Source organism: Phyllobacterium sp. SB3 (assembly GCF_040009165.1).
In the GTDB taxonomy this organism is placed as follows: domain Bacteria; phylum Pseudomonadota; class Alphaproteobacteria; order Rhizobiales; family Rhizobiaceae; genus Phyllobacterium.
In genome coordinates this window covers 171,745-229,415 of record NZ_JBDYKI010000007.1, presented here as the reverse complement: position 1 = coordinate 229,415, position 57,671 = coordinate 171,745, and the positions used below count along the sequence as shown (strand labels likewise).

Sequence of the window (57,671 nt, the reverse complement as noted above, 5' to 3'; positions counted from 1 at the left end):
AAATGATCTTGATACTGTTGAGGCTCGTTACCATCCTCACCGTATTGACATTCTCAACCGTGTTTTCGATCGCGGCAATGATCTGCTTCTCGTCCTGGACTGCGGCCACTTCGTCCTCACCCACATCCGTTCCGATAATCTTCTCAATTACATTAGGTGCATCAAGACCTTGAGCAATCACATCGGCGCAAGGTATGGCGAGGGCAATGAAAAGTGTGACAAGGGCGAGATTGAGCGATCTAAAGTCGTGGCAAGATGCATAAGTCATGAAGTCTCCGCTAATGATGGGCGCGCCTTTTTGCAAAGCGATTAGGATGAGGTAACTACCAATCGCAATTTGCGATCGACATTAGTGCGGCATCGACGCCGCGCAGGAAAAAACGATAGCTCGTTTAATTGCGCCGAGCCGATCGCGCGACAATCGTCATTTGTTTGCTGGCGCGCTTCGCCGAAACGAGAGCCGGTCCGTTCTCAAGGTCATCGACCCAAGCTGCGTTTCCGTGGGTAACGATGGAAAACTTCTTCGGTTTGTCATCCTGCACGGTGACAGCGATTCTTGAATTCTCTCGAAAGGGGCACGACGCCATGAACTGTGGTTCGAAGCCACGTTTTTGACCGGCGCGCCGGGTCACCGGGAAGTAGATATCGCCAGGATCGAGAGAGGGTGGTTCCTTTACGACTGGTGCCGACTTCATGGCTGTATGATCCCAACGCCTGAATCTCGCAATTTGGGTTGCAGCCTGCGCATGAGAATCCCCACCATACCAGTGGGCCCAAAGAACAAAATGCTCACCATCAACAGGCGCATTATTACTATCCATCTGTATTTAGATTTGCCGGACGCCCGGTCAGAGTGCATTTCATTTCTCCTATCCCTCACATTATTTCTTATGGTATTTTCAACGCAGTTCATTTCTGATAAAATCCGCCATCTCTTTCATGAACTCTGTCAGGATTGCCTCGTTCGTAGAGTTTATTGACCTGGTGTAGGTTGATGCAGCTAAAAAGGCTGGGCGCGTCACCACCCCCCATTGCTTTCCAGAGTAGCGGCACAGCATACCAGCACCAAAACGGAAAGAAGCTTGGCTGTGCCTGCGACAGAGCACGCCAGGCAACCGCGATCACGATAGCCAATATAGCAACAATTCGAAATCGCGGAAATCAAATGAAACTGATCAAGGTTCCGTTGCCGCCAATGGCGGGCCTTTCAAAAGCCTGATACCGCTCCGCTGACGGACGAAGTGGCTGATCAGATTCCGGGCGGTCATGTCGGTTCAGTACTTTTAGCGCGGGATTGGAGCAGTGCGGCATCATAGCAGCTTTGTTGGGATGACGTAAGATATACCTCTTCGCCCGCCGACCCAGTCGCACGCTGTTCAATAGAGACGCTGATGGCCAATGCTGCTGCCAGGAAGGCAGCCATAATCAGGAAATAGACCCAGGCCGGCAATAAATCGGATATCTTGTTCATTGGTGTCTTCACAATAGTTGCCCAAGTACCGTTGACTATGTCGGAGACCATCTGTGGCCCTAGGGTCCCAAGTTGGGATCAATGTCGGCCGTAATAAGCATGGCCAAATAACCAGTCGCCAAGGCGAAACGATAGATATCCTTGGCAGTCATAAAGCGGCGTATGGTCCGAGCTATCGGGAGGAATGGCTGCAATATCCGAACAATTTTGCCCAGTTCTTCTACTGCAGCAGATGGTGCCATCGCCTTCCATGCAACATAGGCCGCTTTTACAGCATCGGTTCCGTCCACCGTCGCAATCTGCATTGACAAGAGCCACATATCACGCGCTTGCGCCACCGCAAGCGGCATAACGGATACCGGATCCTCCTCGAAATCAAGGAAGCCGATGCGCTCTCCGGCAATGAACATGTCACGTGGATGCGGTCGGCCGTGACAGAGTCCTTTGGCGTGGACCTGGCCCAGTTCGCCTGCGCATTGCGATAACAGTGCATTGCGAGCGCCAGCGTCTTTGCCGATCGCCTTGAGACGATTGGCAACCGTCTCCCCGGCATCGCCAAGTACGAGGACATTGTCGAACGCCGCAACGATATTCGGCGCCAGAAACCCCCGAACGCGAAATTTCTCGATCAGGTTAATCTCTCGCAGAACCATCTCGGGTGGAGAAAGCTGTGGTGACGGGCGCAAAAAGGGTAAAGGCAGCACTTTCGACAGTGCAAGGTGCAGGTATTGCCCTAACCGCGTGCGTTCCGTGCCATAGCGTTTGATCCAGACTACGCCATCCCGCAAGATGACACGCTGGACACGCGAACGATCACCGGGCAAGGGTGCGTTGCCAATTATGTCAGCGGTGTTTTGCATCCATCACGTTTTCCGTTCATTGCTACTAGTCACTAGCAAGTCTCGATGAGGTCTTGATGAGATGAAAATGAACCGGAACTGAGCGTTGACCGTTGGAAGAATTGGGGTCGCGGTTGTCGAGCAAAACAGCCGGCGATGAAATGCAACAGGTTTCACGTTGAAAACAGAGTGATCACGGTTTGTAACAATATGGCATCACCGAGGCTTGCTGCTTTGAATAAATCATCCTGACCTCAGAGTCGTAATGGATCTGGAGTGGCAATGGCCGAGTTCTATACATCTGTGAGCGTGACCGGGGTCCAACGGGATGTAACCCGTCTGTAGGGTGCTCTGTCCGCTAGCGGCGATCATTGTGTTATGATTGTTGTGTTATGATTATTTGGATATTTTTATTGTACGCGACCGCATGAGATGACCAATTCAAATTAGCCTCTTGAGGCGGAAGCCATAAGAACTTGCATGAAATTGGAAACATGGTTGCTCACCTCTATGATCGTCGTTTCGGCTATCATGGGCTGGTTCCTTCTATTTCACGGATATAGCTAACCTCCCCGACCGACAAAACCGCATCGGCGACCCATGAGGTTTGTTCCATTTCGATAAAACTGAATTCCGGCAAGAGGTTTTGGCAAGAGGGAACCGCGATTGCCATGACGAGACCAGCTTGATCCTTCACCGGATTATCAAGGCGCTGGATTCACAGTGCCTCATGGGTTTTAATGCAGGCAGCCATGGCGGATGTGTTATCCGCAGAATGAAGTACACCCGGCTCTGCCGATTGGGGGACGAATGGTTTGGCTGGAAATAGGGTTAGGCATTACCGGGTTGCTGGTTACTGCTGGCGGCGTCTATCCAATTTGGAAGAAAGCCATCAATGAAGACAGATCTGACTATCCCACCGTAAAGTCAACCTACACCTATCGTGGTCTGACAAAGGACTGGCTGATTGTCAGATTTATAACCCAGAATAACTCCCACGTGCCATGGGAAGTTGCGGAGGCGCTTTTGACGCACCCCGACGATGGTAAAATCATTGATGAGAAAGCGATTCCGAGAAATGGGCCCGAGTGGGAGCTTGCAGATCCTGACATTACCAAACTCGATATGCCATCTCTGACAAACTCTTTGAAGTTCGCTCGGATTCTTGCACCAAAGGGCACCGGATCAGTCAGTTTGATAAATGGAGAAAGCGAGCGGGTAGAAGATGCGATCTGGGTTTACATGCCGTTTCATCTCCGAACAGACCGCGTTTCGATAACGTTAAATATTCGATCCAAAGAGGCAAGATCGCGACTTGGCAGTGCGGAAATAAATCAAGTGATTACTCCGATTGCCCATGTGCACAGCATATAAAACAGGTTGCAATCATCCCAGGTCTTCCTTCTCTGCTGATGTCGGCGCGAGACAGTTGTTTGTTGCGCATAATGCGCGCAAATCTTCAACCGACAGCGCGAGAGGCGTCATCATGGAGGCAGTGTGATCGTGGCAGCGAAATCAAACCGAAATTCGCGGATTTGTAATTGAGCGGAGTTTCCGATCCGTGTAGCTCTCGGCAATAAAAGGACGGCAACGTGACGAACGTGAATACCATAATTGCAGCTCTCGACCTGGAAGCCGGCAGCACCGCCGTCCTTGCGCGAGCGATCCAGTTGTCGACGGCACATGCGGCCCGGCTGTTGCTGCTGCATGTCATTGAGGCAGAACCGCTCACACAGATTGCTGCCTTGTCGGATCGTCGTGAGAGCGATCTGCGGATAGAACTCAACCGTCAGGCAGTTAGAGACATCGAATCACTCGTGTCGGAGAGCGGCGGCAAAAGGCTTATGGATGTGCAGATCGAGTTTGGAGCACCGCACGAAGTCATTAACCGCATTGCCGGCGAGCGTATTGCCGACCTGATCGTGATCGGGCCGGGCAAAAGGGACTCTCTTAAGGAAAAAATCCTGGGCTCCACCGCAGACAGGGTGATCAGGGGGGCTAACGCTGCGGTTCTTCTGGCCAGAAGGGCCCCGGCGCAACCCTATCGGCAGGTGATGGTCGCCGTGGATTTTTCAGCTCAGTCAGCAGCAGCCATCAAAGACGCCCGTAGGTTGGCGCCCGGGGCAAGCCTGAAGTTAGTTCACGCCGTCGATGTGCCGCTCGGTTTCACGCAAGCCATGCTGCGCATTGGAACCTCTCGAAACGAGATCGAGCGATACCGTTCGGCAAGGGCCGACAAGGCGCGTCGGGAGCTTTTGGCATTCGCACGTGATGTGGTTGGTGTCGATAAGCCCGACATTCGCGTGTTGGACGGGGAGCCCGGTCCAGTCCTGGTTCAGCTTTCAAAAGTCAGCCGGGTCGATCTGGTGGCCATTGGGCCCCATGGCCGCGGTGCAGTGCGCCAAGCCCTTCTAGGCAGCGTTACGCAACGGGTGCTCCAACAAGCTTTTTGCGACGTTCTCATCTCAGGTGGCTGAGGGGCATTGCGCGATGTGCTCCGTCCAGGCATGTCGGCTCTGGCTTCGGGAAATCCTATCTCTTTGGTGGAGAATGCTGAACCATCGGGGATGAGCCTATGGGTTCTCGATTTTCAGGATTGACTCAGCGCGACTGACGGAGCATTGCCACTGCCGGACGGCCCTCGGTCGTTGCCGATCAGAGGAAAGATCATGAACCCCGACAGTCGGAGTCGAACTTCGAACCCGCCGGCTGCATAGTGCTTCTCACAGAAGGGCTGCACGGCTGGCCCTGGCCATACCAAAGGAGCCCCCTATGCTGCACATGTATGTAGGCCGAAACGGCCGTCTTTCACCTGTTGACAGCCTGCAGGAGCCTGAGACGCCCGCTCCTCTCTGGCTTGATCTGTTCAATCCAAATGCAGATGAGGTGAAGCTGGTCGGAGCCCATCTGGGCATTGCCATTCCGACCCGCGACGAGATGGCGGAGATCGAGCTATCGGACCGTCTTTATGATGAGGACGGTGCGGCATTCATGACTATGACCGCGCTCGCCAATCTCTCAGGCGACGACCCGGACAAAACTCCCGTCACCTTCATCATCAAGGGTTCAACGCTCGCGACCGTCCGCCACGCTGATCCCAAGCCGTTCCTTGCCTATGCCGTGAAGGCCCAGCGCCCCGGCACAACGCCGATCGCTTCGGGAGAGTCAGTCATGCTCGGGCTCATCGAAGCGTTCATCGACCGCACCGCCGACGCGCTCGAACGCATCGGCGATGAGGTGGACATGATTTCACGCGATGTATTCCGCAACAAGTCAAAGAGCGCGTCCAAAAAGACCCGCAACTTGCAGTCTCTCATCGAACAGATCGGGCGCAAGGGCGATATGTTGACGAAAGTTCGGGAAAGCTTGGTCAGCATCGCGCGGCTTGTTGCCTATCACAATGCGCGCGCGCCGACGAAAACGCCCAAGGCTTTGCGGCAGCGCACCAAGCTTATCCTGCGCGATGCGACCTCGCTCGGCGATCATGCGATCTTTCTTTCGAACAAGATCACTTTCCTGCTGGACGCAACTTTGGGTCTGATCAATCTGGAGCAGAACCAGATCATCAAGATCTTCTCCGTTGCTGCCGTGGCCCTGCTACCGCCGACGCTGGTTGCTTCTGTCTACGGTATGAACTTCGACGTTATGCCGGAGCTACACTGGCCCCTCGGCTATCCATTTGCGCTGGCATTGATGATTCTGTCGGCGGTCATACCCTATTTTTATTTCAAACGACGCGGCTGGCTTTGAGACGGTGGCAACGAGGAGCTGTTTCGACCACCCTATGCGAACCACGTTCCTGTTGCCGGTTGCTTTGACGACGTTCATACATTGGCTCTTGGCCAACAGTGAGATCAGGATACCTTCACAGGGGTGAAAGTCATCGTGGGCCTTGCGTTCAATCACCTGAACGGCCGATGATGGCCGTTTTCAAACATGTCGTGCAAATCCTCCAAGGCTCTGGTCAAAGGCGGCCATTCGTGACGCTGACCGATCGCTTACCTGAAGCGTACCCCACTATCGCCAGCTGCATCAAACGAAACAACCGCCGATAAAACAGAATTGATTGATGGCGCTCTTTCGAGCGGACCCGCCACAACCCTGCAGCCATTGCTATTTGGCAGTGAGGCGGTTGACTGGCATACTGAAACACCTGCAATTCCAGCGCGGACGGTCTATAAGTTTGGTTTCATTTTTTTAAAGGCCTCGTACATGAACAAACGCAAGGAACCAAAATGTTATTTTGTGCCTCTGTGGGTCTATTTGTTTGTATTCGGCATCGCCCTCGTCGCGGCTATTTTGGTATTCCTGTTCATGTCGCATCCCGATGTTGCACGCTTTACAAGCTCTGGAAGCGTGTTGTTCGAGGCTCCCCATCCGTCGCCATTTGCGAGTCTGACCTAGTCATGAAACGGTTCAATGCATATTATTTTCTAAATAAACTATCAGTGGTCTGCTGTGTGAGCGCACCCTGATCTTTAGGCGATAAAGCGGGCGCAGGATTTCGCGCGCCAGCTTGTCGTGTGGCGCTTTTTTCTGCTTGATTGTGCTACCGCCAGGCAGGTTGAAACTTCCTCAACGCTGGCGGGCAAAACCGATAATGGAGTTATCCCGCCACCCGGTTCAGCTGTGCCATCGTGTCAACGGGTCGATCGAACATCGCGGGCCGACAAAAGGCATTTTGCAGCATCGCGGCTAACCCGCTGTACAACCATGCCAAGCCCGGCAGGCCTGCGCGTCGAAGCCGTTCAGCACGGCCTGGCCCAAGGGCAAGTGGATGAACTCCCCCGACCCGAAAAGGTTGCACGCAGCATAAACCGGGAAATTTTCCGTTCAAGGCCAATCATTTCAAGGGCTCGAAGCACAAGTCAAGAGGCACTTTTCCCAAGGGCGATTCCGCGCTTCAGACCAGTCGGCCGGCCTCGGGTACGGGGACAGATCGTTCGAACAAGGTCTGAACTACTGAACAGGGTGGCAGGACAGGAATCTTTGAGGTCTGGCAGCGGAATTCTCCCGAAGATTCGTCCCAACCGCGGTTTCATTTATCATGCACGAGGCAGATCCTAAAAGCTGCCTCGTGGGAAGGTTGTAATCAGTTTAAGGCGATACGCACTGCTGGCGAGGTCCATTGGAAGGCTGATAAGTATTATCAGATGCTCTGTATGACCGCCACCTGTTGGCGCACCAATTTACATGATTGCTGCTCCTTGACGGTTGTCTGGCGATTGTACCGCCAACGATGGCGCCGGCACCAAAAGCCGCAAGAGGATACCACCAGCCATCACTGTGTCTGCGATAACCGGGCCTTGCGTGCCTGTAACCGCTATGGCCATTCCACCTGCCTGTTCTATGGATGACGCGTGGCGAGCGCTTTTCCTGCCGGTGCTGGATTTGCTCCGCATTGGATGGCGACTCGATCTGACGTGACATTGGCGGCGCTGCGAAAGCCGGTATGATCGGCATAAAGCTTACCGCCAGACATAGTCCGGCAATACACATCCTTGGGAGTATCTTTGTCATTAACGTTCCTTTCAGCAAAAAATGCAATAATCGCTTTAATTGGTACTCGATGCTGCCTAAACGTCATCGACACAGAATTTGTTCCGGATCGCACTTCCCGGCACCCTTGTGACCACCTCGAGCTGCGCGCCATGACAGGCCAGGATTATGGCTGCGTCTTTGACCACGAACTGGTCGAGGCCGTGCAATACATCGCCGGCAACGGCACGGGCGGCACCGTCCGAAGGTGCCTTCAGCGCCTTCGGACGGGTGGTGGCAGAGCTCCTGCCGGTCATTTGCCAGACGTCGCCAATCGCACGGTCGCGCGATCCAGCCAATGCCATCCCAAGCCTAACGCGATGCGCGCGCCCAACTCAATTTAGCGGAGCACCTCGCAGATCTGCTGCCATGCCCTCTCGCCATTTTTCAGAAGAGACATGGGGTCGCATACAGTTTTTCAGGATTCCGAAAACGCGGCGATGAACATCAGATTTCAATTGCTGTAGCTTCGCATTTGAGGTGCGACTATTCCCAAAAAGTTATGACATCGTCCTGAGCACGCGATGAATCACGGAAAGTTGAAGTCGTCCGCGTAGTTACCCTTCAGCTTCGGCGATCGCGCGGTCTTGGTCCGGGATGTTCTGGATGGTATCGCTTTGATCAGAACACGTCCCGCAATACTTCCGCTGCGCGGTCCACAGAACCACTGGCGTGACTATGATCATTCCATGCGTGATCGAAAGAGTACCGAAGCGGTACCCAGCGTTGCAACGGCGATCAGAGCCAGAGGCCAGCAATTGGCCAGCACCTCCTGCGCGGGCATCGCCTTGAGGAAGACCCCTTCACAGACCCTGAGGAAATATGAGACCGGATTAAGCCATGCAATGATCTGAAGCCAGCCGGGCATGTTATCGATCGGGCTCGCATAGCCCGACAGAAGAATAGCCGGGATCGTCACGAGGAACATGCCGAGGAACGCCTGCTGCTGTGTTCCGGAGAGAACCGAGACCAGCATACCAATACCGGTGAGCGCCAACAGATAGAAGATCAACGCAAGATAGAGCAGCCCCACCGTCCCTGACAGCGGCACACCGAAGATGAGCGGAATGAGAATGATGTAGATCGTCGCCACGAGGGCGCCGATGAGAACCGGCGGCACCATCTTGCCGATGAGAATCTCATGAACGCGCAAAGGCGAGACCATCAATTGGTCGAAGGTTCCGAGTTCCCGTTCCCGCGCCACCGACTGTGTCACGACGGAGAGCGTGGTTACGGCCCCGACGATGGCGATCAGCGCCGGCATCGTGAACCAGAGATAGTCGAGGTTCTGATTGAACCAGTTCATGACGACCGAACTGCCCGAAGGCGCAGATATATACCGACCTATGACACCGGCACTAATCTCGGCGGCAATCCTGTCGATATAGCCGGAGACAATCTGGGCGGCATTTGACCGGCGTCCGTCAAAGACCGTACCGATTTCACCACCCTTTCCGCTGGTCACATCGGCGGAAAAACTGGAATCGAACCGGAGCACGGCGATGACGTGCTGGCGGTCGATGGCGGTCCTGGCTTCCGCCTCCGAGCGGAGAACGACGATCCCGGTGACGTTCGGACTGCCCTGGACGCGCTGGATGACCTCCTGGCTCCAATAGCCGCTGTCGCGGTTGAGCACGCCCAGCGTAATATTCTTGACTTCCAGAGTGCTGGCAAAGCCGAAGATCAATAGCTGTATGATGGGGGGTACCAGGAGCGCGATGCGGCTGCGCGGGTCGCGCAGGATAGCCCATAATTCCTTGACGATGATCGCGCGAAGCCGGACGCCGTTCATGCGATCCTCCGACGGGTAACGATCATGGCGGTGGTGAAGAACAACGCACCGAAGCCGAGGAGGATCGCGATATTCGGCAGATACAGCCCCCAGTCGTCGCCGGCGAGGAAGACCGTCTGCAACGGCGCGATCAGATAGCGCGCCGGCACGATATAGGTCGCGATCTGGACCGGGCGGGGCATCGAACTGATCTCGAACAGAAAGCCTGACAGCAGCAAGGTGGGCAGGAATGCGGTCAGAAGCGCGATCTGGCTGGCGACGAACTGGTTCTTCGTTGCGGCCGAAATCAGCAACCCCTGACCAAGGGCCGGTACGAGGAAGGCCGAAGAGATCGCCAGCAAGGCCAGGGGCGAGCCGCGAAAGGGAACTCCGAAAACGAAAACGGCAATGAGCGCGCACAGCGTCATTGAACACAGTCCCAGCGCGAAATAGGGAACCACCTTGGTCGCGATGAACTCGCCCATGCCGACAGGGGTCGCCATCAGACCCTCCAGCGTTCCCCGCTCCCATTCGCGCGCCACCACCAGAGCGGTCAGCAACGTGCCGATCATGGTCATCACAACGGCGATCGAACCGGGCACAAGGAAGAACCGGCTGGAAAGCTCCGGGTTGAACCAGAAGCGATGCACGACACTGAGGGCTGGCACCGTTTCGCTGCCCGGCGACAATCGGCCCTGAAGGATGGCGCGGCGCGTAGCCCAGGCCGCGCGCGTCCCTTCCGCATAGGCCGCGAAGAAGCTGGCGGTGTTGGGCAGCGAGCCATCCGTGATGATCTGTATTCGCCCGCCGCCGACCGCGACCTCGCGACCGAATCCGTCGGGAATGACGACAATTCCCCGAATATCGCCGGCGACGAGGCTGTCACCGAGGCCGCTGACCGAGCCCGTCTCGCGAACGTCGAACCAGAGAGAGGACGAGAAATCATAGGCGAGGCTCGCGGCGGCCTCGCTACTGTCCTCAACGGCAAGCCCGATACGTGTCCGCGCGGTATCGAGATTGACGCCATAACCAAACAGGAACAGCAATACAAGCGGCAGCACGAAGGCGATCAGCGCGGTTGAGGGGTCGCGCAGGATCTGGCGCGTCTCCTTGAGGAGCAGTGCGAAGAAGCGGCGAACATCCAGGCCGTGTCGGATCTGAACGCTCATGCAGCCGTCCTCTCACGCGCGGCGTCGCTCTCGCGGATCAGCGCGATGAAGGCGTCCTCCATCGTCGCACCGTCAAGGCCTGCACGAGCTTTCAACTCGTCAGGCGTACCCATCGCGATCTGCCGCGAACGATAGATCAGTGTCGCCCGGTCGCAATATTCGGCCTCGTCCATGAAGTGGGTGGTGACGAGGACCGTGACGCCCTTTTCCACCAGGCCGTTGATATGCGTCCAGAACTCCCGCCGGACGATCGGGTCCACACCCGAGGTCGGCTCATCCAAGAAAAGCACCGGGGGCTGGTGCATGACCGCGCAGGCGAGCGCGAGACGCTGCTTGAACCCGAGCGGCATCGCGCCGCTATTGTCCTTGAGATACCGTTCGAGATGGAAAACGTTGATCGACCGCTCGATCGCCTCACGGGCATCGGCACCGGACAATCCGTAGGCCCCGGCGAAGAAATCGAGATTCTGGCGGACGGAGAGATCACCATAAAGCGAGAACTTCTGGGCCATGTAGCCAAGGGATTGCCGGGCGTCATCCTTGGCCCGCCGCAGGTCGAACCCGGCGACAACGCCACTGCCACCCGTGGGCGTCAAGAGACCGCAGAGCATCTTGAAAGTAGTGGATTTGCCGGCGCCATTGGGGCCGAGCAGGCCGAATATCTGTCCGCGCGGCACGGTGAAGCTGATATCGTCGGCCGCCGTGAAATCACCGAACCGCTTGGTCAACCCGCTGGCTTCAATCGCGGGCCGTTCGGTATCGTGAATGGTCCTGTAAGCCTGCGCGAGCGGCGAGGTGCCGGGCGGGCCGCCGCCGAGAAGGTCGACAAAGGCATCTTCGAAGCGAGGTTGGGCAGGCCGGATCACGGCGTCGACCGGAGCGCCGATCCCGGCCGCGGTGGGCCATGGGCAATCTGCCTTCAGCATCAGCCGGACAGAGGCGCCCTGAATGGAGCCGTCGGCGATGGCAGGTGAATCGAGCGCCCGCCGCAGCAATGTGCGTCGTCCGTCCCCAACCGCATCGACGCGCAGAACGCGGTCTCGAAGGGCGTCGGTCAGATCGCCAGGCGGCCCCGCATGGAGGCATATACCAGCATTGAGCAGGGTCACAGTGTCGCAATTTTCGGCCTCGTCGAGATAGGCGGTGGACCAGAGCACTCCGATGCCGTCACCGGCGAGCGCCTTCACCATGTCCCACAGCTCGCGGCGAGAAACGGGGTCCACACCGACACCCGGCTCATCGAGCAGCAGAAGCGAGGGTGCGCGGACCATGGCGCAGGCGAGGCCGAGCTTTTGCTTCATGCCACCGGACAGCTTGCCGGCGAGTCTTCCGGCGAAACGCTTGAGATCGGTGAAACCGAGCAACCGATCGAAGTTTGCCTGACGCTCGTTTGCCGGCAGTCCCCGCAGATCGGCGTAGAGGCGCAGGTTTTCCATGACGGTCAGGTCTTCGTAGAGGCCGAAGCGTTGCGGCATGTAACCGATCCGGCTGCGATCGGTTGCGGTGGCGGGCAGGCCGAAAACCTGTACCTTGCCCTCTTCGGGATCGATCAGGCCGGCAAGGATGCGGATCAGCGTCGTCTTGCCGGCGCCATCAGGCCCGACGAGGCCTGTCATCTTCCCCGGTTCGATCACGATCGAGACGTGGTCGAGCGCCGGCGGCGCGACCTTGCTGAACCTTTTGACGATGCCCTCCGCGCTGGCCACCAGTTCGACCATGGTCAGTTCACCGTTGACCGGGGGTCTGGCACCACCACGCTGACCGGCGCCCCCTGGCGCAATCCATCGTCGGGATCTTCGATGATGATCCTTAACCGGTAAACGAGGGTGGCGCGCAGGGCCGTGGTCTGCACGGTCTTCGGCGTGAACTCGGCCGTCGGAGAGATGAAGCCGATCGTGCCGTGATAGGTTCTGGCATTGCCGTCCGTCGTCACCAGCACCGGCATGCCGGGTGTTATGCGATGCAACTCCGGCTCGTCGATATAGGCGCGCACCCGCATCGGCCGATCGATCGTGAGCGTAAGGACGATGTCGCCGGACTGGACGGTCGCACCCGGCTCACGCGCCCGCGTGAGGATCGTTCCGGCATTGGGCGCATTCAGGACCGTATCGGCGAGATCGGTCGCGGCCTTGTCGTTCTGTGCCCCGGCAAGGGCCAACTGGGCGGCGGCTGTGTCGATGTCCTCTCGCCGCGCCCCCTCCTGTTGGAGGGAGAGTGCTTGCGCAGCCGCAGCAACGCGGCCCTGAGCGGTCTGAAAGGACTCGCGGGCCTGATCATATCCGGCCCGGCTCACCGCACCTGTTCGCACAAGCGCGGCATAGCGATCGAAATCGGTCCTGGTCCGCGCGAGAGTGGCCTGTTCCTGATCGAGCCTTGCCTGCGCCTGGGCGATATCCTGGGCGCGATTGCCGTTACGCTGCTTGTCGAGTTCGGTCTGAGCGACCGTGACCTGAGCGCGCGCAGCAGCGGCCGAGGCCTCGTAAGGCGCGGCGTCGAGGCGTGCCAGGATGTCCCCTGCCGACACATGCGCGCCTTCGTCGAAAGGAATTTCGGCAATCCGGCCGTCAACGCGGAAACCGAGGTCGACCTGCCGGATATCGACGTTGCCGCTGAGGGTGAGCCCGGTATCATGCCGGCCACCCCACCATCCGTAATGGTAAGTCGCTCCGGCTACCGCGCCGAGGGGGGCCAGGGCAAGTACCGCGATGACGGCGCGCCGGTTCATGGTCGACCGAGCAGCCCGACGATCACAGAATATAGTCCTGGATTCATCTTGGTTTTCCTATTATTTGGATGGGCCCCGACTGGAGAGGACCCGGTGGTCGAGAGCTGCAACCGGTTAAGGACGGGGATCGCCCAATGGCTGAACCTTGCAGGACCCCCGCCAGGACGGGAAGCGGCGGTCATCAACTGACGCCCTCCTTCACGATCGTCCCCGTCCTGATGACGCCGCGGCCCGAAAAAATCCGGGCAGCGCAACTACCGTGCATTGAACGGATGCCGGACGGTAGACGATTATGGTTTCCAACCTGTATGGCATGGCGGATTCGGTTTCCTTGCGGACGGCGCGGTTGAGATGAACGGCAAAGGATAAAGTGTGGGCTGGCGGCGATCAGCTGGCCTAACATAGTTATGCAAACGAATGTTTGCAAGTGACCGTTTGCAAACGACCGTATTGAGTGTTATCCATCAAACATGGAAGCTTCGAACACGCTGAAGGACGGCGGGATGGCCAAACCGCGGCGGTCACAAGGAACGCGGGATCGCATCCTCAATGAAGCGCGGCGGCTTTTCGCACAACGAGGCTATGAGCGCACCACGATCCGGGCCGTCGCAAAGGCGGCCAATATCAACGTCTCGATGGTAATGCGCTATTACGGCAGTAAGGAAGAACTATTCGCAAGGGCCGCAAAGATCGATTTGCGGGTGCCGGACCTCGGCGCCGTCCCGGCTGAAAAGCGCGGCGAAACAATCGTCACCCACTTTCTCGACCGGTGGGAAGGCCCGGAGGCCGGCGATGAGTTGCCTGCCCTTTTGCGGGCGGCCATCACTCACGAAGCAGCCAGACAGCGCGTAATCGAGATCATCATGAGCCAGGCCGGCCGTGCAATCAGCGCGACGATACCGGCTGAGCAATTTGAGGAGCGGTTAGGGCTAATTATTACCCAGCTTTCCGGCCTTGCCTTTAGCCGATTTGTTCTGAAGCATCCGCTCGTCGTCAGTCTTGATCACGACGTGATCGTGCAGCGTCTTGGCAAAACCGTGCAGAGTTATCTGGATGGCGGAGCCGAAAAATGAAACGGCCCCCTCGCGACGCGAGCTCGAAGCCCTTTCCGAAGGCGAATGCAATTGCGCAGCACGCTGCTGCACAATTGCTTATCTTCAGGGTCCCGTGCCGCTCTTTGCCTGCCTAACGCTCCAAGAGTAGCTATCTGCCGCCTTGGGGCGGTCATGGCCCATGCAATTCCATCAGAAACCGGGACGTACACAGCAGCATTACCAATCGGTCAAAATGGCAGCTCTGGAAGATGGCGATTTTCGACATTAAACCCTTTGGATTGCACAGACACCTCGATCCTCGTGGGATCTAACGCGCTCGCTCCCAAATGATCGTCACCTTCGCTCCGCCGGGGCGCTGGAAGTTCTCGATCATCCGGTTGCCGTCGACTTCCATCGTCAGCTCCTTTGTTGTACGAACGTCCCCGACCCAATTGGGGAAGGACGAACCCTCGACTGTGTTTCCGCTGAAATTGCCGTCCGCATCGACCGTGTATCGGCCATACAAGGCAAGAGTGCCTGCCATGACGGCCCTGTTCTCCTCGTCGGTTCCCTTGCCACGCTGGTTCGACTTGAAGCGGGAGATGCGCGGATCATGCAGAAACTCGACGAAATGCAGGTCGCTGGTAAACACCAGTTTTCCCTGTGGCTCGGGGCCGTAGGGAAGCGACGTCGTCCCATTCACCTCGACGGTCGCCGCGATCATTTGCCAGGTTCCGCTAACCTTGTTCGGGGTCTGCGCCGCGACCTGAGTGGCGATGGAAAGGACAATTGCAGCTGTGCCGGCCACGAGCATTGATCTGCGTTCGATCATGTCAGTTTTTCTTTCTGTCGGCCGAAAGGGCGATGTCACGCTGGGCTTCAAGCGCTTCAAGTCGCTTCGCGAGCGCGGTGCGGATGTTTTCATAGGCCGTACTGCCGAGTGCGAGCCGCAATGGCGGGTGATCCGAGTCCGCTGCCCCGATCATCGCATCAACGGTGCTGGCGGCATCGCCGCGGATCACGAACGCACCGCCGGCGATGAGACGGCGAACCTCACCTGCGGGTGTTTCTTCATAAATCCCGGAAGGCTCCGCACGATCGAGAGCCGCGCCGAAATTTGTACCCGTCGGCCCCGGCTCGACGATGATGAAATCTATCGCGAATGGCGCAACTTCCTGGGCAACAGCCTCGATGAAGCCTTCGATGCCCCACTTGCTGGCGTGATAAAGGCTGAAGCCCGGATATGCGATCTGCCCGCCTTCGGAGGAAACCTGGACGATGCGTCCGCCGCCCTGCGACCGGAGATGCCGCAGGCTGGCACGGATAAGCTGGATCGAGCCGGTGAGGTTGGTCGCGATCTGACGATCGATCTGCTCGTCGCTGAGTTCCTCCCCCGCGCCGAACAAGCCGTAGCCGGCATTGCTGACCACGACGTCGATCCGGCCGGCCCGTTCGAACGCCCGGTCAATTGCTGTGCGCACTGCCGCTGTATCAACCAGGTCCAGCAAGACCACGTGGAGCCGATCGGCATGGGCATTTGCGAGATCCGAGAGCGCGTCTGTGCGCCGTGCGGTTCCGATGACGCGGTCGCCGCGGTCCAGCAGCTTCTCCGTCATGATACGTCCAAGTCCGGAGGAAGCCCCCGTGATGAACCAGGTTTTCGTCATGGCATGATCCTTTATTGTCGATGACACCATAGCGACTACCCTTTGTTGTGATAATACGCTCTAATCTGCATGAGCTGGTGAACAAGGATGACCAATGGCAAGGCCGACACTGACGGATCTGACCGCCTTTGTGGCGGTCGCGGAGCACCGGAGCTTTCGAAAAGCGGCTGACATGCTGGGCGTCTCACGCTCTTCGCTCAGCCACGCGATCGCAGCGCTTGAGCGCAACCTTGGGGCCCGGCTCCTTCATCGGACAACCCGAAGCGTCGCGCCAACGGAAGCGGGAGAGCACCTTCTTCGACGGCTGACGCCGGTGCTCCAGGATCTTGATCAGGCCCTCGACGCCGTGACCGAGGACGGGGGGCATCCGAGCGGCACGCTGCGCATCAATGGCGGCGAGGAAGCCATGCGCCAGCTGCTCGGACTGGTCGTGCCTGTCTTTTTAGAGCGTTATCCGCAAGTCTCGCTCGATCTGGTCACCGATGGCCGCCTGATCGACATCGTGGAGCAGGGGTTCGATGCCGGCCTCCGGCTTGCCGAAGCGGTGCCACAGGACATGATAGCGGTTCCGCTGAGCGAGGATTTCCGCTTTCTGGCTGTGGCCGCGCCCAGCTATCTGGCGAAAGCCGGCCAGTTGCTCACCCCAGACGATCTCCGACACCATCAATGTATTCGACAGCGTCTCCCGGGCGGCAAGCTTTACCGGTGGGAGTTTGAGAAGCTTGGGCAGGAGATCGCGATCGATGTTCCCGGCGCAATGACGCTCAATCATACGATGCTCATGATCGAGGCGGCAGCCGATGGCCTCGGCATTGCCTATGTGCCCGAGACGGCTGCGCGACCATGGCTGGACGCCGGACGATTGACCGCACTCCTGCAAGACTGGTCGCCCCCGGTCGGGGGAGTGCGGCTTTACTATTCAAGCCATCGTCAGGTCCCCGCTTCCCTCCGTGCCTTTATCGATGTGATGAAAAGCGCCATCTGATCGACGATGCCCGAGCCTGTTCCGGCCTCCTGGCATCACATGGCGAGAACTTGCGTGCGCCAGGGAAGAATTTGGTGTCTTACCGGAACGTCACGTTGCCGGTTCTCGCGGCCGCGCCCCGTGGGCCCACTCCATTGGGAACCAGATCTATACGCGAGATGCCAGGATGTGCCGTAAGGTTCTTGACGCTCCATCCGGTAGCTATGCAACGCCGGCTCAGTTCGAAGGCGAACATGACGCAGGCAAGTTTCGACTGGCTGTAGACCGGCATCGGCTTGTAGCCGGGCTCGGCCTGTAGATCGATGGCTCCGTTACGCGCCGCCACGCTGCCGAGGGTCACGACGCGCGGATTCTGTCCCCTTTTCAGCAGCGGCAGCAAATGCACGGTTAGCACGAAATGGCTGAGATCGTTCGTGCGGAATTAGAGTTCGAAACCATCGCTGCTCGCGCGACGCTTCGCCGGCGTCATGACGCCGGCATGAGTCCCCTGTTGGATTGCCCGCCCCTCAACACGAATCTTTAGCTCGGCTGAAATTGACATAGCCGTTCTGACTGCGGGTATCGTTCTGCTTCGACAATCCTTGAAGCGGTCGCACCAGCCAACCCGACAATGCCTCTGTGTCGGTAACGAGCGTAGCGATGTCGGCCTTGATCAGGGAATGTCAGTGCTTGCAAGTGACGTTAGTTCCCTGAGCTGCTCGGCCGAAATTGGTATGCCGCTTTTGTCTGACAAAGCACGGGTGGCATAACGACGATCGGATGGCAATCGGGATTGACCGGCAATCCTCAAAGACTGCGTAAGAGTCTTGACCCGATCGGCAAACTTAAAGTTTCCTCCCCTATTGGGATCAATTACGATGAGCACCTGCCCGGTTTTGGAGGTTTCGGCGCCTGGGTGCGCCGAGATATCCACCTCGGAAGAAAACTGGCCACCCGTGAGGGCAGAGGCCATGATCTCGACCATCAACGCAGTGGCAGCTCCCTTATGCCCTCCAAAGGGCAGCATCGCGCCGCCCAGCAGAATGACATTTGGTTCCGTCGTAAGTTTGCCTTCCTTGTCCACGCCAGTTCCTATTTCGACATGTTCACCGGCGCGGGCTGCCAATTGCAGATCGCCATTAGACATGGTGCTTGTCGCGTAGTCGAAAATCAGTGGGAGCCGTCCTGCCACAGGGGTCGCAAATGCAATCGGATTTGTCCCAAAAACTGGGACTGTTCCGCCTGGAGGAGCCACGCATGCAAGTCCGGAGACCATTGACAGCGCAACAAAACCGGCTTTTGCCAGCGGTTCGAGATCAGGCCAGAGCGCACTAAAGTGGTGGGAATCCTTTATCGCCACCACGGCCGCCCCGGAGGTCATCGCCATCTCGATCACTCGCGGCATCGCAGCCTTCAGGGCCGGTTGGGCAAAGCCATTCATAGCGTCCACTCTGATGAAGGCGGGACCAAACTCTCTAACGACCGGCACGGCACAACCGTCGACCCATCCGCTTTTTAGGGACCCGACATAGCCTGGAATCCGGAAGATGCCATGACTCAGCGATCCATCGCGCTCGCAAGTCGCACAATTGACTGCCAGCACGCGAGCGTTCACGGAAGACACGCCATGTTTGGCGAAGATTTGCTCAAGAACCGTCACGAGTTTTTCAAAGGAAATTCGACTTGTTGCTTCTGTATGGGTCATGTCTGGAATTTCAAGGTTTGTCTCGAGATCAGCAGTGCGTGTTTACCCGTTACCCCGACTGGAGCTACGGTCTCCTGAGATGGTGAGAATTTGTCTGCCGGGCACTAAATAACGTGATCTGTCCAAGCTTCAACGCCAAGCTAACTTCCATAGGAATATCGTCGGGCCAGATATCCGTTGATTATTCCGGTTAGCAACAATGTTGCTGCCATGAGCGCGAAAGAAACTGCCGCGCCAGCGGGCCAGTTAGACTGCTCGAGAACCTCGGATGCCACGATCGGTGCCATCATTCTGAACTGTGGTCCACCCAGCAAGACCGGCGTGGCATAAGCATTCATTGTAAGAATGAAACAGAGCACTCCGGCCGCGAGTACGCCCGGCATGGCGAGAGGAAGCGTCACCAGCCTCCATACTTCGAATGGCTTTGCGCCAAGGTTTGACGCAGCATCTTCAGCTCCGTGATCGATACCTTCAAGGACGCTTTGCAGCGTAAGAACGGCGAACGGGAGATTGATCGACAAAGTCCCCAGAAAGACGGCAACTCCTGTATACATTATCGTCAGAGGTGTCTCTATCACTCCCATCGACAGCAAGGCATAGTTGACCAGGCCATTCTGGCCAAGTGCAACAATCCATCCGGCAGCTCTGACGGCAGAGCTTACAAAAAGTGGAAGAAAAACCAGCAAAATAAATAGGGATTTGTAGCGCGCCGGCGTCTTCGTAATCGCCATCGCGATTGGAAAAGCCATGATTAGACAAATCACGGTGACACCCACGGCCATACCCACGGTCGTCAGCAAGGCCGATCCATAATAGGTATCAAAAATCAATCGAGAATAGTTTTCCAGCGTAAAGGCGCTGACCATGAATTCGCCAGGAACAAACTGATTGAAGCTGAAGCGAAACAGCATAGCAAGAGGGACACATAGAAATATCAACACGACAGCCGTCGCGGGAGTGAGCAGAAAGAATGATTTACGACTTTTTGTATTCATGACTATGCATCCCAAAATTGTTATGCCTTGAAAACTTTATTCCACCAATCGAGAAGTTGGGCATCGTTTTTGGAGATATAGTCTTGATCTGGAAGAAGCATCTTTAAGCCTGGATCATCAGGAAGCGCGACATTGGCGGCTAACTCTGCCGACAGGACGGCATTGTCGATTGAGGGTGCATTGCCTTGGATTGCAGCGAAAGCGCGCTGCGCCACGGGATCGAGAGCGGCATTCAGATAAACATAGGCGGCGTCCTTGTTGGGTGCGTTTTTTGGAATAGCAAGATCGGAGATGAATAGGCCGATACCTTCCTTCGGATAGGCAATCTCGATCGGGACGCCTCCCTTTTTCCATGAGAGGCCACGCGATTGCCACATAATGCAGATCACGCATTCCCCACTCGATAATGCCTGCGCCATCGACTCGTTTGTCGGATAGATGCGAACCCCCATTTTCTTCAGCTCGAGCAACTTCTGCTTTGCCGGCTCGAAATTGGATACGCTTCCCCCGGAAATCAGTGCAGCGGATTCCAGCGTCGCCTGGTATTGGACATCGATAACACCGACTTTACCGGAGTATTCTTCGTTCCAAAGATCATTGTACGAAGTTGGAACGGTCTTCACAAAGGCTGGATTGTAAAGGATCACCCGGCCCGAGAAGAATTGGGGGATTGCATATGACTTTGCCAGCGACGGAAGCACATGCGCGAGATTGGGCAGTTTGCTTGCATCGAGTTCTTCGAGCGTGTCGTTCTTATACATTTGATAAGATCCGGCCGCTGTCAGTGCCACGACATCCATCGAGCCTCTTGGCAAGCGTCGTTCTGCCAGAAGCTTCGTACGTCGGACCGTATCATTGGCCGTATCGAACACGGTTTGCAGTCCAGTCGGCGCGATCAGATTATCGACAATGTTGCCTTGGGAAATCGTCTGGTAGTCGCCTCCCCAGACACCGACAACAACCCGTCCAGTTTGAGCGAGCGCCGGACACGATCCGACTGGGACCGAACTAGCCGCCATCGCAAGGCCAAGGTTGAACTGACGCCGAGTAAAATTTAAGACCATGCCATCTCTCCTTTTCGAATGAAGCTCAGGAATTTACGTCAAATATGCCGACAACATCGCTCGGACGGACGGACAGAAAGACCTTGTCGCCAAGGCGTAGACTGACCTCTTCGTCCATGCGGGCAGGGAGTCGAATGTCCAGAAATCGGTCGTCCCCCACCTTCACCTTAATATCGTGATAGGAACCCATGTACGACCGAGCCATCAGTTCCCCCTCGATGACCGGCGATTGATCGGCGGGCGTCCGTGCAATGTGGACTATCTCCGGGCGGATCATCAGGACATTGGCTTGAGGATTGAGATCCCGGCCGATAATATTCGGTCCTCCGTCGACGACGAAAGTCACTCCATCGGCATGGACATGTCCAGGCAAGAAATTAGCGTTGCCTATGAAAGAAGCCACGAAGCGATTGGCAGGCGCCCGATAAAGCTCCTCGGGGCTGCCGATCTGTTCGACTTTACCTGCGTTCATAACCACCAGCCGATTCCCGACGCTGAGGGCCTCTTCTTGATCATGGGTGACCATGACTGTGGTGATGCCGAGCTCCTTTTGAAGACGGCGAAGCTCTTGCCGGACATCATATCTGAGCTTGGCGTCGAGGTTTGAAAGCGGCTCGTCCAGCAGGAGCAAGGCAGGCTGAATGGCAATTGCACGTGCAATCGCTACCCGCTGTTGCTGACCTCCGGAAAGCTGCAGTGGCATCCTTCCGGTGAGGCCGCCAAGCTGCACCAGATCAATCGCGCTGGAGACCCGATTGAGAAGATCTTGCCCTTTAATTCCGCGCCTGCGCAAACCAAATGCCACGTTCTCAAACACAGTCAGGTGCGGAAAGAGGGCGTAGTTCTGGAATACGAGACCGATATTGCGGCGGTATGGCGGCTCGTTTGTGATGTCGACCCCACCCATTTCAATTTTACCGCTGGTTGCTTCCACAAATCCGGCAATAGTGCGCAAGGTCGTCGTTTTGCCGCAACCGGACGGCCCAAGCAGAACGAGGAACTCGCCTTCCGTCACCGAAAGCGACAAATCGTCGATTGCGTTGACGGTGCCATAGCGCTTGGTAATAGATGTCAAGGTTACCGATGCCATTTAAACTGCCTTTGTCAAACTTATGAAACGATTTGTCAGCATCAATCCGGTTCCCACAACCACTATCTGCAGAACAGAAATGGCCGCCACAGTTGGATCGATTTTCCATTGCAGATATTGCAGGACAGCGATTGGTAACGTGGTTTCCCCGGCTGATACGAGAAACATGGAGACTTCGAGATTACTGAAGCTGATGACAAAGCTGAACAGCGCGGCTGCCACCAGGCCCGGCCAGATATTGGGCAACGTGATTTTCATTGCAGTAACGAAAGGGGTCGCGCCCAGACTAAGAGCCGCTTCTTCAATGGCCGGGTTGACACCGATCAAATTCGCTGTGACGAGCCGCACGCTCCAAGGGATCGTGAGGAGTATATGACCGATTGTCAGGCCCCATATTGAACCGGTGAGAGGCACTCCCGTACTGATCTCGACTGCGACGAACATCATATACAGTGCAGAGCCAATGACGATAGCGGGCACGATGAGGGGTAGCATGAGGAATTGAAGTACAGTATCGCGCCCGCGGAATCGGAGCCTCGCGAGCGCGAAGCTGGCGGGCAAGGTCAAGACGAGCCCCCCGACGGTCGCGCCGGCAGCAATAAGGGCGCTGTTGACGAGACCGCTGATGAACTGGGGCTGGCGCAACATCTCGCCATACCATTTCAGAGAATAGCCTTGCGGCGGCATTGACATGATTGTGTTGGAAAACACTGATAGCCAACACACCAGCAGCAGCGGCATAATGATAAACAGCATGCAAAGGACGACGGCCATTTTAAAGCCGTAGCGACCAAAGCGTTCCGTCAGTCGACGTCCTTGCACCATCAACAAGTTCCCATTTTGCCATAACAATGCTGGTTGCTCTTCTTATTGAAGCAAGTCAGCACAGTCAGATAAGTCGTTCAGCTAGCAGCACCTGCGGCCGCCACCGTGCGGGCCGAACCAGTCCTGGTTCACCTAGTGGAGAACGAGGACTGGTTCGCCGAGGGACGCTTTAATCGGGTCGCAGCCCAAGCCCGGCTCGCCATTGGCCGACATTTTTCCTTCGACACGTTGCGGAGCTCCTGAGGCAATCGTAACCGTTCCGTAACTGTTGAAGTCGGTCGAGGACAGAAGAAACTCCTCTGGAGTCGATTGGGCGAGATGAGCAATCGCAGCAGTAACGAAGTCGCCGCCCCAGGTATCCTCAATCGTCATGGCGACGCCCGTTGTCACGCAAAGATCGCGAATCTGGCGCGCCCTGGTAAGGCCGCCGACCTTGGATATCTTCAGATTGATGGCATCGAATGCGCCATCATTTAAACCACGAAGCAACATCTGGACACCATCAATGACCTCATCAAGGATAAATGGCAGCGCAGTCCTCTTTCGGATAGCCAGGCACTCCTCATAGGTCGCGCAAGGTTGTTCAATATAGACATCAAGGTCCCGCACAGCCCAAACCACTCTTGCAGCCTCATGCATCGTCCACCCTGTATTGGCATCGGCCACGAGGAGATCTGTATCCGCCAGCACGGCACGGCACTGGTGTATCCGAACAATATCCTGTTCCGCGTTGCCCCCCACCTTTAGCTGGAACTTGGTGTAACCCTCGTTCTTGTAGCCTTCGATTTTCTCCGCCATGATCTCGGGCGCTTCCTGGGATATCGCGCGGTAGAGGTTCACATCCGCCTGCTGCTTCCCGCCAAGCAGCTGATAAATCGGCATATCCGCGGACTTCCCGAGAATGTCCCAACATGCCACGTCAATGGCGGATTTTACATAAGGATGCCCTTTCAGGGCGGAGTCCATTCTGGCGTTTATCGACATAAGATCCCGAGGATCATATCCAATAATCTTGGGGCCAATTTCGGCGAGCCCGGCTCGTACGCCTGGCCCATAGGCCGGCAGATATGACGCTCCCAGCGGTGTGCACTCGCCATAGCCCCTGATGCCGTCGTCAGTAATCAGCTCCACGATTGTTGCATCGAATACTTCAACCGAGTTCCCATTCGACCAGTTATACCTCCCCTCACGGAGCGGAAGGTTTTTCTGATATACATTAATTGCGGTAATCTTCAATTTAGCCCCACAGGAAAGCTGACTTAAGTCAGCATGATCGTTTCTGGTTTCAAAGGATGATGCCCAACAGATCGCTTAACTTAGGCATACTCGAGGGTGATTAGCTGAGTTCGGCACGAGCGAATTAGATTACGTCGGCCACTAGATATCCAATGTCATATCTTCCAGTGAATCCGGCGCGTATGTCAGGCTGATATTGCCTTTTTCAGTCAGCAAGATCGTGTCGGAATGCCTGAAGCCACCAATACCTGGAAGGAATATGCCGGGTTCGATCGTGAAGCTCATACCTGGCTGCAGGATCCGCCTGTCTCCTTCAGCAAGAAAAGGGCCTTCATGCGCCGTGACGCCCATTCCGTGTCCGGTGCGGGTGAGCAGTCCATTCTCGTAGCCCGCCGTTACAATGACTTCGGCCACCTTCTTGTCCACCTCCGACATCGGTGTGCCTGGCCTGGTAAGCTCGAATGTCAGCCGCCGCGCTTCCATCATCACCTCGTAGGGGCGCTTGGCTTCCTCCGGGACATGACCAAGAAAAAATGTTCGTTCTATTTCGGTTCCATATCCGTTCATCACAGCATTGAGCACGGAAACATGCGGCCCGCCGGCTTCCATGACCATATCCAGATCTGTGAAGTTATGCGGGTCATGCGCAACAGAACGGGGTTGGAAAACCGACAGAATCTTGGTCGCCAAAATGTTCAGCGACGGAGAGTCGGTCCGCAAACGCTCGAACATGAATCGCGAACCGGCAGCGGACACTTCCTGTAGTGTGCGCCCCGGCCGGGCGTTTGCCAGCAGATCGGCCATCGCATCGGTTGCGATTTGCGCCGCGTGGACCATCCGGCCCATTTCGTATGGAGACTTGATCATCCGCAAATCATCGATCAGATCGGTACGGACGCATTGTGCCGTAATTGCCTCGTATATCTGAAGTGGGCAGATCGATTCAACGCCAACCTGCTTTGCATCCCTGAGAATGTCACCAAGCCGATCGAACCAGTTTTCGCCGTCGCGGGCTGGAAATTCCAGATATTCCACAAGGTGGAGCTTCCCTATGGCCCTGGCGAGCACATGGGGAATCTCCAGCCGGGGCACAACAAAATGTGGCGTACCACGGACCGGGATCACCAGTACAAAGGGGCGCTCATGGACATAATTGGCGAAATTTGTGAGGTAATAAATGTTGTCCGTGGAAAATGACACGTAATAGTCCAGCTTACGTTCTTCCATCAGCACCTGCAAGCGCCCGATACGAGCAGTTATTTCTTCGGGCGGTGGGGCATGATGGATGGGCTCTATATTCATATCATTTCCTCACAACGCATTTATCTTCAATGATCGTCAATGCCCGTCACTGCCTGTCCGAATTGCCAGGACACCACAGCAGCCAACCGGAGAAACTTGCCACTCAACAGGATACATCAGCATCGAAGTCTCATATAACTTTTGTATATTGTATCCAATTATTCTGTAAAGCCCTTTATTCATTTTTCGATCTGAATAGAATTTGAAGTAACTTGTCTTGTCTGCCACAGAATGCCGGAACGCGCCCAAGCCTGGGGTGAATAAGTCCAACGTGGCCTATTTTCTTCCGGGAATCGGTTATAAAGGGCTAGCTCGGACCCTGAATCACCCAATTAATCTGTCGGGTCTCGCTACCCGGGCGTGCCGACTTAGCGGCAATTTGCCTCGGCAGATTGCAATCATTTAAACTTGAAGCTGGTGTGAGATGACCTCGGAAAAGGATTTAAAACATAAAACGTTGGCGATGGTGGCAGCCGGCGAGATACGGGACAGGATATTGGCCGGAGAGTTCGCGCCCGGCGTGCCACTGCGCCAAATGGTGCTTGCTGACGAACTGAACATGAGCCGTATCCCGATCCGGGAGGCGCTATTGCTGCTCGAGACGGAAGGTATGGTGAAGATCATGCCCCATCGTGGTGCCGTCGTCGTTGACCTCTCTCCCGAAGAGGTCGACGAATTGTTCAACATGAGGTTGCTGATGGAGCCATTTCTCTATGCGCGCTCGGCACCGCGGCTAACGCGTGATGATATTGATACACTTGGCGGAAACCTGGAGCGGTACAAGCACTCGATCTCCGAGATGGAAGTCTCCAAATGGAACAGCATCAATACCGAGTTCCACATGTTGCTGTACAAGCATTCCAAAAGTCCGCGAATTCTGGGCTTGGTAAAAGGCCTCCTGCACGAATCCGATCGACATACACGAATCCATTTGACAAGTGTAAACAGGGGGCGTGAACGAGCTATTGCAGAACACACGCAGTTGCTCACCTTGACGGCGGAAGGCCGCTTTAACGAGGCTGGCGCATTGCTGCACGATCATATTGATCATATCCGCGCGGTTCTGCTTTCGCTCCTAGGGCATCGGCAATAGCGTTATGGGCTGGGACGCCAATCCAATTCGGCGGCCTTGGCAAACTTGCGGGCGCTCCTTCCGGCTTCTGCCAGCACGACCTCAGCCAGATCAAACGCAACACTATAATTTGTAAAAGCATGCGTTACACCCGGAACGATAGTGACCTCATCCAATCGTCCGAGCGCCGTCAGCCGCTTTCCCAATAGAACACTATCCGAACTTAGCGGATCTATGCCGGCGGCAAACAGGCGTACCGGCGGTAGTCCGACAAGCAGTTGATCGCTTGCGGCAAGAGGACAGGCAAGCGGTTCGTTCGATAGATCGCGATTGCCGCAATACCATCGCAAATACCGTTGCATTTTTGCCTTCGTAAGCCCGGGCCCATCCCGGTAGCGAATGTAGGAATCCGTACTGGTGCCAAGCCCGTAAGTGCCGCACAACAGAACCGCGCCATCCGGGCATGCGCGGCCTTCTTGCAATTCGTGAAGTACGGCGCAGAGAGCCAGATTTGCGCCAGCTGATTCGCCGGCCATGATCAATGGACCGGGCGTGCCACCCAGCGAGGACGCGAGATTGACACTCTCCCGCATGCAAGCCACCAGGTCCTTCAGTCCAGCGGGAAAGGGGTATTCCGGCGCCAGCCGGTAGTCCGGCACGAGCACCGGCATACTGGCGGCAATCGCCAGCAGTCGAGCTGTGCGCTCATGCGTTTCTGGACTTCCGAAACAGAAACCGCCCCCGTGGGCAAACAGGATCGCTCCTGCCCCCGGTTTCTCTGGAACGAATATCTTGATCCGGGTCGTGCTGGATCCCAGAGTGTAGTCTGGAAAGAGCCACCGCTCTGCAACTTCCGCCACATTAGGTTGATTCCTATTCCAGCGTTGGCTCAATTGTTCGACAAGCAATCTTCCCTCCGTTGCAGGGAGAAGCGTCGGGTCCGGCAGGTTGCCATCCTCCAGCGCAACCTGTTTTAGAATAACGCGCAGCTCGGGCAGCATTTCAGAAAAAAGCATCGAGACCTCAGGCTCAAACCTATCACGGGTGCGCAAGCTCTCTCCTGCTGGTCAGATCCACTGCGCAGGCGCGCTCCGCTGCACAGCGATATAGCAACAATTGTTATTTGTGGAGGGGGTTTTGGTTACTATCGAGATGAATCCACGACAGTCCCGCCAAATAGGCATATGCAACATCAATGCATCCGATAACGGGGGAGGCAATGCTCTGCATATCATCCGATGAAAGGTCGCCCTCGTCACTCTGGAAGCGGGATGTGCTCATCCCGGTCGTCGACCGGAAGATCGAAGCGGCCCTTGCCCCAGTTTTCGGCCCGCCACTCGGCTTTGGCGGCTTCGATACGTTCCTGCGACGAGGCAACGAAGTTCCACCAGATATATCGAGGGCCTGCGAGGGTCGCACCGCCCAGGATCATCAGCCGTGCGCCTCTCGCGCCAGCTACGACCGTAATCTTGTCGCCTGGACGGAAGACCATCATCCGAGACGCTTCGTACTCCTGACCGGCTATTGAGATCGAGCCTTCGATGATGTAGATGCCCCGGTCTTCATGGTTGTCCGGCATTGGCAATCGGCTTGCCGCTTCAAGCGTCACGTCGGCGTAGAATGTCTCGGAGGGCATGGAGACGGGCGCGCTCTTGCCGTAAGCGTTCCCCAGGATAAGTCGTAGAGTAACGCCCTGGTCTTCGATTATCGGCAACACCCCCTTGCTGTGGTGCTCAAAGGCGGGTTCCATATCCTCATGGCTTTCAGGCAAAGCCACCCAGGTCTGAATTCCGAACAAGCTGTTCGGGCCGCTTCGCGCTGCCGCCGTGGTTCGCTCTGAATGGGTCACACCACGCCCGGCAATCATCCAGTTCAACTCGCCGGGGCGGATGATCTGGTCTGCGCCGGTGCTGTCGCGGTGATGAAAATCTCCCCGAAAAAGGTACGTAACGGTGCCCAGACCGATATGCGGGTGTGGCCTGACATCAACACCTTGCCCGGTCAGGAGTTCGGCCGGTCCCGCCTGGTCGAAGAAGATGAACGGTCCCACCATCTGCCGCCTGGGCGCCGGCAAGGCTCGCCGCACCTCGAAACCGCCAAGATCGCGGGAGCGCGGAACGATGAGCGTCTCGATCGCGTCGATGCCGACCTCGTCAGGACAGCCTGGTTCGATTGCAGGGTTCCAGCTCATTCGCGTTTAACTCCTCCGTTTGGCGATCCCGTACCTGCGTAGAGCGCAGGGAATGTTGCGTGCCCCCAAGTAACTAACGGGCGAACGCCTGCACGACTAGCTGCGCGGCGCGGTGAGCTGTGTCGCAAAAAGCGGAACGTGCAGTCGAAGCATCAACACCCCACCCCCCACAAATGAGGATTTCTTTCGAACGATTCGATCAGGAACTCGGAGAGGATACGCACCTTTCGTGCCGGGTGCGGACTGGGCGGCCGCACGACATAGACCCCGCCCACCGGTAGCGAATAGCGGGTCATGATCGGAAGGAGAGCGCCGGATGTAAGATATTCGCGGGTAACGCAATCGGGAAGCCATGCTATACCAAGGCCTGCTGCGGCTGCACTGGCGAGCGCCGCGCCGTTGTCGGAACTGAAGCGCCCCTGCGGGTGCACAGTGATGATCCTGTCGCCATCCATGAACCGCCACGTCTCGGCGCCGACCAGAGCTTGATGAACGGCGATATCGTCGGGCTTTTCCGGTGAACCATGCGTCCTGATATAGTCCGGACTCGCCACCAGCTTGCCGTAAATCTGACCAACGCGCCTTGCAATCAGGTTCGAGTCGTGCAGGGCGCCGACCCGGATCGCGCAGTCGAAGCCGTCCGCGATCAGATCGACGAAGCGATCGCTGTATTCAGTATGGATCTGGAGCTGTGGGTAATGGCGTGCCATTTCTGCAAGCACGGGAGCAAAATGCACCGGGCCTGATGTGAGCGGAAGGGCCACCCGCAAGCGTCCGCGAAGATCACCGGAAGGCACTATCGTTTCTTGCGCGATATCGATCTCGGCGCAGATCCTTGCTGCATATTCGCGAAACGTGCTGCCCGCTTCGGTCAGCGCGGCACCATGGGTCGTTCGTGCAAGGAGCTGAATACCGAGTGCTTCCTCAAGCCGGATGAGGCGCCGACTGACAATTGACTTGGAGATCCCCAGTCGACGTGCCCCGGGGGAAATGCCCCCGGCATCGGCAACTTCGACAAATGTCCGCAGATCCTCGATATCCATTTGGTGTTCTCCCCTTTGCGATACAGCCAAGCCTCCATGCCTATCGCGCTGCCCTCACGATTGGCGCGACTTCAGTGCCGAGAAGTTCGATCGATGTCTTCATCGCTGCCGTGTCGAGAGAGGCTGTGCTCATCTGGAAGGTGATGCGCGAGACGCCGCCAAGCGTCTCGCTGGCCTGCAGCATCTTTGCTGCGACCGTCTTCGGGTCACCGATCAAAAATGCACCCTCGGCACCTGTCATGCCCTCGAACTGCTGGCGGGTCGGCGGTGACCAGCCGCGTTCGCGACCGATCTTCGTCGTCAGATGCGCCCATCCCGGAAAGAAGGCATCTTTCGCTGCGGCACTGGTCTCGCCCACGAATCCCATCGCGTGAACGCCGACTTTAAGTGCCTCTGGGCTGTGTCCCGCGCGCTTGCCCGCTTCGCGATAGAGATCAACAAGCGGACGGAAGCGGTCGAAGCTCCCACCGATGATTGCGATCATCAGTGGAAGGCCAAGCGAACCGGCACGAGCGAAGGATTGCGGCGTGCCGCCGACTCCGATCCATAATGGTAGCAGTTGTTGATGGGGACGCGGAAAAACACCTTGCCCTTCGAGGGCCGGCCGGAAGCGACCTTCCCATGTGATATGGGTCGCCTGGCCAAGCTTGAGAAACAGGTCAAGCTTTTCAGCAAAAAGTTCGTCATAGTCGCGTGTATCCAGACCGAACAGCGGATAGGCTTCCACGAAGGACCCCCGGCCGACAACGACTTCCGCACGGCCTTTGGAAATCAGATCGAGAGTTGCGAATTCTTGAAAAACCCGCACCGGGTCTGCGGCGCTCAGCACTGTCACAGCACTGGTCAATCTGATACGGCTGGTGCGGGCCGCTGCTGCGGCGAGAATGACTGTCGGCGCAGAATCGAGAAACTCCCCGCGATGATGCTCGCCAATACCGAAGACATCGAGCCCGACCCGGTCCGCGACCACCACCTCCTCGATGAGGTCGGCCATGCGATCAGTCGGAGCCGGAAGCTTGCCCGTCGCCGGATCAGGGAGAATGGCTGCAAAACTGTCGATACCGATTTCCATATCAGGTCCTTTCAAAATTATCGGCCGGTGCGGGCGGTGAGCCCGGAAGTTTGCCAGGGCGCCAGGGACGCGGTCCCTGCTTGTAGTTCTTGCCAGAAAGACCCGGCGCAACTGCCCTGTGTGGAGCATGATCGCGCCCCCCGCAAATCAATTGCAATACGTCGTTCGCGACTGACAAGCTTCGAAGCCTTACCGTTTCGGCCAGATATACTCCCTCCCCCTGTGCGCTGGACCTGGCTGATGTGTTCAGTTGAAGGGCGGCGTTCAATGCCGATCCTGAGCGTACATGCGCGTTTACCGGAATCATGACGACATCTGCCGTAAAAGCGAGGTACCATCTCACAAGCAGTTGCCGCTCGTCCCCCACCCCGGGCAACCCCACAAAAGAGCACCAGGTCTCACATAATCGTGCCCGCGATCATCATCGCTGCTTCAGATGCTTCGACCTGCAATGAAGTAGCGGGACGACGAGGACCAACAGACCGTCTGCATTCTCGCGATGCGTCCATCGAATCCCCCTCATCCCTGACAGCTTTACTGCCCGCCTTTGATGCCCGGCACCGGGGTGTTGAGCAGCTGCTGCTCCCAGAGATAGGCGATGCCGCTGCCGGCGAAGTGCTGGATGAGTATCTCGGTCAGCTGCTCGACATGTCCGGTGCGCGCCCAATCGCGTTGCCATTCGCCAGCGAGCGCCATCACGGTCATCGGGTTCGCACCGGCCGCGATCATCCGCTGGATGGCGACTTCGTGAGACTCCTTCGAAATCCCGCCCGACGCGTCGGTAATCACGGTCACGTCCCAGCCTTCGCCGGCGGCCTGGATGACAGGCATTGCGACGCAGACTTCGGTCCACAGGCCGGCGATGATCAGCTGCTTGCGGCCAGTCGCCTTGACGACGTTCACCACATTCTCGTCCTGCCAGGTGTTGACCCAAGTGCGATCGATGACTTCCTGGTCCGGAAATACGTCGGTGATCTGCTTGAAGAGAAGTCCGCCGCGCCCTGCGATCACGCTGGTGAGAATCGTCGGAACATCGAAGGCTTTCGCCAGCTTCGCCAGCGCGGTCGTGCTGTTGACCACAGCTTGCGGGTCGTGGCTGTTCAGGTTCGCCAGCTGATAAGGTTGATGGTCGATCAGAACGAGGACGGAGTCTTCGGGGCGGAGAAGCGAGTCAAGGCCGTTACGAAAGGTCATGGATACATCCTGTGTTGGTGGTTTGGCTAAGAAGACATGCGCCTTACGAGACGCTGTCGAGGGAGAAGCTTGTCATTCCTGTTTGAGATGCGGTAGTCCTTACATCTGCCAAGCTGTGTCGTAAAAAGAGGAACGCTGAGTGGATATCGAGGATCTGCGGACATTCGTCGAAGTTGCTGATGCAGGTGGCGTTACGTCCGCAGCAATGCGACTGGGCATCTCCAAGTCGATGGTCAGCCGACGGCTCGTACGGCTTGAAGCCGAGCTTGGTGTCCAGCTTCTGGCTCGATCCACACGGGGAGCTTCTCTGACCGAGGCTGGCGCAACGTTTCGGGACTACGCAGCAAGGATTTCAGTTGAATTCGATGTGGCCAGGGAGACCATCCTGCCGGCCGGTGAACTCCGCGGCCGCCTGCGGGTTGCTGCACCGCTTTCCTTCGGCCCAACGCATTTCGCGCAGGTACTTGCACAAATGGCGCGGCGCCATCCTCATCTCCAGATCCAGACCTGTTACAGCGATCGCTTTGTGGACCTTATCGCAGAGGGATATGATTGTGCGATCAGGGTCGGCACGCTTCAGGATTCAAACCTGATCGCAAGACGCGTCGGTCCCCTTTACGGAAGTTTCGTTGCAAGCCCGGACTACATCAAAGCCCATGGCTCTCCGGAGACCCCGGACGAGCTTGTCGCCCATCAGGCTCTCATGCAAGGCACGGAAACGTGGCAGGTAATGGATGGAGACAAGGTGATAAGCGTTCGCCCGCAGGGGCGCTTCAAGGCCGACAACGGGGCCGCTCTCGTTGTCGCCGCAGTAGCCGGTCTGGGCATCGGCGTGCTCCCTGACGGCCTGATAAAAGATTATCTGGACTCCGGCGAGTTGGTTCCGGTCATGAAATGCTATCCACCACCCCCGGCGGGAATATATGTAGTCAGACCGCCCGGGCAGTATCCTGCAAGAAAAGTGCGGGTGCTCACCGAAATGCTGATTGAGTGTTTCAACCATGGCCCGGCAGAGTCCAGGACAGCGCGGATGTGAATCGCCAGCCGGTCGGATACTGCGTGCAGATATCTAACCCGGCAGCCACCCGATCGCCTGGAGCGGCTGTGTCAGCAGGTCGGGTACATGACCGAAAAACATCGAATCCGGAAACGCCAGGGTCAGGGGATCATCACGACGCGCCCCAACGGTTTCGCTGTCTCCGCATACTCATGTGCCTTCGATGCATCGCGCAGCGGAAACACCCGATCGATCACGACTTCCAGGCGTTTCTCCACGGTTGCCTTGAGAAGCTCATCGACCGTGTCATGCACCGCTGACCTCTCGAACAGTGTCCCCATGAAGACACCGTGAAGCGTCTGATTATTCTGCATCGGTTGCCACAGTTCGACCTTGAGCTCCCCGCCACCTGCGTTCCCGACGAACACGAGGCGCCCCTCGGGAGCGAGTGCGGACAGCGAGGCCTGCAAGGTCGAGCCAACCGGATCGATGACGAGATCCGCCCCCTTGTCACCAGTCAGCCGAAGTACCTCCTCAACGATGTCTTTCTCCAGGCGATCAATGACATGTGATGCGCCGAGATCAGTCAGGCGCGCCTGTCGTTCGCTGCCACCGGCCACGGCGATGACACTCGCCCCTGCCTTACGCGCCAGCTGGATGGCCGCCAGACCGACACCGCCGGTGGCGGCCTGGATCAGGACTGTTTCTTTTTCGCCCAAGCCCCCTTTAGTGATCAGGCAGTGATAGGCCGTTCCGAAGGAAATGGGCAGCGATGCGGCTTGTGCCATTTCCAGGTCATCTGGAACCAACCATGTGCGCGAGGCGGGGACGGACCAGAGTTCCGCATGCGACCCCTGCATGTTGAAGGCAGCCACCTTTTCGCCGACTGCCCGGTCGCGGACATTTGCACCGATCAAGGCAATGGTCCCGGCAGCGGCATAACCAACAATCCAGGGAGATTGCTGTGGGGTCGATCGGCGATTGATCAGATCCCCGCCCTCGATCGAAATCGCCTCGACGGAAATCAGGACATCATCTGGCCCACAGACCGGATCCGGCACGTCGGCATATTTCAAGACCGTTGGAGGGCCAGGATTGTTATAGACTGCGGCTTTCATGCGTTTGTCCTTTGCAAAGAATGAGGCCCCGTTTGATACGTTGTGACTGTGGGTGCCATGGAAGGTAATGCCTGCGGCGGCGTGACCTGCCAGGCGATCTGTCATAATGATCGCCTCACGATATCGGCGAGGGATGGTGCGCCTCTTGCCGTCAGGATGTGCTCGAGATCCTTCAGCGCAGCCGCGGCGGTGGCAAGCGGTTCCTTACCTGATCCGATCGCGATGATTTCGCCCATTGCGTCGGAGGTGATGCGGATCGCCTTGTCCTTTCCACGGACATTCGCAAGGGGGTCGGCGAGCGGATATGTCCTGATGCCGACTTGGGCCTGAAAGCTGCCGTTCGTTTGCATAAGGCTGCCGACCAGTTTTGGGACAAGTCTCTCCTTGCGCCATGCCTCGATGCGTTCTCCGGTGACCGCCTGGATACCTTCGACGCTCAGGTCATCCATTGTCAGGTCAGCGTCAAGGCCAAAATTTGCAAGGATCAGCAGCTTGCAGGCGGTGTCCCAGCCTTCCGTGTCGTTTCGTGGGTTCGCCTCGGCGAAACCGCCTTGCTGTGCCTCACGCAACGCTGCCTCGAAGCCAATCCCACGTGTCACCATGGCGTCGAGCAGATAGTTGGTGGTGGCATTCAAAATGCCTTCGACCTCGAGCACCTCGCAGCCCTTGAGGCTATGGTCGACAAGATCGATCGTCGGCAGGGCGGCCGCGGCCGCACCACTGAGTTTCAGCATGGCACCCGATCCGTCGGCAAGGTCTCGAAGCTCTCTTCCGCTATGGACAAGGGCGCCCTTCGATATAACGATCGTGTCGCGCCCGGCCGACAATGCCGAACGAATGTAGGCAAGCCCCGGGCCACCGGTGCGGAAATCACTCGGTCCCGCTTCTATCAGGATATCAGCGCCGCTCTTCATAATGAAGGCGGGTCCTGACAGCCCGTCTTCAAGCGTGCCCAGTTGTTCTTCCTCAAGACCATCAGCGTTTGTCAGGCCTGATCGCGATCCGCAGACCGCAACCAACCGGACATCCGCGTTATAAACCCGGCGATAGCGCGAACGCCGGGACAGAAGCAGATTTGCTGCTGCACGTCCCACGCTCCCGAAACCCGCAATGGCAACTCTATATGCCTGCATAACCCGTTCCCTGCTATCATAGGATGCCTGAACCTCATGCTTGCTTTAGCGCGAGGATCCGCTGTCGCCTGCTACGAGGATTGTGTTCCGTTTAATGGTTGCGGAACCGGCTGAATGTGAAGACGATCGCGCCCCGACATGTGATCTCCCTGTACTTGCTCTGTGAGGCGCGAGAGGTCTCGTTGACGGATGTCTTTCGCTGTTTCCTCGATATCCATGTCGGCGAATCCCAGTGCCCTCAGCCCTTCGGCTCCCATCAGATAGGCGGACTCCGCCGTCTCACGGATCTGAAGGTCCACCCCGGCGCGGGTCAGTTCGACCGCATGAACGCGATCATAGCTTCGCACGAGAAGTTTGGCCTGCGGAAACGCATGCTGTGCCAGTTCCACAATCTGCATGGTGGCTTTCGGGTCATCGATGCAGATCATAAGCGCATCGGCGGATGCTGCACCGGAGTGGCGCAGGGTGTCAAGGCGAGTGCCATCGCCGAAAAAGACTTTGAAGCCAAACCGTGCTGCATCGTGGATACTTGCCGGACTCATATCAATCACGGAGAGGTTGACTCCCCTGGAAAGCAGCAGTTGCGAAGCGATCTGCCCGAAGCGGCCGAAACCGATCATGAGCACCCGTCCATTGAGATCCTGAGCCACCTCAACGCCCTCCATAGATGCCTCGCTTGAGAGCAGCCGGTCTGCCGCAAGCATGAGAAGCGGCGTCAGCGCCATGGAGAAGATCACGACGGTGGTGAACAGTGCGCTTTCGCGCCCATCAATCACGCCGCCTGCGGCCGCAGCAGCGTAGAGCACGAAGGCGAATTCGCCTCCCTGCAGGAACATCGAAGTGCGGTGCAATGCCTGAGGATGGGAACTGCCAAATGAACGTGCAACTGCATAGACCATAATACCTTTTGTAACGGTGAATGCGCCCAACATGGCCAACAGAAGCCACCATTTCGTGGCAACAACGGAGAGGTCGAGCGACATGCCGACAGCCATGAAGAACAGGCCCATCAGCAGGCCACGAAACGGCTCGATGTCGCTTTCGATCTGGTGCCGGTAGCTGGAGCTCGACAGCATCACGCCGGCAAGGAATGCGCCCATTGCCATGGAAAGACCGGCGCCGGCCATCAGCAACGCTGCTCCAAGCACCACCAGCAGCGCGCCCGCCGTCATCACTTCGCGCGTTCGTGCACGCGCCAGCAGGGCGAAGAATGGGTTCAGGCCCCATCTTGACACGACCAAAAGAACCAGCAACGCGCCGAGCGCCAGCAAAGCGTCCATCCAGCCCGACTGACTTTGTGACAGAGGCGACAGGAAAGCGACCACCGCCAAAAGCGGCACGACCATTAGATCCTCGAAGAGAAGGATAGAGACGGACTTCTGGCCCTCTGCGCCCGATATCTCGCCGCGATCCTGCAGAACCGACATGATGACGGCCGTCGAGGAAAGGACGAAACCAGCCCCGGCTATGAAGGCCACCGGGCCAGACAGGCCAAAGGCCAGCATGCCGGTCAGCGTAAGCACTGCGGTTGCCGCTGCGACTTGCACGAGGCCCAGTCCGAAGATCTGGCCACGCATAGCCCATAGCTTGCGGGGGCGCAATTCCAGTCCAATTACGAACAGGAACATCACCACTCCAAGTTCCGAAAAATGCAAAATGGATACGGCATCGGTGAACAGCCCGATTGCCGACGGACCGACAAGCATACCGGCAGCGAAATAGCCCAAAACAGAGCCGAGGCCGAGCCGCCGAAACAGGGGCACCGCGACAACAGCCGCCGCCATCAGGACGATTGCAGGCCCGATCGTCTGCCCCAAGCTCGCCTCGGCCATGCACTCACCCTTCCGATCTCACATGTTTGAGTGACCGGGCGACGGTCAAAGACAGACACCGCCCCGCCAATCAGTTTCTCCACCGCGTCTGGTATCGTTGCAGTTCCAGGCTGAATAGTCTCCAAATACACAAAACTATGTCGCAATAAGTGGAACGCTAAAGTCTTGGCTTCAGCGATACAGCTCTGCAAATAGTGTGCGGGCACTGCAATAAGAGTTGGGGTGGCCTACTTTATCACCAAGGACGGCACGTGGCCTTTTTACAAGGATCCGGGACACCGGACAGTCTTGGCCGACCTTCATCGAGCGACCACCAAAAGCATTGCGCTTTCATGAAAGCGCGCCGCCGTCCACAGTGAGGATCGTCCCCGTAATCTGCCGGGCGGCAGGCGTCGCGAGAAAGGCGACAGCGGCTGCGACATCTTCTGGCTGATTGAAACGGCCAAGGGGGTCAGGCTACGCTGGTAATCCGCAGATTCGCCCGTCTCGGGATTCGATTCGGTGTTTGTCGATCCCGGTTGAACGAGATGTCCCGGGTACCCAATTTGCGCGCAAGACCGCGATTGAATGCCTGAAGCGCACCTTTGGTCATATAGTAGACCGTGCCGGGTACGCCAACGATACGATCCGCACCCGCCGAACCGATGTTTATGATGCGACCGCCTTCCTTGAGGTGGGGAATGGCCGCCTTCGACGCGAGCACGGGTCCACGCACGTTGACTGCAAGCAGCGCGTCAATATCCTCGACCGTGAAATCGGCAATATTGTTGTATCGTGCAATCGCGGCATTGTTGACGAGAATATCAAGGCCGCCCAGTGCGCGGACGGCTTCGTCCACGGATCGCTGTACTGCCTCTGGACCGGCGCTGTCGGCCTGGATCGCAACTGCCTTGCGCCCCTTGCCTTCGATCGCCTGAACAAGTTGCGCCGCACTGTTTGCTGACCGCTCATACGTTATGGCTACATTAGCCCCCTTCCCGGAAAGCGCGTGTGCAATTGCTGTGCCTATGCCGCGCGACCCACCCGTTACCAGAGCATTCTTCCCAATCAGCTCCTGCAAAATCAGAACCCTTTCAATGTCATGTCGCCCTGATACGCGGTTCCCAGGCCATTTCCCCTGGCACCGAAGATCACGGCAGTTTTGCTTCGTCGAGCCTCAAGATAGGCAGACACGACGGAGGCCACATTCCCGATTCTTCCAGAGACTTGCCTGATCCTTCCAAATCACTACATGCTGAGGTGATGGCCAATCCCTTGAAACCAACCACTCAGTTGCTGAACGACGTTGCTCCCTTTGTTGCACGACATGGGGGAACTGTTGGCTTCCCGACATCCATTCCCCGCCTGACGCTATGGATTGGGACACGCGCCACGTCACCCACACCGGCCGTGTTCGAACCCATGTTCTACGCCGTTCTACGGGGCACCAAGATTTTGACCATAGGTGCCAATCGCTTTGAACTGCCGGCGGGCACCTGCGCGACATCATCTTTCGGCCTGCCCTATATCCATCAACTGACCGGCGCGACACCTGAGCTCCTTTATGTCGATATCAGCCTTCGTCTTGATAGCGGCTTGCTCACGCGGGTCATGCTCGATATGCCCAGACAGGAGAACGCTGGGCGTGCGCGGTCGCAGCAGGCGATCTGGACGGCAAGGTTGGCGACGCATTCGCTCGTCTCGTCGGGCTTTTGGCTGCGCCCGTTGACGTCGGCGTGCTCGCGCCGCGCTATGAGTTCGAGCTTACTATCGTCTGCTGCAGAGCTCGATGGGCGACACGCTCCGTCAGGTCGGCCAGCGAAGCGACCGGTGCCAGCAGCTCAAGACGGCCGCTGACTGGCTCGTCGCCAACCACAGCGAACCCGTTGTTATCCCCGACCTGGCTGCCTCTTCCGGCATGAGCGTCACCTCTTTTCACAGGCACTTCAAGGCTGTCACACGATTTAGCCCGCTGGCCTTCCAACGTCATATGCGTCTGCTGGAGGCTCGAAAGCTTCTTTCCGCCGGCAATACCAATGTATCGCGCGTGGCATATGATGTAGGCTACGCAAGCCCGTCGCAATTCAGTCGAGAGTATAAAAGCAGATTTGGTACTGCGCCCGTGGCTGACCTGCAACGTTGAACCGAGGCCATCATCGCGGTGGGCGACGAAGTCAAAGGAAGCAAGCCAGCCGAAGGGCTTGCGGGTTTGCCAGCGACGGATCGCATACCGCGTTACGTGCCGTAATATTCAGCAGATGTACCGTCTACCGAAGAGCCTGCGCGCCCATCAGCGCAAAAGCTCTGCATGGCAGACTGGTTTAAGAACATCATCAGGGTGCCGACCTGGCCGCAGAGGTGAGCTTTGTACCTCAGCTCGATCCGTGCACAGACAGATGTCGGCGATCCGGCTGCATGATCTGCCGAATCGGAGACGCGAGAGCCGAATCCATTCGGTGTTCCACGTATGGCGACACAGTTTCGCGCCGAGGTGCACTATCGCATTGCTTGTCGAGATGACATCAAGGCCTCAGGCAATGTGCACTCAGGAGCATGTCTGCCGGTAAAACTATACATTCGAAAACCAGCCAAGGACACACTCACAATCCCTCTAACGGCACATCCGCTTACGGCCTCGTTGCCCAGATCATCATGGAATGCCGGACAGAACTCCTTCATGGGGGCCGACACGCATTCCCGACCGCCACATTTTGGTTACCCACGGAACGTCTCCATGCCTTCAGCCTTGCCTCCCGGCCTGTTGCTCAATCGCCGCGATGCCCTTATCGCTGGCGTGGCACTTGCAGCGAGCTTCACACTACTGCCGGGCACCGTGCATGCCGGCGAAACTGTCACCCTCAAACTTTCACAAGGAGAACTCACCATGGGCTTTGTCACGACCGACGACAACGTTCAGATTTTCTACAAGGACTGGGGTCCCAAGGACGCCCAGCCGATCGTTTTTCATCATGGCTGGCCGCTCAGTTCCGACGACTGGGACGCGCAGTTGCTTTTCTTCCTGTTGAAGGGCTATCGTGTCGTCGCCCATGACCGGCGCGGCCACGGTCGCTCGGACCAGGTCGCCGACGGTCACGACATTGACCACTATGCGGCAGACGCGTTTGCCGTCGTCAAGGCGCTGGAGCTGAAGAACGCAGTTCATATCGGCCATTCGACCGGTGGAGGTGAAGTCGCGCGCTACGTGGCGCGACATGGCGAACCGGCGGGTCGGGTGGCCAAAGCTGTTCTCGTCGCCGCCATTCCGCCGCTGATGCTGAAGACCGACGACAACCCCGAAGGCACACCCATACAGGTCTTCGATGGCTTTCGGACGGCGCTGACCAGCAACCGTGCACAGTTCTTCCGCGACGTCCCGTCAGGTCCGTTCTACGGCTTCAACCGCGAGGGCACAACGGTTCATGAAGGCGTGATCCAGAACTGGTGGCGGCAGGGCATGATGGGGAGCGCCAAGGCGCACTACGACGGCATCAAGGCCTTCTCGCAAACCGACCAGAGCGAGGACTTGAAGGCGATCACCGTGCCGACGCTGGTGCTGCACGGTGAGGACGACCAGGTCGTTCCGATCGCTGCCTCAGCCTTTAAGGCAGTCAAGCTGCTGCCGAACGGCTCGCTGAAGACCTACCCTGGATTTTCTCACGGCATGCTGACCGTCAATGCCGATGTACTGAATGAGGATATTTTGGCGTTTATCACCAGATAACGAGTGTTCGCAACAGACTACATAAGCCGGTCCTGCCCCGCATGGTTCGCCGTGCCACTCTGGCTGTCGAGCAGGGTTTTGCAGCCAGCCCGGCACTTCAGGAGAGCACCAGAGCCAGGCAAAGGCCATCCGAAGCCACCCGGGCGAGACATTTCGCCATGGCGGTTTCGTGTCCTGCTTGAGCTCAGGGACATCCTATGTCCAGTGCGCGAAGCAGGCCTTCCAGATCTCGCTCACCGTCCTTGGTCTGTGCGCCGGCCTTGAGTCCGCCCCGGATGAGTTTTTCCGCCGCAGGGCGTTCGAAGAGGCCTGCCCAGGCGTCGTGCTCGCGGCAAAAACCTTCCCGCAGATCTACGGGAGGCAACGCCTTCCTGGCGGCGGCAATGACGCCTTCGGACAAGGCGGCGATGTTACGCGCCAGCCGATCAACGAAACCGTCAAGCTCTGATGCAGGCAGCGTGCGGTTGATCCATCCGTAGCGTTCCGCCGTCACCGCATCGATGAGATCGGCGCCAAGGATTACTTCGAGAGCCCGGCCGCGCGTCATCCGGCTGGAAAGATACTGCGTGGCCCCGCCGCCCGGCGTGATGCCCATCAACGCCTCGCACTGGGCAAGCCCTGCCCGTCCTTCGGCGGCAAATGCCATGTCGGCGGCCGCGACGAACTCCGCGCCTCCGCCACGCGCCAGCCCGGCGAGCTTGACGATCGTCACCTGCGGCTGTTCGCGCAGAAGCTCGCCGAACGCCTGGAACGGGTTGAGCCCTTGCGGAGCCTCGCGGACAAAATCGTCGAAGGCATGCGGCTCATCGATCAATGTCATATCGACATGGGCGATGAAGAACTCCGGATCCGCACTTTGGAAAACCAGCACGCGCGTGTCCGGATCATCGCGAACGGAAAGGAGAAAGCGGCGTATCTCGCTCATCAGGGCGACATTGAGGACGTTGACCGGCGGATTGTCGATGGTGATCGTCGCAACGCCGTCTGCCCTGGAAATTCGCAGCCGGCCGAAATCTGTGTCTGTCATATGTAGATCTCTGTTCTTCGGGAAAACTCTGGCACAGGTGTTTCGCGCCATTGACCTTAAAGTATTCATCAGATACCTGGCGTCAATTACGCACCTGAAGCATCCCAGGGATGCTGGAGGATACCTATGGATGAGCCGATAAGTGAAAATGACCCGATCTATCGTGCAGACTGCCCCAGCCGCGTGATCCTCGACCAGATTGCGGACAAGTGGTCGATGATGGTGCTGGCGGTCCTCAGCGAGCCCCGACGCTTCAACGCCATCAAGCGACGCCTTGATGGCGTGACCCAACGCGTGCTGACGCAGACGCTGCGCAAGCTGGAGCGCAACGGCATGGTGACGCGCAGGGTTCTGGATGGACGCGTGCTCGGCGTGGAGTATACGCTGACGCCACTCGGGCGATCACTGCAGGCGCCGTTTTCGATCCTGTTCGACTGGACTATCGAGAACATCGATGTGATTCAGGACTGCCAGCGTGACTATGACGCACGCGATGATCAGACCACGGTCCATCGCGGACTCACCGCATAAAGACAAAATGGGGGCGGGTATCACAGTATTTCGCTCTTTAAGACCTCAGCGGGCAAGTTCAGTATCTCATCGGAGAAGTTTATAGTTTCGGTCAAGCCGCAGGTTTGAATGCGTCTTCACAGAGGTTTTCAATCCTCCTGGGTTCTTCATCGCTTAACGGGGCAAACTCTTTGGCGCGCGCGCGTTGTAACAATCGTCCATCGTTTTGTTCCAGAAACTTATGGAGCAGCTCCAGCGGCGTCATCGGCATATCGATGATTTGCTGAACACCTTATGCGAAGGCATCGAAAGCCTGAAGAAACCAAACCTCCTCAGGCGGGTCGTGAACGACAGTCTGCTCAACGCATTTATAGAGAAAGGTTGCGTGTGCAGTGGCATCGAAATAGCGGTAGAATAAGGACGTCTCGTTCAGCACCTCGACATTGCCGGTCAGGGTTGACTGTCACTCGATGAAGGGCAGCAGCGATGACGAACAGAATTCGAGCACGGTTCGGTAGCTGCCAATGTCGCGCAGAATTGCCGCACTGACCGGAAAGACCAGACCTGGAGGGCTATAGGCCGCTGCTGCCAACGCATGGCGGATCTGCCATCGATGCAGACGCCCGTTGCCGTCCACATAAGGGTGGATGTAGACGAAACCGAATGCGCCGCATGCCGCCGCTACGACGGGGTTCATCCCACCGCGTGTCGAGCGGTCTGCAAACGCAACAAGCCCGTCCATCAGTCCGCAAAGATCTTCGTGACGTGCACTGATATACTGCGAAGTTGGCATATTGGTGCCGCGAGCTTGCACTATGAAACCGCCCTCGTCTCGTAGACCGAGACGGACGAAACGGGCATCTTCTATGACCACGCGCTGGAGCCGGTTAAGCTCGTCAATGCTGAGAGGCTGTTTTCCGGCTTGGGCGATGGCCTGCCGCCAACATACTGCTCGCGGTCCGGTCGGACGTTCCCCTCTATAGCGAAAGAGGATTTGGAATCGTTTAGCAAAATAAAGGCGGCAGCCCGAGCCATCACTCCCCTGATCATCGGTGAAATTCGTCTACTGCACGATGCTTCGGGCGCGAACTGGTACGATCGACAAGCGGGGGACGCCCGGCAGAGTGGCGGAGCGCCTTCCTGCAGCTATATCGCCTGCGAGAGAACGAAGGGGCGAGACACACACAGTATCAAGTCTGCACCCGACCTCTCAACAACAGTGTCGGCGGTGATACGGGAACGCATTCGGTTTATCCACGCGTGCAATGGCAAACCCGTCGAAGCATGAACCCGTTAAGTCTGACTGCTCAAATAAACAAGCGGCCCCGCAGGTTGTAATCCTGCGGGGCCAGCTTCTGCTTCTTCCAGCCTGGCGTATAGTTTTAGAATTTGCTTTCTGGATTATAGTATTTTGCAGCGTTGTCCGCGGTTATGATCGGCGATGGCAAGGCTGTATCTTTTTGGGGCGTACCGCCGGCAAGGATGGCCATAGCTCTGTTAAAACCAGCGCGGCCAATCTGGTCGGATGAGTTTAATCCGGTAGCGCCATAATTGCTTCCTTCTTTCATGATCTCAGCCAATGTACCTTTTTCACCATCAACCGAAGCGATAAAGATGTCCTTGGCTCTGCCGGCATCGGCAACAGCTTTTTGTGCACCAAGGCACATCGAGTCGTTTTCACAGAACACCGCATTGATCTCTGCGTTTTTGGCAAGCAAATCTTCCATCTGCCTGAAGCCGCCATCGGCACTCCATCCTCCCCAGCCCGGGGCGACCAGAGCTTCGATGTCTGTGCCTTCAAGCTTTGCTTTCACACCATCCGTTCGGTTCGAGCCGATAGTGTTGTCAGCTGGTCCGCCTCGGATGATCGCGACCTTGCCCTTGCCGCCGAGACGCTTGACGATGTAGTCGCCGATACCTTCCCCGATAACGCGATTATCCGGTCCAACCCAAGCCGTGTACTGGCCGCCCTTGAGCAGCCGGTCGACCATTACCACGGGCACACCCGCCTGCTGAATGGCTTCGAGAGCAGCAGGTGCCGCTTCGATCCATGCTCCCGAAATAATCAACACATCGACGTTTTGGTTGAGAAGATCTTCGACATTCGCCGTTAGTTTGGCCACATCACCATCGGCATCGGTCGACAGGACCGTTACGTTGGAAAACGCTTTCGCCTCATCCTTTACGGCGGCGTCCATTCCCACGAAATAGGCGCAGCACAAGGAAAGGTTGACTACCCCGACTTTGATATCCTTGGCCTGCGCGGCACTCACCGTCAACACCATTCCGGCAATGCCGGCCAACGCGGCAGTACGCAATCTCTGCACTATTGTCATTTTCATTCCTCCTCCATTAGGCCGGCGAGCCGGCGTTTCAACCCTTCTTGCGTCTGGCGAGCACCGCCACGAGAATGATCACTCCCTTAAGCAATTGCTGGTAATAGGAATCGACATTGAACAGGTTGAGCACGTTGTCGACGACCGCCAGCGCCAGCACTCCTCCAAGCACACCCAAAGCAGTGCCGCCGCCGCCGCCAAGCAATCCGCCGCCGATGACAACCGCCGCGATGGCATCGAGCTCATAACCGACACCAACGCTGGGTTGGGCTATCCCTAGACGAGAGGCAAGCAAAACACCTGCAACAGCGGCAAAGAACGAACAGGCTACATAGGCAAAAATCATATGCTTGCCGACGGGAACACCGGCAAGGCGCACCGCTTCCTTGTTGACACCAAGCGCAAAGGCGGCACGACCGGAAACAGTGTGATTGAGATAGAACCACACAGCGGGGACAGCTATCGCGAATATGAGGAAAGTTACCGGTACACCCGCGACGAATGCACCGCCAATCAGTGAACGGAACATCTCGTCGGAGGGATAACGGGGCGTATCGGCGTAGACATATGTAAGGCCGCGCAAGCTGCCCATCGTTGCCAGAGTCACGATGAACGGTTGCAGTTCATATCGGGCCGTCAGCCAGCCATTGAGCCATCCGACCGCGATGCCCATGCCAAGCGCGATGGCAATGGCACCGGAAAAGTGCATCTGGTCCTGCAATCCTGTAGCCAGCAACCCGGCAAAGGCCAGCACCGAACCGACGGAGAGGTCAATGCCGCCCGTGCGGATCACCATAAGCATACCAAGGGAAAGGAAGCCGTTTGTGACAATCTGGCGCGAGATATTTACGATGTTGCGTTGGGTAAGAAACGCGTCGGAGGCAAAACTCGCAAAAATCACCAGTAAAAGAATTGCCAGTGTAAACAATATATCGGCGCGGCTGAAGCGCTGCCAGAATGCCCGTTTCGGGTGAATGGTGGACAGTACTTCGGTCACGATGCAAGCTCCGGTGAATTGGGGTGAACCGGAAGACCGGCAGCGTAGGCAAAAACCGTTTCCGGTTGATCATGATCTGGATCGAGTTCAGCGACCAATCGCCCTCCCCGTATGACAAGCAACCTGTCCGAGAGACCCAGAACCTCAGGCATTTCGGATGAAATCACCAGTACTGCGACGCCCTGATCGGCCAGGTCACGGATCATCCTGTAGATATCAACCCTGACCGCGATATCTACACCACGTGTCGGTTCGTCAAATATGAAGAGCTTTATACCTTCCACCAGCATCCACTTGGCGAGCACCACCTTTTGTTGGTTACCTCCACTGAGGTGCCGCACCGGCCGGTTGGCGTCTTTCGGGCGGATCGACAATTCTGCAATCTTGTCATCCACCAGTGCGGCGCGTTTTATCCGGTTGATGATGCCGAAGCGTGAATGACGGCCGAAACTTGCAAGGCTGGCATTATCGAGGATGCTTGCCGCGAGCGCCAATCCATCACCTTTCCGGTCTTCCGTAAGCATGGCAATTCCTGTCCGTACTGCCTCTTGCGGGGTATTGAAGGCAATAGGCTTTCCATTCAGTCTGATGGCACCGGCATCGGTTGATATGGCACCGAAAACAGCTTTGGCGATTTCGGTTCGGCCGCTGCCGACCAAACCAAACATGCCCACGATCTCACCGGAACGCAGGTTAAATGAAATATCCTGGAAGCTGCCTTGCCGGGAAAGCCCTTCGACCTCGAGCACGACCTCGCCCGTACTCGCAGACCTGTTGGGAAAGATTGCCGCCAATGGCCGACCGACCATCGCCTGAACCAGTCGTTCCTGGTTGAATTCGGCGATTGTTCCGGTCAGCACACTGCGGCCGTCCTTGAGAACGACGACCGCATCCGCGATGGTGAATATCTCCTCCAACCGATGCGATATATAAAGTACCGTGCAGCCGTCGGCCGCGAGTTGACGTACCTTTTCAAACAGCTTCTCAGTTTCCGAGGCGGACAGAACTGCTGTGGGTTCATCCAAGATGAGTATATCCGGCGATGCGGCCATGGCCTTGGCGATTTCGACAATCTGCTGTCGGGCAACACTGAGATCACCGACCAGAACTGTGGGATCGATGTCCGGAAAACCGAAATCTGCGAGGACGTTTCCAGCAATTTGATGGGCCGTGGACCAATCCACTGCAAGTGATGATATCCGCGTGGGCATACGGCCTAACAGCATGTTTTCGGCAACGCTCAGATGCGGCAGCAGGCTCAATTCCTGATAGACCGTACGAATTCCAAGCGCCAGTGCGTCCGCCGGCCCGTTGATCCGGGTAGCCTGTCCGTCGAGCAGTATCGATCCACTATCGGGCTGAGTAGCTCCGGAAAGCATTTTCATCAATGTTGATTTGCCCGCACCGTTTTCCCCGCACAGTGCCAGAACCTGGCCCTTTTCCACCGCAAACGAGATCTCCCGGACGGCAGGATTGCCATCATAGCTTTTTGCCAGCCGGTCGACGCGCATGTGGGGCATCAGCTCACCACTCCAAAAACATTATGCAGCAGCAGGGTTTTTTCCCTGGTCATTTGATTGAGTGTGTCGTGAATACCTTCACGCCCATTGCCGCTCCATTTATTACCGCCGAAAGGCAGGGTCTCGACGCGTACCGCCGTTGTATGGTTGACGACGACGGTACCTACATCGAGTACACTATAGGCACGCATAACCCGACCCAAATCCTGGGTGAAGATAGCTGCCTGCAAGCCGAACGGGCTGTCATTGGCGAGCTCCAGTGCCTCCTCGAATGTATCGAAGGGAATAAGCGGCAGCACAGGCCCGAAAGTTTCGTCATCAAAGGCCGGTGTCCCCGGAGTCACCCCTGTCAATATGGTGGGTTCAAAGAAGTTCTCATGCCGCTTCCCACCCGTAACAATGGTTGCACCATCAGTCATTGCTTGCCGGACCTGTGCCTCGACCTTTTCGGCTCCACGCCGGTTGATCAGAGGACCGACATCGGTCGCCGTATCCATCGGGTCGCCAAGTTTGAGCATCTTCGTCTTGGCAACCAGTGCATCGAGCAAGGGCTGGAAGATTGAACGGTCGATCAGCACGCGCTTGACTGCGCAGCAGATCTGGCCGTTGCCCGAGGTGAAGCGTCCCGCAATCAGCGCATCGGCGCTCTTGTCGATATCAGCATCGGCGCAGATAATTGTTGCATCATTGCCGCCGAGCTCCAGATGCACTTTCTTCAATGTCGCGGCAGCAACTTCCAGAATCTGCCGCCCTGCCACCGTGCTGCCGGTCATCGCGATCATATGAACGCCTTCGGCACGAACAAGTGCTTCGCCGACATCACGTCCGCCGGTCAACACCTGATGCACGCCGCGCGGCAAACCTGCTTCCTCCAGATAGCGGCTGATTTCAATGATTGTAAGCGGGCAATCTTCCGGTGGTTTGGTAATCACCGCGTTGCCGGCGGCCAGCCCGCCTGCCACCTTGTGGCTCCAGAGTTCGACCGGATAGTTAAATGGAACGATGGCCGCAATGACGCCGAGTGGTTTTCGCGTTGTGATTGCCAGTGATGTCTCGCGGTCAGGAATTGAATCGAGTGGGAAGGAACGTCCAAACATGCGCTTGGCTTCTTCCGCATAGCCGCGAAAAATGCGCGCCGCGACACCAACTTCGCTGGTAGTCTCGCCAATGCGCTTGCCGTTTTCACTGCAAAGCAAATGTCCCAGTTCCGTCTGTTTGGTTTCGATGTGCCGGGCCACAGCTTCAAGGATCTCGTAGCGTCTGTAGGCTGGCAGTGCAGCCATGAGCTGTGCACCTTGCTGAGCAGCCTGCACAGCCCGCGCCACATCCTCCACACTCGCACGCGGAACCTGCTTGATCTCAATATTGGTGGCGGGATTGATGACCGCATCGGTCAGGCCATCGGAGGCTGAAGTCCAGCTGCCATTAATCAGCATATCCAATTGTTTCTCCACTGACTGCTTGGAGTCAGGTATTTTAATAATCGTATTACGTCAACAATATTTGAACTTTTCTTTTAAAAGAATCTCGCATATACGAATATTGAACAGACGGAGTTGGCAGGCATGACGGAGATGGACACCAATATTAGCGCAACTGCGGTGAAGGCTCTTGCCGTACTTGATTTTATGGGAGAACAACATGGACCGATAACGGTGCAAGAAGCCGCGCAAGGGCTGAGTGTTGACCGAGCCACGGCCTATCGCATGCTGTTAACTCTTGTGCATGCGGGCTACGTCATGCGCGACAATGTGACGAAAAATTATCGGCTGAGTTTTAAGGTATTGTCTCTGTCGCGGAATCTCATGAGTGAGGATGAGCGCTCGGTCAAGATTGTTGCCTGTCTTCGCAAGATTTCAGATCTGACAGGCGAGACGGTACATTACTCAGCGCTCGAGCGGGATGCTGCGGTGCTTGTCTTCAGGGCAAAGGGCAGCCAGCGCGTCGCCGTAGATTTTCAGATCGGCGACCGCTCCGCCCTGCACTGCACCTCGATAGGCAAGGTATTGCTTGCCTATCAGGACATACGCGCTACCGAGGCCATTATTGCCGGGGGACTGTGGAAAGTCGCGCCGCGAACGATCACTGATCCGGATGAGTTGCGGCGCGAACTGGCGCGGGTCCGTGCCCAGGGCTATGCGTATGACGATCTGGAGTTTGCTCCGGACATGCGCTGCGTGGCTGTCCCGGTGTTTGAGAGTGGAGGCAACGTACCGGGCGGAATAGCGATCTCTGGTCCGAGCAGCCGTTTCGATCACGACAAGCTTGAAGTTTTGCGGGATATCGCATTGAGGGAGGCTGCAACACTGTCAAAATCCCTGGGCGGTATCCGTTGAAGCTCACGTCCCGTCACGTTGCCCAAAAGATGGATCCACCAAATCCATTCGGGAGAAAACTGCACACGACAAGAAATTTCGAGGAGGGACTTACTGCTGTTTGAATGTCCAGGATCAGTTTCAATATGATTGCGCCGACAGAAATGCCGAATGATGCCTGAATGGTACTCGATAAGTAGTCCATAGACTTTAAAGGCAACTCAATATTGAACCGGACTTGAGCACAAGGCGACTATTGTTGTCCGTCCGGGCCAGCGCCAACGGATGCAACGATGACTAACGGGATCACGCGGGTGCTCCGACGGATGAAGAAGGCGCATCGCCAACCGCTCCTCAAGACTTCTCACCATCTGGCTCGGCGCTGAAGGGAGACGCCGAGGCTGTCTGGAAGGCTGGCTCTGCACCTGGGGTTTCCATCAAGACGCAGGTTCGCAATCTGTTGATGGATCTGCAGATGCTTGCAGCCTTTCCTGTCTTTTTATCTCGCACGACACGGCAGTTGCAGAACGGGTCAGCTGCCGGATGGAGTAACGTATCCCGGCGAAATGGAGGAGATCGGATCGCGCTCCGCTGTATTTGAAACAAGCAGCATCCCAATACGAAAAAGCTGACGGCGGCAGGTCCAGTGCTTGATCCATCACGTCGCAGCTTGAAACGCCATTTGGACGTTGAGGCGCTTGAAAGCTCTGTCCGACCGCTTGATGGCCGGATGCGGGTGGATATTCCCTGCAGATACAACTGCGTCCCGATCTGCTGAACCAGGTTACGGGACCGTCTTGCGAGGTCTTGCGACATCGTTCACACCTTCTTCGTCGGGTGCGTATCCATAACTCATTCGGCGCATTTGGCCGATTACCCGTTCCATTTCTTCATCCGAAAGTACGGGCGGTTCACCGAGGGTGAGTGCCTGAACATACATGCGCGACAGCGTTTCAATTTCAATCGCCATCCAGAGTGCCGATTCAAGGGTCTTGCCAAGGGCAATTTGCCCATGCTGGCCGAGCAGACAAGCGAGACGATCTTCCAGCGCAGTTAAAGCATGATCCGACAATGCCTGCGTTCCGAAGGTCGCATATTCTGCGCACCGGATCGTCGTCCCCCCGGCAATACCCGTCATGTAATGAAAGCTTGGAATTGTTTTGTGATGGCAGGCCAGCGTCGTCGCATATAGCGAATGGCAATGAAGAACGACATTGATATCGTTACGCTGGCGCAGAATATCGCGGTGAAATCTCCATTCTGATGATGGCCGCAAGCCGGCATAGGCACCATCAAAATCCATTTCAACGAGATCTTCCGGTGTCATGGTTTCATAAGCCAGGGATGAAGGCGTAATGAGAAACCCATTATCTGTTCGCACGGAGAGGTTTCCTGCGGTCCCCTGATTGATCCCGCCAGAGTTCATGCGACGGCAGATATCGACCATCTTCACGCGCAATTCAGTCATGTTTTGAGCCGAGTCGGTCATAGCTGGCCTTTCAGGTTTTTCAGGATGCGATTGTCCGTAGCGCGCGAGCGCCACCGTGTTGCATAAGCGACGAGATTGGATATTCCGGGAACTTTTTCTGGCCGGCACAGTGTTATCTGGGCAGCGTCATTCCGGCCGTGGTACCCGGCGAGCATGGCCGCGCCTGCTGCTACTCCATAGTTTTCGAGACTGTAGAATGTCTTGCCGCCCGGGCGAAGCGCAGCCACCAGCCCTGCAAAAAGCGGATCGCGCAGAAAGCTGCCATCAAGGACAACCAGACCCCGACTATCGAGAGCCTCCAGGCATTCTGATGTCAGAAGTGCAGCATAAAGGACTGCCAATGTCTTTCTTTCAGAAGAGTTTTGCGGCGGCGTACCGATAATATGACCACATTGGGCACTCCCGGGAAACAGGCCATCATCAGCCCCAAAGGAAGGCAAAGCCATCGTTTCGCGCTCAATCAGTCTGTGTAGCATTGCCGGATCGGCATCCGGTCCATCAGCACTGTCACCTGCCATATGGGTGAACTCGCGCCCTCCCATGGTCAATGCACCACCCAGAACTTGACCGTTGACATCACTATTCAAAGTCATGCCACGCAGTTCGTTTAAACTGTCGAGTGGCGTGCTATCACTTAATCCAACGATCCATGTCCCTGTCGAAACGACAGTCAAATCCGTAAGTCGCGCCGCCTGATAGCGGTAAAAATTCGCGCTGCTGTCATGTAAACCAGCAAGCACTTTCAACCCCTTTGGCAGATCATATCGCTCTGCCAGTTCCGGTTGTATCCGGCCGATGATTTGCCATGCTTTGGCGAAGGGCGGCATGAGGCGTTGCCAACCCATCATTTTGACGATGGGTGACCAATCCTGCTCGACAACATTCCAAAGATGAGATTGTGCGCCGAGAAAACTGACCTCGGAGACAGCAATTCCACTGAACCGCCATGCCCAGTACTGGGGTATGCCAAGGTACCAGCGGGCACGCCCGAAAGCCTCCGGCTCTTCGCGCTGCATCCAGTACATCTGCCTTGCTTGATGCGTTGCGCCCAGCATCATTGCGCTGCCTCGATCGAAGAAACTCCCGGACAAAGGCGCATAATCGTCCCGGATATGTTCGGGAAGCGCCTGCTCGTAATCGATCATCGGCAGAACAGAACCATCGCCGGATGCACAATCTGGACCGACCATAACGCCACCTGATCCATGCCCTGTTGTAACAATAGCTGAAAGTCTATGCTTTGCTGACAGCGCTGCGAGTGACCCGAATATCCAGTCGCCCAGACTATCGAGATCGTGATAGCGCCACGGTGGGCCGGACAATACGGGGTTGGCCACGGCAAGTGTTTCCACGACATAACCTGTGGCAGTGACAACACTGAGCTTGACGTTAGTCTTTCCTACGTCAAGCACTGCAATGTCACCTGGCAGATCTGGCGACTGGGCCTTTGCCTGCACCATGCCATACCACTCCCGGGGCGTTAGCTCAGATCAAGCCGTATTGAGTTGCTTTGTTGCGGAGGAACGGCAAGCCGTTGCCCATGACCTCTGCCTCATCTTTTGCCACTGGACGCCAGACAGCAAGGCCATAGGCAACTTCCGGCGGCATGTTGATAAAGCTTTCCATCGCCAGCCCGCCTTTGAACCCGATCGCCGCCAATGTGGCATAGATTTCATCCCAGTCGCAGGTGCCATAGCCTGGCGTGCCCCGGTCACTCTCGGATAGATGGATATATTTCAGATGGTCACGTGCTGCCAGAATACCATTTGCGGCACCCTTTTCCTCGATGTTCATATGATACGTATCAAGGTGCACGAAAACATTGTCGGCACCGACCCGCTCAATCATGTCGACCGCCTGCTGACCGGTATTGATCAGATGGTTTTCGTAGCGGTTTACCGCCTCGACGCCAAGCTCGATGCCGTATTTCTTTGCATGTTTCGCAGCAGCCTGAAGCACACGCGCTATGTTGTCATATTCGCCCCGCGTCGGCGGAACGCCCGTGCGCTCGCCAATCCCGCCATAAATCACACCGGACAGGGCTTCGCCGCCGAGTTCGGCAGTTTTGTCGATGGCCACTGTCAAATACTCGATTGCAGCCTCCGGACGCACCGAAGCCCATGCGCTTTGCGGAAGACCAAGAGAACACACGGCACGCAGTTCATGCTTCTCAAGAAGCGCCTTCGTGTGCGCCGCATCAACAGCCGGGGCGTTCAACAGCGCGATTTCAATAAAGTCCATGCGATACGTGACGGCGGCTGCAATAGCTTTTTCGGCTCCCGCCCTGTCCCAATTCATCGTCCACATACTGGTATGAACACCGAAACCCTGCATAGCATTATCCTCTATAAGTGTTGGAAAGAGTGAGCCAGGAAACCAGCCAGCGCATAATCATCACGCCCAAGAGAAGTATTCCCCAGACGGCTGTTGCCAGATGCTGGTTGGCCCCCATGAGATTGAGACCGGATGACAGAAGTTGCAGCACCACCAGCGCTACAAAGACAGGAATGACACGACCGAAGCCACCAAAAGGATTAACTCCTCCAAGGAAACAGGCGAGCACGGTGATAAGCAGATAGGACTCGCCATGCCCTACGCGCACGGAGTTGAAGCGGGCCATCATAATGATGCCTGCAACTGCGCACATGGCACCGGAAAGCGTGTAGACGAGGACGAGGACTTTGCGCGTATTAACCCCAGAATAGCGCGCTGCCTCGATATTCGAGCCAATCATGTAGATATTGAAGCCAAGCTTCAGGCGCATCAGCAGCACATGCCAGAGCAGAACACAGGCTATAAAGATCAACAGCGGTATCGGCAGACCAAAGATCGAGCCATGTCCAATTGGCGAAATGAAAGATGGAAAGCCGGAAATATCGCCGCCCCGTGTCAGGAATTCACCCAGGCCCCGCAGAAAGATCATCATAGAAAGCGAGACCAGGATCGGATGCGCGCGGGTATAGGCGATTACCAATCCCATAACCGTGCCACTCAAAGCACCTGCCGCAACTGCCAGAGCACATCCTGCCGCGAAGACCAGCAGACTTGCATCTGCTCCGCCATGGTTTTGCAGTACCCACGCCACAGTGAGCCCGGCAATATTGGCTGTAAACGTAATGGCCAGATTGAGTCCACCCGTCAGGATCGGCAACAACATGGCCAGGGTAAGCAGCCCCAGTTCGGGCAATTGAAACGCTACCGAGCCGAAGGTCGCGTTGCTTAAAAACCTTGGTGCGGCCAGTCCGAAGAACAGCATCACTGCGATAAAGGCGAGACCCGGGCCAATGATTTCGGTTCCGATGAGTTTGCCCGCTCGTTTCATCAAACTGCTCATGTGCGTTCTCCCGGTGCGCGCATGAACGGCAGCAACTTTTCGAGCCGGACGCTGGAAACTGTGATTGCAAGAAGAATGATCGCTCCGATGACCATCTTGAAGGCAAATGGTGAGACATTCATAAGATTCAGACCATTCTGAGTAATGGAAACCAGCAGAACGCCGAGCACACAACCGAACACCGTGCCTTTGCCGCCACCGAGACGTGCACCGCCCAGGACGACAGCGGCAAGCACATCGAGTTCCCGGCCATAAAGTGCATTCGGCACGACTTCCTGAGCATAATGCGCCTGCACCAGACCGCCGATACCAGCCATTAATCCAAGCCAGCCAAATGCAATGAAATGCATCGCGCCGACATTGATACCAAAGCGTCGTGCTCCTTCCGGATTGTCTCCGAAAGCATAAAGCTGACGGCCGATAGTCGTGCGAGTGACCAGTGTCCATGTCGCCATTACACAGGCCACCATGATCAGAACGGGGAGCGTCAACTCTGCCCAGCTTCCGTCAGCGGCCTCGCGCTCGAACAGTACGACACGTTGGGTTAGCCAGTCGGGCAGGTCGTAGATTGATACGCCACGCGTGAAGAACATCAACAACCCGAAATAAATGTTGAATGTTGCAATCGTCGCCACGATCGAAATGATGCGAAAGCGATGGATAAGGAATGCATTGATCGCGCCGAGGCAAATACCCAGGCCGCCGGCGATAATCAGACCACTCAGCCAGCCACCGCCGCCAATCTGCCCAAGAAGAAGCGCAGCAATATACTGAACGACCGACGCGGCCACCGCAAACGAGATGTCTATGCCGCCTGAAATCAACACCACCAGCAGGCCGACAGCGAAGATGATGTTCACTGAACTCGTATTCAAAAGGTCAAAGGCATTGCCGAGAGAGAAGAAACGGTCCGTCACCAATGACAACACCATGCTGATTAACAGGATCACTGCCAACAGTACAATTTCTGTAGCGTGGGAATGAAAAAGCTTAGGCATAGACGGCTGCCTCTATGTCCTGCAGAGTGCAGTTGCGCGGATCAAATTCCTCGACGATATGTCCTTGAGCCATATGAAGTATTCGATCGGCATTGAAGTAGACTTCAGGCACCTCATCGGAGATCAGGATGATTGCCAGACCTGACGCAGCCAGCCTGGCTACAATCTCGAAAATACCGGAACGGGCACCGACATCTACACCTACGGTGGGCGCATCAAGGATGAGGAGCCTGGGATCCGCCACGAGCCATTTGGCAATGGCGATGCGTTGTTGGTTCCCACCGGAAAGTGTTGAAATGGCATCACTTTGCCTGCCGATGCGAATACCAAGATCCGCAACCCACCCCGCCACCAATTGCCGTTTGTGCTTGTCGGAAAGAAGCCCGCCGGAAGTAATTTTTCCAAGGGACGTAATGACCAGATTATCTGCAATGGACTGCGGTTGAATCAATCCGATCGACAGGCGGTCTTCTGAAAGATAGGCAACGCCCGCTGCGATAGCTTCGCGGTTCGATCGGAATTTTACCTGCTTGCCTTCGAGTATAATCTGCCCCGCATGCGGTTTGGCCATACCGAAAAGTGCCAGTGCCAGTTCGGTACGCCCGGCGCCCAGCAATCCCGTTATTCCGAGGGTCTCTCCCCGCCTCACGACCAGCGAAACGTCTTCAAACTGACCAGCGCGGCACAGACCGTCAACCTTGAGCACTTCGGGCGCAGCGCTAAAATCCTGTGCCCGCACAGTCTGGTCAAATGTCTTGCCGGTCATCAGTTCGGTTATGCGCGATTGCGTTATCCCTTCCACCGGATAGACACCCACCAGCGCACCATCGCGCAAGACAGTCAGGCGATCTGAAATTTCCAGTACTTCCGCCAGCCGGTGGCTAACGAAGACAACAGCTACACCGGCTGTTGAAAGATTATGCACGATCTCGAGCAGATGATCCGTCTCGGACTGGGTCAGCGAAGCCGTTGGCTCATCCATGAAAACAAGCTTTGCCTCTCCGACCAGTGCACGGGCAATAGCAACGATCTGTCTTTGGGCGATGGAATATTCCTTGAGCGGAATATCCACATCAAGTTCAACGCCCAGCCTTTGCAAAACCGCCAGCGCCGTTTCCCGGATACGCCGGTAGTTGACCGGTTTTGGCCAACGTCCAAGCACGTTTTCAAAAGCAATGTTTTCAGCGACACTCATCTCGGGAAAAAGCGCCAGATCCTGCCAGATCACCTTGATGCCAGCAGCCTGGGCCGTCACTGGCGACATATGAGACCAGCTTCGCCCGTCATATTCGATAACTGCTCCCGCTCCGGGACGATAAACACCCGTAATAATCTTTATGAGCGTGCTCTTGCCGGAGCCGTTTTCGCCGGCCAGACAGTGCACCTCGCCCGGATAGACATCAAAGCTCACATTGCGCAACGCCTTTACACCACCAAAGGTCATATTGATGTTGCTTAACGACAATAGCGGTTGTCGTGCCGATTCCGCCTTCGCTGGAATAGCCATGCTGATCTACCTGTGGGTTCACTTTATAAAAGTCTGCCGGACCGAATAATGGCCCGGCAGCGGGAGGATGATCACAGACCGAGCGCGGCCAGATCGGCAACAGTATCCTTGTTGATCGACACCAGCTGATCCACGATGATATTCCTGTTCTCGAAATCGGGCTTGATTGCTCCCAATCCCTCAATCTCCTCACCGTCCTTTAACTCTCCGCCTTTCATCAAGCGGTCAGCCAGCGTGACAAACACCTCACCTGCCTGCTTGGGATTCCACATGAATCCACCGGAGATTGCTCCCGACGTGATCAGCTTCTGACCTTGTCCGGGTGAAAACGGTCCAAGAACGAAGATTTCCCCGGTTTTGCGGCGTTCTTCAACAGCACGCCCTGCACCGATCGGTCCCTGGCTGCCGAAGGCCAAAAAGCCTTTCAGGTCCGGATGGGCGGAGATCAGATCGAGAGCAGTACTGCGACTCTTGTCGACATCTTCAGCTACGCCGTAGCGTTCTCCAATCAACTTCATGTCCGGGTAATTTTTCTTCAAATGAGCAATTGCCGCATCAGCCCAAGCATTATGTAACGGAACCGTCAGCGACCCCACGAAGACTGCATAATCACCTTTGCCACCTGTCTGCTTCGCCAGCAATTCGGCATGCGCTTCACCGAAACCGGTCGCAGACGCGAGTTCGAAATCCCAGTTAGCGCCCTTTTGACCCGGGGACTCGTGCGTAATCACGATGATACCTTGATCACGTGCCTTCTGAAGAACGGGTTCGAGAACCTTTGAATCGTTGGGCACCACGCCGATTACCTTCACGCCTTGCGCGATAAGGTCTTCAATGGCGCGTACCTGCAGTGCCGGATCGGCACTGGTCGGGCCGACCATAAATGCGTCA

52 protein-coding genes and 4 pseudogenes (2 of these 56 only partly in view) are annotated in these 57,671 nt (G+C 56.7%); 15 read left to right on the top strand and 41 right to left on the bottom strand.

The genetic code is table 11. The features are described 5' to 3' along the window. From ABKW30_RS23340 to ABKW30_RS23325, 4 genes are all read right to left on the bottom strand, one after another. Window positions 1-268: the 5' portion of a hypothetical protein gene (locus ABKW30_RS23340; RefSeq protein ID WP_348601326.1), read on the bottom strand. The gene continues 227 nt to the left of window position 1, outside the view; 268 of the gene's 495 nt are visible here — the first part of the coding sequence; the start codon lies at window positions 266-268; its stop codon lies beyond the left edge, outside the window. 124 nt (window positions 269-392) lie between these two features. After that, window positions 393-695, bottom strand: a complete 303-nt coding sequence (locus ABKW30_RS23335) for a hypothetical protein (protein WP_348601325.1) — start codon at window positions 693-695, stop codon at window positions 393-395. A gap of 569 nt (window positions 696-1,264) precedes the next feature. Further along, window positions 1,265-1,471: a hypothetical protein gene (locus tag ABKW30_RS23330; RefSeq protein ID WP_348601324.1), complete on the bottom strand. Its 207-nt coding sequence runs from the start codon at window positions 1,469-1,471 to the stop codon at window positions 1,265-1,267. A gap of 59 nt (window positions 1,472-1,530) precedes the next feature. Next, window positions 1,531-2,331, bottom strand: coding sequence for a serine/threonine protein phosphatase (locus tag ABKW30_RS23325; protein WP_348601323.1), 801 nt, complete (start codon window positions 2,329-2,331; stop codon window positions 1,531-1,533). 789 nt (window positions 2,332-3,120) lie between these two features. On the opposite strand from ABKW30_RS23325, the gene ABKW30_RS23320 reads away from it, so the two are divergent. The 4 genes from ABKW30_RS23320 to ABKW30_RS23305 all read left to right on the top strand — a co-directional run bounded on the left by ABKW30_RS23320 (window position 3,121) and on the right by ABKW30_RS23305 (window position 6,714). Beyond that, complete coding sequence (locus ABKW30_RS23320) at window positions 3,121-3,684, top strand: hypothetical protein (protein WP_348601322.1); 564 nt, start codon at window positions 3,121-3,123, stop codon at window positions 3,682-3,684. A gap of 218 nt (window positions 3,685-3,902) precedes the next feature. After that, complete coding sequence (locus ABKW30_RS23315) at window positions 3,903-4,787, top strand: universal stress protein (RefSeq protein WP_348601321.1); 885 nt, start codon at window positions 3,903-3,905, stop codon at window positions 4,785-4,787. A gap of 295 nt (window positions 4,788-5,082) precedes the next feature. Further along, entirely contained in the window at window positions 5,083-6,060 is a 978-nt protein-coding gene (locus ABKW30_RS23310; RefSeq protein WP_348601320.1) for a magnesium transporter CorA family protein, read from the top strand. Window positions 6,061-6,372: 312 nt separating this feature from the next. Next, window positions 6,373-6,714 (top strand): hypothetical protein, encoded by a 342-nt coding sequence (locus ABKW30_RS23305; protein WP_348601319.1) that lies wholly within the window; start codon window positions 6,373-6,375, stop codon window positions 6,712-6,714. Window positions 6,715-7,407: 693 nt separating this feature from the next. Here ABKW30_RS23305 and ABKW30_RS23300 read toward each other — a convergent pair. From ABKW30_RS23300 to ABKW30_RS23275, 6 genes and pseudogenes are all read right to left on the bottom strand, one after another. Next, window positions 7,408-7,662, bottom strand: a pseudogene (locus tag ABKW30_RS23300) (BA14K family protein); the annotation flags it as partial. 224 nt (window positions 7,663-7,886) lie between these two features. After that, window positions 7,887-8,147, bottom strand: coding sequence for a hypothetical protein (locus tag ABKW30_RS23295; protein WP_348601353.1), 261 nt, complete (start codon window positions 8,145-8,147; stop codon window positions 7,887-7,889). Window positions 8,148-8,530: 383 nt separating this feature from the next. Further along, window positions 8,531-9,640 carry an ABC transporter permease gene (locus ABKW30_RS23290; protein ID WP_348601317.1) on the bottom strand — a complete coding sequence of 370 codons (1,110 nt, stop codon included), beginning with the start codon at window positions 9,638-9,640 and terminating at the stop codon, window positions 8,531-8,533. Then, a complete protein-coding gene (locus tag ABKW30_RS23285; protein ID WP_348601316.1) occupies window positions 9,637-10,788 on the bottom strand; it encodes an ABC transporter permease in 1,152 nt (383 codons plus the stop codon). The genes ABKW30_RS23290 and ABKW30_RS23285 overlap by 4 nt, the downstream gene beginning before the upstream one ends. Beyond that, the gene (locus ABKW30_RS23280; protein ID WP_348601315.1) at window positions 10,785-12,506 is read right to left on the bottom strand and encodes an ATP-binding cassette domain-containing protein; all 1,722 of its coding nucleotides are present in this window, start codon (window positions 12,504-12,506) and stop codon (window positions 10,785-10,787) included. Before ABKW30_RS23280 ends, ABKW30_RS23285 begins: the two co-directional genes overlap by 4 nt. A 2-nt stretch (window positions 12,507-12,508) precedes the next feature. After that, window positions 12,509-13,513 (bottom strand): HlyD family efflux transporter periplasmic adaptor subunit, encoded by a 1,005-nt coding sequence (locus ABKW30_RS23275; protein ID WP_348601314.1) that lies wholly within the window; start codon window positions 13,511-13,513, stop codon window positions 12,509-12,511. Window positions 13,514-14,016: 503 nt separating this feature from the next. Between ABKW30_RS23275 and ABKW30_RS23270 the strand changes: the two genes are divergently transcribed. After that, window positions 14,017-14,586 carry a TetR family transcriptional regulator gene (locus ABKW30_RS23270; RefSeq protein ID WP_348601313.1) on the top strand — a complete coding sequence of 190 codons (570 nt, stop codon included), beginning with the start codon at window positions 14,017-14,019 and terminating at the stop codon, window positions 14,584-14,586. A gap of 289 nt (window positions 14,587-14,875) precedes the next feature. Here the strand turns inward: ABKW30_RS23270 and ABKW30_RS23265 are convergent, their stop codons facing one another. Together ABKW30_RS23265 and ABKW30_RS23260 are read right to left on the bottom strand one after the other, a co-directional pair. Beyond that, window positions 14,876-15,379, bottom strand: coding sequence for a lipocalin-like domain-containing protein (locus ABKW30_RS23265; RefSeq protein WP_348601312.1), 504 nt, complete (start codon window positions 15,377-15,379; stop codon window positions 14,876-14,878). A gap of 1 nt (window position 15,380) precedes the next feature. Next, window positions 15,381-16,214, bottom strand: a complete 834-nt coding sequence (locus ABKW30_RS23260) for an SDR family oxidoreductase (protein WP_348601311.1) — start codon at window positions 16,212-16,214, stop codon at window positions 15,381-15,383. A 94-nt stretch (window positions 16,215-16,308) separates the two neighbouring features. On the opposite strand from ABKW30_RS23260, the gene ABKW30_RS23255 reads away from it, so the two are divergent. Further along, window positions 16,309-17,199: a LysR family transcriptional regulator gene (locus ABKW30_RS23255; protein ID WP_348601310.1), complete on the top strand. Its 891-nt coding sequence runs from the start codon at window positions 16,309-16,311 to the stop codon at window positions 17,197-17,199. Window positions 17,200-17,365: 166 nt separating this feature from the next. Next, window positions 17,366-17,497: a hypothetical protein gene (locus ABKW30_RS23250; RefSeq protein WP_348601308.1), complete on the top strand. Its 132-nt coding sequence runs from the start codon at window positions 17,366-17,368 to the stop codon at window positions 17,495-17,497. A gap of 354 nt (window positions 17,498-17,851) precedes the next feature. Here the strand turns inward: ABKW30_RS23250 and ABKW30_RS23245 are convergent, their stop codons facing one another. The 7 genes from ABKW30_RS23245 to ABKW30_RS23215 all read right to left on the bottom strand — a co-directional run bounded on the left by ABKW30_RS23245 (window position 17,852) and on the right by ABKW30_RS23215 (window position 25,395). After that, on the bottom strand, window positions 17,852-18,883 hold the full coding sequence (locus ABKW30_RS23245; protein WP_348601307.1) for an Ldh family oxidoreductase: 1,032 nt from the start codon (window positions 18,881-18,883) through the stop codon (window positions 17,852-17,854). A 140-nt stretch (window positions 18,884-19,023) separates the two neighbouring features. Continuing rightward, window positions 19,024-19,878 (bottom strand): ABC transporter permease, encoded by an 855-nt coding sequence (locus ABKW30_RS23240; RefSeq protein WP_348601305.1) that lies wholly within the window; start codon window positions 19,876-19,878, stop codon window positions 19,024-19,026. Between the two features lie 20 nt (window positions 19,879-19,898). Then, window positions 19,899-20,942, bottom strand: coding sequence for an extracellular solute-binding protein (locus ABKW30_RS23235; RefSeq protein WP_348601304.1), 1,044 nt, complete (start codon window positions 20,940-20,942; stop codon window positions 19,899-19,901). Window positions 20,943-20,967: 25 nt separating this feature from the next. Further along, window positions 20,968-22,032 carry an ABC transporter ATP-binding protein gene (locus tag ABKW30_RS23230; RefSeq protein ID WP_348601303.1) on the bottom strand — a complete coding sequence of 355 codons (1,065 nt, stop codon included), beginning with the start codon at window positions 22,030-22,032 and terminating at the stop codon, window positions 20,968-20,970. Continuing rightward, window positions 22,033-22,857 (bottom strand): ABC transporter permease, encoded by an 825-nt coding sequence (locus ABKW30_RS23225; protein WP_348601302.1) that lies wholly within the window; start codon window positions 22,855-22,857, stop codon window positions 22,033-22,035. 132 nt (window positions 22,858-22,989) lie between these two features. Beyond that, complete coding sequence (locus tag ABKW30_RS23220) at window positions 22,990-24,093, bottom strand: cis-3-hydroxy-L-proline dehydratase (RefSeq protein WP_348601301.1); 1,104 nt, start codon at window positions 24,091-24,093, stop codon at window positions 22,990-22,992. Window positions 24,094-24,234: 141 nt separating this feature from the next. Further along, the gene (locus ABKW30_RS23215) at window positions 24,235-25,395 is read right to left on the bottom strand and encodes a Xaa-Pro peptidase family protein (RefSeq protein WP_348601300.1); all 1,161 of its coding nucleotides are present in this window, start codon (window positions 25,393-25,395) and stop codon (window positions 24,235-24,237) included. Between the two features lie 424 nt (window positions 25,396-25,819). Here ABKW30_RS23215 and ABKW30_RS23210 point away from each other — a divergent pair, with 424 nt between their 5' ends. Further along, window positions 25,820-26,488, top strand: a complete 669-nt coding sequence (locus ABKW30_RS23210; protein ID WP_348601299.1) for a GntR family transcriptional regulator — start codon at window positions 25,820-25,822, stop codon at window positions 26,486-26,488. A gap of 2 nt (window positions 26,489-26,490) precedes the next feature. Here ABKW30_RS23210 and ABKW30_RS23205 read toward each other — a convergent pair whose 3' ends face one another. The 5 genes from ABKW30_RS23205 to ABKW30_RS23185 form a co-directional block, all read right to left on the bottom strand. Continuing rightward, entirely contained in the window at window positions 26,491-27,519 is a 1,029-nt protein-coding gene (locus ABKW30_RS23205; protein WP_348601298.1) for an alpha/beta hydrolase, read from the bottom strand. A 203-nt stretch (window positions 27,520-27,722) separates the two neighbouring features. After that, on the bottom strand, window positions 27,723-28,658 hold the full coding sequence (locus ABKW30_RS23200) for a pirin family protein (RefSeq protein ID WP_348601297.1): 936 nt from the start codon (window positions 28,656-28,658) through the stop codon (window positions 27,723-27,725). A 152-nt stretch (window positions 28,659-28,810) separates the two neighbouring features. After that, the gene (locus ABKW30_RS23195) at window positions 28,811-29,701 is read right to left on the bottom strand and encodes a LysR family transcriptional regulator (RefSeq protein ID WP_348601296.1); all 891 of its coding nucleotides are present in this window, start codon (window positions 29,699-29,701) and stop codon (window positions 28,811-28,813) included. A gap of 40 nt (window positions 29,702-29,741) precedes the next feature. Next, window positions 29,742-30,773 carry an LLM class flavin-dependent oxidoreductase gene (locus tag ABKW30_RS23190; RefSeq protein ID WP_348601295.1) on the bottom strand — a complete coding sequence of 344 codons (1,032 nt, stop codon included), beginning with the start codon at window positions 30,771-30,773 and terminating at the stop codon, window positions 29,742-29,744. A gap of 534 nt (window positions 30,774-31,307) precedes the next feature. After that, a complete protein-coding gene (locus tag ABKW30_RS23185; RefSeq protein WP_348601294.1) occupies window positions 31,308-31,967 on the bottom strand; it encodes a hydrolase in 660 nt (219 codons plus the stop codon). Between the two features lie 139 nt (window positions 31,968-32,106). On the opposite strand from ABKW30_RS23185, the gene ABKW30_RS23180 reads away from it, so the two are divergent. Then, window positions 32,107-33,003 carry a LysR family transcriptional regulator gene (locus tag ABKW30_RS23180; RefSeq protein ID WP_348601293.1) on the top strand — a complete coding sequence of 299 codons (897 nt, stop codon included), beginning with the start codon at window positions 32,107-32,109 and terminating at the stop codon, window positions 33,001-33,003. 122 nt (window positions 33,004-33,125) lie between these two features. Here ABKW30_RS23180 and ABKW30_RS23175 read toward each other — a convergent pair whose 3' ends face one another. From ABKW30_RS23175 to ABKW30_RS23160, 4 genes and pseudogenes are all read right to left on the bottom strand, one after another. Beyond that, the gene (locus tag ABKW30_RS23175) at window positions 33,126-34,082 is read right to left on the bottom strand and encodes a zinc-binding alcohol dehydrogenase family protein (RefSeq protein WP_348601352.1); all 957 of its coding nucleotides are present in this window, start codon (window positions 34,080-34,082) and stop codon (window positions 33,126-33,128) included. Between the two features lie 101 nt (window positions 34,083-34,183). Further along, window positions 34,184-35,215, bottom strand: a complete 1,032-nt coding sequence (locus ABKW30_RS23170) for a homoserine dehydrogenase (protein WP_348601292.1) — start codon at window positions 35,213-35,215, stop codon at window positions 34,184-34,186. A gap of 71 nt (window positions 35,216-35,286) precedes the next feature. Beyond that, on the bottom strand, window positions 35,287-37,047 hold the full coding sequence (locus ABKW30_RS23165) for a monovalent cation:proton antiporter-2 (CPA2) family protein (protein WP_348601291.1): 1,761 nt from the start codon (window positions 37,045-37,047) through the stop codon (window positions 35,287-35,289). A gap of 330 nt (window positions 37,048-37,377) precedes the next feature. Then, window positions 37,378-38,107, bottom strand: a pseudogene (locus ABKW30_RS23160) (SDR family oxidoreductase). 182 nt (window positions 38,108-38,289) lie between these two features. Here ABKW30_RS23160 and ABKW30_RS23155 point away from each other — a divergent pair. The 4 genes and pseudogenes from ABKW30_RS23155 to ABKW30_RS23140 all read left to right on the top strand — a co-directional run. Continuing rightward, window positions 38,290-38,649 (top strand): annotated as a pseudogene (locus tag ABKW30_RS23155) (AraC family transcriptional regulator); the annotation flags it as partial. A 44-nt stretch (window positions 38,650-38,693) separates the two neighbouring features. After that, window positions 38,694-38,738 (top strand): annotated as a pseudogene (locus ABKW30_RS23150) (hypothetical protein); the annotation flags it as partial. Window positions 38,739-38,815: 77 nt separating this feature from the next. Further along, complete coding sequence (locus tag ABKW30_RS23145; RefSeq protein WP_348601290.1) at window positions 38,816-39,169, top strand: AraC family transcriptional regulator; 354 nt, start codon at window positions 38,816-38,818, stop codon at window positions 39,167-39,169. A gap of 741 nt (window positions 39,170-39,910) precedes the next feature. Next, window positions 39,911-40,747: an alpha/beta hydrolase gene (locus tag ABKW30_RS23140; protein ID WP_348601351.1), complete on the top strand. Its 837-nt coding sequence runs from the start codon at window positions 39,911-39,913 to the stop codon at window positions 40,745-40,747. Window positions 40,748-40,931: 184 nt separating this feature from the next. Here the strand turns inward: ABKW30_RS23140 and ABKW30_RS23135 are convergent, their stop codons facing one another. Next, a complete protein-coding gene (locus ABKW30_RS23135) occupies window positions 40,932-41,774 on the bottom strand; it encodes an enoyl-CoA hydratase/isomerase family protein (protein ID WP_348601288.1) in 843 nt (280 codons plus the stop codon). Window positions 41,775-41,900: 126 nt separating this feature from the next. On the opposite strand from ABKW30_RS23135, the gene ABKW30_RS23130 reads away from it, so the two are divergent. Continuing rightward, entirely contained in the window at window positions 41,901-42,305 is a 405-nt protein-coding gene (locus ABKW30_RS23130; protein WP_348601287.1) for a helix-turn-helix domain-containing protein, read from the top strand. A gap of 442 nt (window positions 42,306-42,747) precedes the next feature. On the opposite strand, the gene ABKW30_RS23125 is transcribed toward ABKW30_RS23130, so the two are convergent. The 5 genes from ABKW30_RS23125 to ABKW30_RS23105 all read right to left on the bottom strand — a co-directional run bounded on the left by ABKW30_RS23125 (window position 42,748) and on the right by ABKW30_RS23105 (window position 48,573). Further along, window positions 42,748-43,158, bottom strand: a complete 411-nt coding sequence (locus ABKW30_RS23125; protein WP_348601286.1) for a Fic family protein — start codon at window positions 43,156-43,158, stop codon at window positions 42,748-42,750. A 508-nt stretch (window positions 43,159-43,666) separates the two neighbouring features. Beyond that, complete coding sequence (locus tag ABKW30_RS23120; RefSeq protein WP_348601285.1) at window positions 43,667-44,620, bottom strand: substrate-binding domain-containing protein; 954 nt, start codon at window positions 44,618-44,620, stop codon at window positions 43,667-43,669. 37 nt (window positions 44,621-44,657) lie between these two features. After that, entirely contained in the window at window positions 44,658-45,617 is a 960-nt protein-coding gene (locus ABKW30_RS23115) for an ABC transporter permease (protein ID WP_348601284.1), read from the bottom strand. After that, window positions 45,614-47,137 (bottom strand): sugar ABC transporter ATP-binding protein, encoded by a 1,524-nt coding sequence (locus ABKW30_RS23110; RefSeq protein ID WP_348601283.1) that lies wholly within the window; start codon window positions 47,135-47,137, stop codon window positions 45,614-45,616. The genes ABKW30_RS23115 and ABKW30_RS23110 overlap by 4 nt, the downstream gene beginning before the upstream one ends. After that, window positions 47,137-48,573, bottom strand: a complete 1,437-nt coding sequence (locus ABKW30_RS23105) for an aldehyde dehydrogenase family protein (RefSeq protein ID WP_348601350.1) — start codon at window positions 48,571-48,573, stop codon at window positions 47,137-47,139. Before ABKW30_RS23105 ends, ABKW30_RS23110 begins: the two co-directional genes overlap by 1 nt. Before the next feature lie 129 nt (window positions 48,574-48,702). Here ABKW30_RS23105 and ABKW30_RS23100 point away from each other — a divergent pair, with 129 nt between their 5' ends. Continuing rightward, on the top strand, window positions 48,703-49,473 hold the full coding sequence (locus tag ABKW30_RS23100; RefSeq protein WP_348601282.1) for an IclR family transcriptional regulator: 771 nt from the start codon (window positions 48,703-48,705) through the stop codon (window positions 49,471-49,473). Window positions 49,474-50,236: 763 nt separating this feature from the next. On the opposite strand, the gene ABKW30_RS23095 is transcribed toward ABKW30_RS23100, so the two are convergent. From ABKW30_RS23095 to ABKW30_RS23065, 7 genes are all read right to left on the bottom strand, one after another. Then, entirely contained in the window at window positions 50,237-50,941 is a 705-nt protein-coding gene (locus tag ABKW30_RS23095) for a class II aldolase/adducin family protein (protein WP_348601281.1), read from the bottom strand. After that, on the bottom strand, window positions 50,938-52,401 hold the full coding sequence (locus tag ABKW30_RS23090; protein WP_348601280.1) for an FGGY family carbohydrate kinase: 1,464 nt from the start codon (window positions 52,399-52,401) through the stop codon (window positions 50,938-50,940). The genes ABKW30_RS23095 and ABKW30_RS23090 overlap by 4 nt, the downstream gene beginning before the upstream one ends. Before the next feature lie 25 nt (window positions 52,402-52,426). Further along, window positions 52,427-53,275, bottom strand: coding sequence for a sugar phosphate isomerase/epimerase (locus tag ABKW30_RS23085; protein WP_348601279.1), 849 nt, complete (start codon window positions 53,273-53,275; stop codon window positions 52,427-52,429). Window positions 53,276-53,279: 4 nt separating this feature from the next. Beyond that, window positions 53,280-54,275, bottom strand: coding sequence for an ABC transporter permease (locus ABKW30_RS23080; RefSeq protein ID WP_348601278.1), 996 nt, complete (start codon window positions 54,273-54,275; stop codon window positions 53,280-53,282). Continuing rightward, complete coding sequence (locus ABKW30_RS23075; protein ID WP_348601277.1) at window positions 54,272-55,273, bottom strand: ABC transporter permease; 1,002 nt, start codon at window positions 55,271-55,273, stop codon at window positions 54,272-54,274. The genes ABKW30_RS23080 and ABKW30_RS23075 overlap by 4 nt, the downstream gene beginning before the upstream one ends. Further along, complete coding sequence (locus ABKW30_RS23070) at window positions 55,266-56,780, bottom strand: sugar ABC transporter ATP-binding protein (protein ID WP_348601276.1); 1,515 nt, start codon at window positions 56,778-56,780, stop codon at window positions 55,266-55,268. Before ABKW30_RS23070 ends, ABKW30_RS23075 begins: the two co-directional genes overlap by 8 nt. Window positions 56,781-56,851: 71 nt before the next feature. Next, window positions 56,852-57,671, bottom strand: the 3' portion of a protein-coding gene (locus ABKW30_RS23065) for an autoinducer 2 ABC transporter substrate-binding protein (RefSeq protein WP_348601275.1). It continues 173 nt past the right edge of the window; 820 of the gene's 993 nt are visible here — the last part of the coding sequence; the start codon falls outside the window, past its right edge — the gene reads right to left on this strand; its stop codon occupies window positions 56,852-56,854.

Coding starts and splice junctions, on each gene's coding strand:
- ABKW30_RS23335 (WP_348601325.1), bottom strand. CDS start 695: ATGAAGTCGGCACCAGTCGTAAAGGAACCACCCTCTCTCGATCCTGGC.
- ABKW30_RS23330 (WP_348601324.1), bottom strand. CDS start 1,471: ATGAACAAGATATCCGATTTATTGCCGGCCTGGGTCTATTTCCTGATT.
- ABKW30_RS23325 (WP_348601323.1), bottom strand. CDS start 2,331: ATGCAAAACACCGCTGACATAATTGGCAACGCACCCTTGCCCGGTGAT.
- ABKW30_RS23320 (WP_348601322.1), top strand. CDS start 3,121: ATGGTTTGGCTGGAAATAGGGTTAGGCATTACCGGGTTGCTGGTTACT.
- ABKW30_RS23310 (WP_348601320.1), top strand. CDS start 5,083: ATGCTGCACATGTATGTAGGCCGAAACGGCCGTCTTTCACCTGTTGAC.
- ABKW30_RS23290 (WP_348601317.1), bottom strand. CDS start 9,640: ATGAACGGCGTCCGGCTTCGCGCGATCATCGTCAAGGAATTATGGGCT.
- ABKW30_RS23285 (WP_348601316.1), bottom strand. CDS start 10,788: ATGAGCGTTCAGATCCGACACGGCCTGGATGTTCGCCGCTTCTTCGCA.
- ABKW30_RS23280 (WP_348601315.1), bottom strand. CDS start 12,506: ATGGTCGAACTGGTGGCCAGCGCGGAGGGCATCGTCAAAAGGTTCAGC.
- ABKW30_RS23275 (WP_348601314.1), bottom strand. CDS start 13,513: ATGAACCGGCGCGCCGTCATCGCGGTACTTGCCCTGGCCCCCCTCGGC.
- ABKW30_RS23270 (WP_348601313.1), top strand. CDS start 14,017: ATGGCCAAACCGCGGCGGTCACAAGGAACGCGGGATCGCATCCTCAAT.
- ABKW30_RS23265 (WP_348601312.1), bottom strand. CDS start 15,379: ATGATCGAACGCAGATCAATGCTCGTGGCCGGCACAGCTGCAATTGTC.
- ABKW30_RS23260 (WP_348601311.1), bottom strand. CDS start 16,214: ATGACGAAAACCTGGTTCATCACGGGGGCTTCCTCCGGACTTGGACGT.
- ABKW30_RS23255 (WP_348601310.1), top strand. CDS start 16,309: ATGGCAAGGCCGACACTGACGGATCTGACCGCCTTTGTGGCGGTCGCG.
- ABKW30_RS23250 (WP_348601308.1), top strand. CDS start 17,366: ATGTGCCGTAAGGTTCTTGACGCTCCATCCGGTAGCTATGCAACGCCG.
- ABKW30_RS23245 (WP_348601307.1), bottom strand. CDS start 18,883: ATGACCCATACAGAAGCAACAAGTCGAATTTCCTTTGAAAAACTCGTG.
- ABKW30_RS23240 (WP_348601305.1), bottom strand. CDS start 19,878: ATGAATACAAAAAGTCGTAAATCATTCTTTCTGCTCACTCCCGCGACG.
- ABKW30_RS23235 (WP_348601304.1), bottom strand. CDS start 20,942: ATGGTCTTAAATTTTACTCGGCGTCAGTTCAACCTTGGCCTTGCGATG.
- ABKW30_RS23230 (WP_348601303.1), bottom strand. CDS start 22,032: ATGGCATCGGTAACCTTGACATCTATTACCAAGCGCTATGGCACCGTC.
- ABKW30_RS23225 (WP_348601302.1), bottom strand. CDS start 22,857: ATGGTGCAAGGACGTCGACTGACGGAACGCTTTGGTCGCTACGGCTTT.
- ABKW30_RS23215 (WP_348601300.1), bottom strand. CDS start 25,395: ATGAATATAGAGCCCATCCATCATGCCCCACCGCCCGAAGAAATAACT.
- ABKW30_RS23210 (WP_348601299.1), top strand. CDS start 25,820: ATGACCTCGGAAAAGGATTTAAAACATAAAACGTTGGCGATGGTGGCA.
- ABKW30_RS23200 (WP_348601297.1), bottom strand. CDS start 28,658: ATGAGCTGGAACCCTGCAATCGAACCAGGCTGTCCTGACGAGGTCGGC.
- ABKW30_RS23195 (WP_348601296.1), bottom strand. CDS start 29,701: ATGGATATCGAGGATCTGCGGACATTTGTCGAAGTTGCCGATGCCGGG.
- ABKW30_RS23190 (WP_348601295.1), bottom strand. CDS start 30,773: ATGGAAATCGGTATCGACAGTTTTGCAGCCATTCTCCCTGATCCGGCG.
- ABKW30_RS23185 (WP_348601294.1), bottom strand. CDS start 31,967: ATGACCTTTCGTAACGGCCTTGACTCGCTTCTCCGCCCCGAAGACTCC.
- ABKW30_RS23175 (WP_348601352.1), bottom strand. CDS start 34,082: ATGAAAGCCGCAGTCTATAACAATCCTGGCCCTCCAACGGTCTTGAAA.
- ABKW30_RS23170 (WP_348601292.1), bottom strand. CDS start 35,215: ATGCAGGCATATAGAGTTGCCATTGCGGGTTTCGGGAGCGTGGGACGT.
- ABKW30_RS23165 (WP_348601291.1), bottom strand. CDS start 37,047: ATGGCCGAGGCGAGCTTGGGGCAGACGATCGGGCCTGCAATCGTCCTG.
- ABKW30_RS23145 (WP_348601290.1), top strand. CDS start 38,816: ATGGGCGACACGCTCCGTCAGGTCGGCCAGCGAAGCGACCGGTGCCAG.
- ABKW30_RS23140 (WP_348601351.1), top strand. CDS start 39,911: ATGGGCTTTGTCACGACCGACGACAACGTTCAGATTTTCTACAAGGAC.
- ABKW30_RS23135 (WP_348601288.1), bottom strand. CDS start 41,774: ATGACAGACACAGATTTCGGCCGGCTGCGAATTTCCAGGGCAGACGGC.
- ABKW30_RS23130 (WP_348601287.1), top strand. CDS start 41,901: ATGGATGAGCCGATAAGTGAAAATGACCCGATCTATCGTGCAGACTGC.
- ABKW30_RS23120 (WP_348601285.1), bottom strand. CDS start 44,620: ATGACAATAGTGCAGAGATTGCGTACTGCCGCGTTGGCCGGCATTGCC.
- ABKW30_RS23110 (WP_348601283.1), bottom strand. CDS start 47,137: ATGCCCCACATGCGCGTCGACCGGCTGGCAAAAAGCTATGATGGCAAT.
- ABKW30_RS23105 (WP_348601350.1), bottom strand. CDS start 48,573: ATGCTGATTAATGGCAGCTGGACTTCAGCCTCCGATGGCCTGACCGAT.
- ABKW30_RS23100 (WP_348601282.1), top strand. CDS start 48,703: ATGACGGAGATGGACACCAATATTAGCGCAACTGCGGTGAAGGCTCTT.
- ABKW30_RS23095 (WP_348601281.1), bottom strand. CDS start 50,941: ATGACCGACTCGGCTCAAAACATGACTGAATTGCGCGTGAAGATGGTC.
- ABKW30_RS23090 (WP_348601280.1), bottom strand. CDS start 52,401: ATGGTGCAGGCAAAGGCCCAGTCGCCAGATCTGCCAGGTGACATTGCA.
- ABKW30_RS23085 (WP_348601279.1), bottom strand. CDS start 53,275: ATGCAGGGTTTCGGTGTTCATACCAGTATGTGGACGATGAATTGGGAC.
- ABKW30_RS23080 (WP_348601278.1), bottom strand. CDS start 54,275: ATGAGCAGTTTGATGAAACGAGCGGGCAAACTCATCGGAACCGAAATC.
- ABKW30_RS23075 (WP_348601277.1), bottom strand. CDS start 55,273: ATGCCTAAGCTTTTTCATTCCCACGCTACAGAAATTGTACTGTTGGCA.
- ABKW30_RS23070 (WP_348601276.1), bottom strand. CDS start 56,780: ATGGCTATTCCAGCGAAGGCGGAATCGGCACGACAACCGCTATTGTCG.